This window comes from Paraburkholderia sp. (assembly GCF_024281035.1).
Classification (GTDB): Bacteria; Pseudomonadota; Gammaproteobacteria; order Burkholderiales; family Burkholderiaceae; genus Paraburkholderia.
This window is the reverse complement of record NZ_JAMXLH010000021.1, coordinates 1-57,671: the sequence shown is the minus strand read 5'-3', so window position 1 is coordinate 57,671 and position 57,671 is coordinate 1. Positions and strand designations below refer to the sequence as shown.

The following is a 57,671-nucleotide window of genomic DNA, read 5'->3' as shown; positions in this document are numbered from 1 at the left end:
TCGGTTCGTAGGCGCCCGGCGTGAGGTGCTTGTCGTAGCTCGCGAGCCAGTCGGCCTTGAGCGCCGCGCCGAGGCGCTTGCGCACGAACAGGCGCGCGGCGTGCACGGCGGCCGGATTCGATTCGGCCATCTGCTCGGCGAGATAGGTTTCCGACGGCAGCATCAGCGCGAGTTCGCGAAACGACGGCGACAGCGTTTCGTCGTTGAGCACGCGGCGGAAGGCGTCGACGAGCGCGTTGTCGACTTCGAGCGGTTCCGAGCGAGCCGCGCGCGCCGCGAGTGCGAGCAGTTCGCGCGTTGCGAGGCGCTGTCCCGCTTCCCAGCGGTTGAACGGATCGCTGTCGTGGGCGAGCAGGAATGCCAGTTCAGTGCTGCTGTAGTCGTACTCGACGATCACGGGCGCCGAGAAATTGCGCAGTAACGAAGGCAGCGGCTTCACGGGTACGTCGACGAACGTGAAGGTTTGCTGCGCCTCGGTGAATTCGAGCACGCGCGTCGTGCCGCTCACGGCGCTTTCCTCTTCGAGACGCAGCGGCAGGTCCGCGCCGTCCGGCCCGATCAGGCCGATCGCGAACGGAATCAGCAACGGTCCCTTCTGCGTTTCGCGTGCGGCGGGCGAACCGTTGGCGTAATCCTGCGCGAGCGTCACGCTGTAGCGCCTGTGCGCTTCGTCGTAGTGCGTCGTGACCGTCACGCGCGGCGTGCCCGCCTGGCTGTACCAGCGCTCGTATTGCGCGAGGTCGCGGCCGTTGGCGTCGGCCATGGCCGCGCGAAAGTCGTCGCAGGCGACGGCCTGGCCGTCGTGGCGCTGGAAGTACAGGTCCATGCCCTTGCGAAAGCCGTCGCGGCCAAAGAGCGTCTGATACATCCGCACGACTTCCGCGCCTTTCTCGTAGACGGTCATCGTGTAGAAGTTGTTGATTTCGACGTAGCTCTCGGGACGCACCGGATGCGCCATCGGGCCCGCATCCTCCGCGAACTGCACCTGGCGCAGCACGCGCACGTCTTCGATGCGTTTGGTCGCGCGCGCGGCGCCGTTTTCGTCGCCGCCCGACATCGCCGCCGAGAACTCCTGGTCGCGAAACACCGTGAGCCCTTCCTTGAGGCTCAGCTGGAACCAGTCGCGGCAGGTCACGCGGTTGCCGGTCCAGTTGTGGAAGTACTCATGGCCGACCACGGCTTCGATGTTGGCGAAGTCGGTGTCGGTGGCCGTTTCGGGATTGGCCAGCACGTACTTCGTGTTGAAGATGTTGAGCCCTTTGTTCTCCATCGCGCCCATATTGAAGTCGCTGACCGCGACGATCATGAAGCGGTCGAGATCGAGTTCGAGCCCGAAGCGCTTTTCGTCCCAGCGGATCGAGTGGATCAGCGAATCCATCGCGTGGCGCGTCTTGTCGAGGTCTTGCGGTTCTACCCAGACCTGCAGCAGTTTTTCCTTGCCCGAGCCGCTTTTGATGCGCTCTTCGAGCGCGACGAGCTTGCCCGCGACCAGTGCGAACAGATAGCTCGGCTTGCGGAACGGGTCTTCCCACTTCGCATAGTGACGGCCATCGGGCAGGGTGCCTTCGGCGATCAGGTTGCCGTTCGAGAGCAGCACCGGATACGCGGTCTTGTCGGCGCGCAGCGTGACCGTGTAGGTCGCCATCACGTCGGGGCGGTCGAGAAACCAGGTAATGCGGCGAAAGCCCTCGGCCTCGCACTGCGTGAAGAAGTTGCCGCTCGATACATAGAGGCCCGACAGCGTCGTGTTGTCGGCCGGGGCACAGGCGCCCGTGAGCACGAGTTCGAATGCATCGGGCACATTCTCGAGCGTGAGTCCGTGCTCGTGGGCGCGCGCGCGCGCGTACGGCTTCCCGTCGATCGCCGCGCTCACGAATTCCAGTTGCTCGCCCATCAGTTCGAGATCGGCGGTGCTCGCGGTGGTGTGTACAGCGGCGGGATTGCGGCGCACGCGCATCGTGTTCTTGACGATCGTGCGGTCGGGGACGAGGTCGAACTCGAGATCGACGGTGTCGATCAGAAAGGCAGGAGGGGCGTAGTCGGCGCGGCGGATCACGTTGGGCGTGGCGGTATCGGACATGGTCTGGGTTGCGGTTTCGTCGAGTGGTGCAGCGCGCGTGGTCCCGCAGCGGGTTCCGGCCGGCAGGCGCCGCAGATCGCCCCATTGTACAAAGGCGCGGACCGGTTGTCCGGTGCTGGGCTGCGGCGCGAACTTCTTCCCGATCGTGCGGGCAAGTCAGTATGATCGCACTGCTGCGCCTGCAGACCCGGCCTGCCAACCCGGCGCGGCCGTTTTGATCTGGCAGGGAACTGGAATGGGTGCGGCCGCGCAGTCGTGTCAAACGCGCGTCGAACTCGCATCGAACGCGTGTCGAACGCGCACCGAACGCGGGGTGAACGCCGGGCAAACTGCGCGGCGGTGGCCGCGGCGACAGCACTCTGGACTTATGGGTACGAGAAAACAATGAAGCACCACCGATGGACGCGCCGCGCACCGATGCTGCTGGCGGCGCTCGCCGTGACGCTGTCCGGCTGCACGACTTACGTGACGAGCCAGGTGACGGCGCTCTCCGCGTGGGACGGCGGCAGCGACGCCACGCGCACTTACGCCTTCACGCGCACTGCGAGCCAGAAACAGACCATTGAGCAGGCGACCTATGAGGTGTTCGTCGCCGATGCTCTGGCCTCGCACGCGTTCCACCAGGCGGCCGTTCCGCAGGCGCGTTATCTGGTGGCGCTCGCTTATGGCAGCCACATGGATCAGATGGTCGTCGAGCAGCCGATGTTCTTCCAGCCGTGGCCGGGACCGTACCGGAGGCGGTTCGGTCCGTGGTCGCCGTGGGGCGCGTTCCCGCCTGCTTACGTGGACCAGGTGTATCCGGTGTATTCGCACATGCTCGGCATCCGCATCACCGACCGCGCGACGGGCGCGGAGCGCTATAACGTGACGGCGCGCACTGAGGGCGACGAGCCGTCGCTCATGCGCACGATGCCGTATCTGGTGCGCAGCGCGCTTGCGGATTTTCCGATGGCGAATGGTTCGGTGCGCGAGGTCAAGCTGCCGGTCGTCAAGAACGCCGGGGTGCTGAACGAAGTGAGCGCGGTGCGTGCGCCGGATCCGGCTTCGGCTGCCGCCGCTACGGCGAAGTAGCGGGCGCACGCAAGCGGTTACCGCCAGCGGCAAGCTGGCAAAAACCGCGCTTGCCTGGCTTTAAACGCCTACGCCCATCACCGCGAGCACGCCCAGCACGACGAAGAGAACCGCGGCGATGCCGTGCACGAGCCGGGTCGGCAGCTTGTGGGCAAAGCGGTCGCCGAGCAGGATCGCGGGCACGTTGGCGATCATCATGCCGAGCGTCGTGCCGGCCACCACACCGAAGAAATCGTGAAAGCGCGCCGCGAGCGCGACGGTGGCGATCTGCGTCTTGTCGCCCATCTCGGCGAGGAAAAAGGTCACGACAGTCGCGCCGAACACGCCGAGTTGCGTGCGGTTGACGTCGGTTTCGCCTTCGCTGAGCTTGTCGGGCACGAGTATCCACAGGCCCATCGCGACGAATGAGGCGGCGAGTGCCCAGCGCATCACCGAAGGGGTGACGAGCGCGCCGAGCCACGCGCCGAGCGCTCCGGCGCCCGCGTGGTTGATGAGCGTGGCGGCCAGCACGCCGAGGATGATCGGCACCGGCTTGCGATAGCGTGCGGCGAGGACGAGCGAAAGCAACTGGGTCTTGTCGCCGATTTCAGCGAGCGCAACGGCGCCTGCGGAGACGAGAAATGCCTGGTTCACGTTTTGATGGATCCTCGGGCCGGATGTGTGCGAGCGACGACCCGCGACGCGCCGGGCCCTGTTAGCGGCGCGCGTGGGTCATCGGTCTCGCCAGGCCAGAGGCTGCACCTGCCATGGCCGTTTCGGCCAAGTCTGTTGACAGGTGCCCCCGCGGGTCGTGCGCGGATCGCGTCAAACCTGGTCACAGGCTCGTGGCGCGGCACGATGCGGGGCGGCTACTCCCCAATGAGCGGCGGATTATAGCACGCAGCGTGGCGCGAACTCGTCGTGAATGGCGCCAAATTGCGCCGAACCGCACCGCTTTGTGCCGCTACGATTCCGCTGGAGGGTGTCGGCGCGACGACGGCGTGACAAACTGCGGCTCACACAAAAAATCAGGGTATTGCGTGTTTGCGCAATACCCTGATTAACGAAACATATTTGAAACGTACATCTACGCAAAATCGTTACGAAAGCCGCTTGACTGTCTCTTCGGTCGTCCACACGGCATTCGCCATGAAGCGGAAGTTCGTTATTGCGGCCTGGTAGCCATCGCCGTCCGGAAGAATTGCCGCAGCCGTTGCGTCGCGGACGACCGCCACCTCGAAACCCTGCTCCAGCAATTCGCGCAGATGCGATTCGACACACAGGTTCGCGGACATGCCCGCCAGAATCACCTGATCGACACGGTGCTTTCGTAATTGCAGGATGAGATCGTTCTGCTGCGGTCCGTAGACCTTGTGAGGCGAAGCAATAATGGTTTTATTGTCGAGGATGTACGGCTTGTATTCGGGCATGAAATCGGCTCCGGAATTCTCGAAGCCATCCACGGAATACGGACTCGGCCGTTTGAACATGCCCACTTTGTGCATGAGTTTTTCAAGTGCGCCTTCGAATTTCCAGTTGTTATCCCATGGGTAGTAGTAGTGCGGCGAGATCGCCACAACAATATTGGCTTTCTTCGCTGCGGCAAACAACTTGCCGAGATTCGCAACGGTATTCAGTTCCGTGACGCTCTCACCAACTGCGCCCCAGACGACACCCTTCGGGCTCAGAAAATCGATTTGGGGGTCAATGACAACGAGAGCGGTACGCGGCAGAACAAGAGCCATGTCCGACGGCGGAAGCATTGATGAGGCAGGGGCGGCGTATTTGTCCATTTCTGACGTTCTCCAGAGACCCGGGCTGGGCGGTTGGCAACTTTCTCAAGCGCGACCTTACCACCAGAAAAAAGTATCTGGTCTGAAGCAGTCCTATGAAATGCGGCGCGCAGTTTCCGTCTTGAATCAGGGGGTAAAACCCTCTGGAGAGCGTCTACGCGGCGGGGATAATTTCTGACAAAAAAATGCAGGATCCGTACGGATGATTCGTCAGTGAGCGTCCGAGGTTAAACATTCCTTCGCTTCGTGCGCTCGCCGCGCCGATGCACGCGCTTTCCCGCTGCATATGTTTCGTACACGGCGCGATCGTCGCCGAGCATGGCGAACGCGAAGAGCAGTTCTTCGAGCGATTGCGCGCGCGCCGTGCGCCGTGCGAGCAGCGGCGTCGCTTGCGGATCGAGCACGGCGAAGTCCGCTTCGCTATGCGGCGCGAGCGTGCCGATCATGTCGCCGAGATCGAGCGCCTCGGCCGCGCCCGTCGTGGCGAGCCAGAACATGCGCGTCGCACTGAGGTGATGACCGCCCATGCGCGCGACCTTGTGCGCTTCGTTCATCGTCTGCAGCATCGAAAACGACGTACCGCCGCCGACGTCCGTCGCGAGCGTCACGAGCATGGCCGATTCGCTGGCGCGATCGAAATCGAACAGGCCGCTGCCGAGGAACAGGTTCGACGTCGGGCAGTGCGCGGCGACCGAGCGCGTTTGCGCCATGCGGCGGCGGTCCTCGTCGTCGAGCCAGATGCAGTGGCCATACACGGCACGGGGTCGCATCAGCCCGTAGTGATCGTAGACGTCGATGTAGCTGCGGCGGTGCGCAAAGAGCGTGCTCACCCAGTTCACCTCCTCGCGACTCTCGGCGGCGTGGCTCTGGATGAAGATGTCCGGATGCGCCTTCGCGAGCGCCGCGCAGGCTTCGAGCTGCGCCTCGGTCGAGGTGGGCGCGAAGCGCGGCGTGAGTGCGTAAAGCTGGCGGCCGCGCTTGTGCCAGCGGCCGATCAGTTCGGCGCTGTCGTCGTAGCCCGATTGCGGCGTATCGCGCAGGAACGCGGGGCAGTGACGGTCCATGAGCACCTTGCCCGCGATCATGCGCAGGTTCTTCGCCTCGCTCGCACGGAAAAGCGCATCGGCGGACTGCTTGTGCACCGTGCAATAGACGAGCGCCGTGGTCGTGCCGTTCGCCAGCAGTTCATCGACGAAAAAGCGCGCCGTATCGTGCGCGACGGCTTCGTCTTCGAAGCGGCGCTCGGTGGGGAACGTCCAGGTTTCGAGCCACGGAAGCAGGCCCGGCGCGGGCGACGCAATCATGTCGGTCTGCGGATAGTGGATATGCGTATCGATGAAGCCGGGCACGATCAGCTTGTCGCGCAGGTCATGGACGCCCGCATCGCCCGAGACGAGCCCGGCGAGCGTCGTCCACGCACCCGCTGCCGCCACATGGCCGTCTTCGACGATCACGACGCCGTCTTCGTGAAAGACCGCGGCGTCGGGCGATTGCGCAGGATCGCCCGTGAACGTCAGAAGCTTCGCCCGGTAAGCCGATTGAGTCATGGGAACAGCGTCTCCGGTTGATGCGGGCATGACATGCGGCCGGGTATTCGTCGGCGCGCGCCGTGCCTGAAGCGACGGCGCGCGTCGGCGTTATCGGGCCGCGGTTGCCTGCGCGCTTATGTGCTTAGGCGCTCGCGCCGTGCCAGTACGCGTCGAGTTTTGCGATCAGCGCGTCGCGTTCCTGCGGCGTCACGAACGACGCCTCGAAGCCATTGCGCAGGATCGCGTACACCTCGCTCCCATCGAGCTTGAGCGCGTCGATGATGGCCGTGTAGTTCTCGTTCACGTAGCCGCCGAAGTAGGCCGGATCGTCTGAATTGACGGTCACCGCCACGCCGCGGTCGAGCAGATCCTTCAGCGTGTGCTTCGTCATGTCGTCGAATACGCAGAGCTTGATGTTCGACAGCGGGCAGACCGTGAGCGCCACGCGCGAGTCGGCAAGACGCGTGACGAGCGCCGCATCTTCGATGCTGCGCACGCCGTGATCGACGCGGTCCACCTTGAGCAGGTCGAGGGCTTCGTAGATGTACGACGGCGGACCTTCCTCGCCTGCGTGCGCAACGAGTTTCAGGCCCTTGGCACGCGCCCGTTCGAACACGCGCTCGAATTTCGAGGGCGGGTGTCCGCGCTCGGACGAATCGAGCCCCACGCCGATGAGGCGCGCGTAGCGGTCGAACAGCGGCAGCGCGGCGTCGAAGGTTGCGAGCGCATCGGCTTCGCTCAGGTGGCGCAGGAAACACAGGATCAGCCTGCTCGTGAGCCCGCGCTTTTCGGCATCGGCCAGCGCGCGGTCGATGCCCGCGACAACCGTTTCGATGGCCACGCCGCGTTCGGTGTGCGTCTGCGGGTCGAAGAAAATCTCGGCATGCACGACGTTGTCCGCGAGCGCGCGCTCGCAGTAGGCCATCGTCATGTCGTAGAAGTCGTCTTCCGTGAGCAGCACGCTCGCACCCGCGTAGTAGATGTCGAGGAAGGACTGCAGATCGGTGAACGCATACGCCTCGCGCAACGACTCGATCGAGTCGTACGCCAGCTTGACGCCATTGCGCTGCGCAAGCTTGAAGATCAGCTCGGGTTCGAGCGAGCCTTCGATATGGATGTGCAGTTCGGACTTCGGCGCGCGAACGGCCCTTTCTGTGAGGGAGATTGCCTGGTTTGTGTTTGCCATGATCTGGTCGGTCGGTAAAAAGGTGATGTCACGCGCAATGACTGCCCGCGCGTGCCCCGATAACTTGCAAGAGTTGTGCGGCAGCCGAGATCGCGATGGCTTCGGGCGATTTGTCGGCGATGCCTTCGACGCCGAGCGGACACTTCATCCGCGCGATCTGCAATGGATCGATGCCGCGCGCCGCGAGCCGGTGCTCGAACTGCTTGCGCTTCGTGTGCGAGCCGATCATGCCGAAGAACGCATAATCGCCGCGCCGCAGGATGCGTTCGGCGAGCGCGAGGTCGCGCGAATGATCGTGCGTCATCACGATGAAGCTCGTGCCGGGTGCGGCGGTGTCGACGGCTTCGTCGGGGGCGTCGTTCGCGTCGATCTCGACGTTGGGCGCGCCGAGCGCCGCGAGCGCTTCCGGTGGCGGGAACGCGGCGTCGCGCTCGTCCACCCAGCGCACCCGGCACGGCAGCGTGCCGAGCACGCGCACCAGTGCCGCGCCGACATGTCCCGCGCCGAACACCACGACGGGGAAGTCGTTGGGTGCGATGGTTTCGGTGAGAAGCGCGTCGCCCGCGTGCTCGCCCGACTCCCAGAGCAGGCAGTCGGGCGCTTCGACGCCCGGCTCCGGCTGCGAGAGCATTACGGCATCGGCTGCCGCCGCGGCGCCGCCCTGGGCTTCCTGGCTTGCACCCGGACCGCTGTTGCGCGCGGCGCGAAACGAGACGCTGCGCACGGTCGATTCGCCCGCCGCGAGGCGGCGCGCAAGCGTCGCGAGCCAGCCGAGATCGCCCACATCGAGCCGCTCGAACGCGAGCACGACGGCGCCGCCGCAGCACTGGCCGAGGCTCGGTCCGAGCGCGAGGCGTTCGAGCCGCCGCATGTGCGGCGTGCGCATGCCGTCGCGCAGCACCTGGCGTGCGATCTCGATGGCTTTCCATTCGAGATGGCCGCCGCCGATGGTGTGGCGCGCGGCGTCGCGCGTCACGATCATCTTCGTGCCAACGTCGCGCGGCGCCGATCCCTCGACGCGCGCGACCGTCACGAGCACGGCGGCGTCGCCGCGCGCGAGCAGGTGTTGCAGATCGGTGAGCCAGGCGTGCATCTGGCGCTTCTCCCTCGTCGGGCGGCGCGCAAGGCGTGCCGCCGGTTGGTACTGCTTGTACCGGTTGGTACCGCTTGATTCTGCTCGATACCGGTTAATCTTCGTGGCCAGGCGCCGACGGGGTGTGCCTGGCTCGCCTTTCGCGCCGCGCCTGTTCGTTGCCCGTGCGTTGCCTGTGCGTCGCTTCTCCGTTCGAGCGTGCGAGCCGTCAACTGGTTCGCGCTTTCAGTCCATCTTCACGTTGCGCGCCGCCGCGGGCACGGCGGCGTGGCCGGGCGCCGCGTTTCCGGCCGCGGGTGCAAGCGCTGGCGACTGAGCGCTCGCGGCTACGCCGGCGCGCAGCGCATCGAGTGCATCGAGAATCGCCTCGGGCGTCGCGGGTGCACGAAGCGGCGCGGCTTCGCGCGCCTCGGGCACCGCCGCGCCAATCGCGTCGCGAATCGCGAGAAATACCGAGAACGGCAGCAACAGCGGCGGCTCGCCCACGGCCTTCGAGCTGAAGATGGTCGGCTCGGCATTTTCGTTGCGATAGAGCCGCACGTCGAATACGGCGGGCGTATCGCTGACCGCCGGAATCTTGTACGTGGACGGCGAGTGCGTCATCAGACGGCCATTGCTGTCCCACCAGAGCTCTTCGGTCGTGAGCCAGCCCATACCCTGGATGAATGCGCCTTCCACCTGGCCCATGTCGATGGCCGGATTGATCGAACGGCCCGCATCGTGCAGCACGTCGGCGCGCACGAGCTTCCATTCGCCGGTGAGCGTATCGACCACCACCTCCGATACTGCCGCGCCATACGCGAAGTAGTAGAACGGATGGCCGGTCAGCGTGCGTGCGTCCCAGTGGACCTTCGGCGTCGCGTAGAAGCCGTCCGACCAGAGCTGCACGCGCTTCATATACGCGAGTTCGACGAACTGCGCGAACGCGATCGACACGCCGTTCGCCCGCACCGCGCCGTCCTCGAACATGACGGCATCGGGCGTGCCGCCGTATTCGGCGGCGGCGAGCGTGGCGAGGCGGGCGCGGATCGTGAGCGCGGCATCTTCGGCGGCCTTGCCGTTGAGGTCGCTGCCCGTCGAGGCGGCGGTAGCCGACGTATTCGCCACTTTAGCGGTATCGGCGGCGCTCACGCGCACGCGCGCGAGCGGCAGCCCCAATGTGCCCGCCACCACCTGCGCGACCTTCGTGTTGAGCCCCTGGCCCATTTCGGTGCCGCCGTGGTTCACGAGCACCGAGCCGTCGCGGTAGACATGCACGAGCGCGCCCGCCTGGTTCAGGTGCGGCACATTGAACGAGATGCCGAACTTGACCGGCGTGATCGCGATGCCGCGCTTGAGCACCGCGCTCGTACGGTTGTACGCGGCGAGCGCGGCGCGTCGTTCGGCGTAACGGCTCGACGCGAGCAGTTCGCCCGTGAGCGGGGCGAGCACGTTGTCCTCGACGCGCTGGCCATAAGGCGTGATATCGCGCTCGCCGATGCCGTAGTAGTTCGCGAGCCGTACGTCGAGCGGATCGCGGTTGAGCTGCTTCGCGATGGCGTCGAGCATGACTTCCATCACGAGCGCGCCCTGCGGTCCGCCGAAACCGCGAAACGCGGTGTTCGACTGCGTGTTCGTCTTGCAGCACAGCGCGACGATCTCGACATCGGAGAGGTAATACGCGTTGTCGAAGTGGCACACCGCGCGGGTGGCCACGGCGCCGGACAGATCGGCGGAATAGCCCGCGCGCAGCGCGATTTCCACGCGTGTGCCGAGCAGGCGGCCTGCATCGTCGAAGCCTGCTTCGTAGGTGTACAGCGCATCGTGGCGCTTGCCGGTGATCATGAAGTCGTCGTCGCGGTCGGCGCGCAGCTTCACGGGGCGGCCCGTCTTGTGCGCCGCGAGCGCCGCGACGCACGCGAACAGCGCCGATTGCGATTCCTTGCCGCCGAAGCCGCCGCCCATGCGGCGGCACTCGCACGCGACGCGGTGCGCGGGCCAGCCGAGCAGATGCGCGACGACCTGCTGCATTTCGGATGGATGCTGCGTCGAACTGTAGACGAGCATGCCGTCCTGTTCCTGTGGCAGCGCATAGGCGACCTGGCCTTCGAGGTAGAACTGTTCCTGGCCGCCTGCTTCGAAGGTGCCCGCGATGCGATGCGGGGCCGCGACGATGCGCGCGGCGGGCTCGCCGCGCGACAGGCGCAGCGGCGGCAGCACGTAGTGCTGCATCGCTTTCGCCTGCGCGATCGAGAGCACCGCTTCGAGCGGTTCGTAACGGACGACGTTGTCGCTGGCGGCGAGCGCGGCGGCGCGCCTCGCGAGTTCGTGGCTCGTCGCGATCACGGCGAACACGGGCTGCCCGAGGTACTGCACTTCGCTACTCGCGAGCACCGGGTCGTCGTGCACCACCGGGCCGCAGTTGTTTTCGCCGGGGATGTCGGCGGCGCAGAGCACCGCAACGACGCCCGGCGCTTCACGCACGCGGCGCAGATCGAGCGACACGATACGCGCATGCGCATGGCGCGAGAGGCCGAGCGCCGCATGCAGCGTGCCGTGCAGTTCGGGAATGTCGTCGGTGTAGCGCGCTTCGCCGCTCACGTGCAGCTCGGCGGATTCATGCGGCAACGGCGCGCCCGCCGCCGAGCGGCCCGTGTGCGTTGTGTGTGCAACCACCGGATCGGACTGATGGTTCATCGCGTGTCTCCTGCGAGCGCCACGCTGCCCTTGTCCGCGTCCTCGCCTTCGAAGGCGAACGCGTTGACCTCGTGCGGCGCGAGCGGAGCGTCGTCGCGCGTTTCCAGCCAGCAGCGCCACAACAGGTTGCGCGCGACCTTCATGCGATACGCGGCGCTCGCACGCAGATCCGTGAGCGGCGTGTAGTCGGCGGCGAGCGCGTCCATCGCGCGCAGCACGGCCGCTTCGTCCCAGCGCGCGCCGCTCAGCGCGGCCTCGGCATGGGCGGCGCGCAGCGGCGTGGCGGCCATGCCGCCGAACGCGACGCGTGCGAGCGCGATTACGCCGTCCTCGCCGATGTCGAGTGCGAACGCCGCACATACCGCGGAGATGTCCTGGTCGTAGCGCTTCGAGATCTTGTAGGTGCGAAAGCGCAGAGCAGGTGCGCGGCGCGGCACGCGAAGCGCCTCGATGAACTCGCCCGGTGCGAGCGCATTCTTCTGATAGCCCGTGTAGAACGCGGCGAGCGGCAGCATGCGCACGTCGTCGGCGCGGCGCAGCACGAGTTGCGTGTCGAGCGCGAGCAGCGCGGGCATCGAATCGCCGATCGGCGAGCCGTTCGCGATGTTGCCGCCGAGCGTCCCCGCATTGCGGATCGGCGGCGACGCGAAGCGCGCCCACAGTTCCGCGAGTTCGGGATAGTCGACGGTCAGCGCGGCGTAGGCCTCTTCGAGCGGCACGGCGGCGCCGATCGCGATTGCGTGTGCCTCGTGCGTGAGCGCGCGCAGCTCGGCGACGTTGCCGGTGTAGATCAAATCGCCCAGATCGCGAAACTGCTTCGTGACCCACAGGCCGATGTCGGTGCTGCCGGCGAGCACGCGCGCTTCGGGGCGTGCGGCGCGCAGCGCGGCGAACTCGGCGAGCGTGCGCGGCGCGAAGAAGGTGGCTTCGGCGTACCCGGCGCCGCGCGCATCGGGGCCGCGGTATTCGAATGTGGCGGGGCGCTGGAGCTTGTGCAGGGCGTCTTCGATGGCCGTGCGATCGAGCGCGGCGCGTGCGTGGCGCGTGTAGTCGAACATGCTGCGGGCGGCGTCGACGATGGGCCGGTAGCCGGTGCAGCGGCACAGGTTGCCCGAAAGGGTCCGGTTGATTTCGTCGCGCGAGGGCACGCCCGCATCGACGCTCTGGCGTTCGTAGAGCGCCCACAGCGACATCGTGAAGCCGGGCGTGCAGAAGCCGCACTGCGAGCCATGACAGTCGACGAGTGCTTGCTGGACCGGATGCAGTGCGCCATCGGGCGCGCGCAGGTCTTCGACGGTGAAGAGGGCGCGGCCGTCGAGCGTGGGCAGGAACTGGATGCAGGCGTTGACGGCTTTGAGGACGAGACGCCCGTTGGCGTCGAGTTCGCCGACGACCACCGTGCATGCGCCGCAATCGCCCTCTGCACAGCCTTCCTTGGTGCCGCAGGCATGCAGGTCTTCACGCAGGTATTGCAGTACCGTGCGCGTGACCGGAACGTCGCTGACTTCGTGCACGGCGCCCCGGCGCAAGAATCGGATGGTTTGCTTTGTCATGATGGATCCGGAAGACATTGCGGATCGGGCGCGCGTTACGCAGGGGGCTTGCCGGAGCCGGCCTCGCGCACGTAGATCGCCATCCTTTTTGCAAGATAGCACTGCTCGGGCGAGGAAAGTATTCCCCGCCGAGGATGGGGGTTATCAGGCGGCCGTCATGACGGCGGGCGGGTGCGATCCCGCCCTTTGGCGGTGGATGCCATGGGAAGACGGCGCGGCGGTGGCGCCGCGATGGGCGCCACGGGTGCCGGATATGCCGCATGCGCCACGGGCGCAGCCGGTGCAAGCGGTGCGGCAGATGCAACGAGTGCGATGAGCCGCCTGGCTGACTGGCGGTGGATCAGCGGCGGATGCCGGGCCACGACACCTGGCGGCGACGGTTGCGCCACAGGCTCGAGAGCACGGTCACGAACATGCAGACGAACGCGATCAGCGACCACGCGGGCATCGATACGCCGAGGATCGGCGGATAGATCGTCTCGCACAGGCCCTGGACCTTGAAGACGCCCGGGAGCCACTTCGCGGGCGGCAGGCTGTCGACGACGGGCTGCAGCACGTCGAAGCCGCAGCTCATGTTCGGGAACGCCTGCACCCAGACGAGCCGCGCCGAGGCGATGATGCCGCCCAGTGCCGACAGCACGACCAGGGCTTCGAGTACGCGCACGCCGCGCCAGCTCGACAGACGCGCGCCGAGGAACGCGAACACGGCAACCAGCAGGAAGAAGTAGCGCTGGATAATGCACAGCGGACAGGGATCTTCGCTCCTGTAGTGCTGCATGTAGAGGGCGCCGCCCACTAGCGCGAGGGAAATCAGAGCGAGGAGGACCAGGAGGCCGCGCTCGCGGCGCAACAGCGCGTTATCGTCGTTCATGTGTGTCGGATGGCGATTTGAATGGCGCAGCGTGTGTGGGCTGCGACGGCGTGTCCGCGATTCTAGCGCGAAGGATGCGCCCCGCGCGCTTGGCGGACTTGATCGTGTGCAGAGTTCGCGAACAACGCGGCCCGCGCGAGGCGGGCCGTATCCCCGGATTTCAGCGTCATTCAGCGCGCTTCACGCCACACTTCAAGCGTGCATCAGTGCCCGTCAGCACACCTCAGCGTAACGGCGCGAGCACGGCTTCGACGCCGCGCCCGATGGCGAGCAGCGCGTCGTCGGCGTAAGGCGCACCGACGAGCATGAGCCCGACCGGCGCCGCGCCATGGTGGTGGCACGGCAGCGAGAGTGCGCACGCATCGAGGAAATTGAACGCACTCGGGTTGCGCAACACGAGGGCGTTGGTCTGCGCGAAGACGTCGTTGTCGGCGGCGAGCGGCGCAAGCGGCGGCGGCGCGATCGGCACGGTGGGCGCGATCACGGCGTCGAAGCGCGACCAGAGCGTCGCCTGCGCCTCTTCGAGCACGGCCGCGCGCGCGGCGATCAGGTCGAGGTAGTCGCAGGCGCGGGCCGGCTCGCCCTTCAGGATGCGGGTCAGCACGCGCGGATCGTATTCGTCGCGGTGCTGCGCGATCAGCTCGCGATGCCACGCGTAGGCTTCGATCGGCGAGAAGCCGTAGCGGTTGATCTCCGGCAGCCGGTCGAGTGCGGCGAAGCGCACTTCCGAGACGATCGCGCCCGCGGCGTCGAGGTGCCTGAGCGCGGTGTCGATTGCGTCGGCAACTTCTGGCTCGATGCCGTCGTTCACGTAGTTGGTCAGCACGCCGAGCCGCACGCCTTCGAGATGGCGCGCGGCCGGCACGTGCGGCGCGAGCCCGGCGAGGATGCGGTCGACGAGCGCGCAGCACGCGACGCTGTTGCCGATCGGGCCGAACGAGTCGAGCGTCGGCGAAAGCGGGACGGCGCCGGTCTTCGGGACGCGTGCGGCAGTCGGCTTGAAGCCCGTCAGGCCGCAGAACGCTGCCGGGATGCGGATCGAGCCGCCCGTGTCCGTGCCGAGCGCGACGGCGGCCATGCCGTCGGCCACGGAGGCCGCCGCCCCGGACGACGAGCCGCCCGCCACGCGCTCATCACCCGCCTTGCCCGCCTTGCCCGCGATGCCCCGCCGGTACGGCGAGAGCGGGGTGCCGTAGTGCGGATTCAGCCCGAGTCCCGAGAACGCGAACTCGCTCATGTTGGTCCGCCCGATCAGCACGGCGCCCGCGTGGCGCAGGCGCGCGACGGCGGCGGCGTCGGCCTGCGCGGGCGGCGCGTCGCGCAGCGCGGTGGAGCCCGCCCGCGTAACTTCGCCTTCGATGTCGAACAGATCCTTCACCGAGACAGGAATGCCCGCGAGCGGCGAGAGCACGGTGCCCGAGGCGCGCAGGCGGTCGTGCGCGTCGGCGACGGCGCGTGCGCGCGCGGCATCGACGTGCGTGAAGACGGTTGCGCCCTGGCCCGACGGGTCGGCGATGCGCGCAAGCGCGGTTTCGACGAGCGCGCGGCTCGTCGTGCGGCCGGCGCCGAGATCGGCGGCAAGCCGGGCAAGCGGGGCAAACGGGGTGAAATCGGTCGTCATGGCGTCATGAAAGAGTGAGCTGCCCAGCCCGGCAGCGGCGTGCGGACTGCGGCCAGGGGCTCGTTATTGTAGGGCCGTATTTTCACCGTAGCGTAGTTGGGATTGGCACGTCCATCGGTTAAGATTTCGTTCTTCGTCAGCAATTTGTAAGGTCTATCCCGCATGCATCAGGAAATCGGCTTCATTCAGGATCTGGCTGTCGTGATGGCGCTGGCCGGCGTCGTCACGGTGCTGTTTCATCGCCTGAAGCAGCCGGTGGTGCTCGGCTATATCGCCGCGGGCGTCATCATCGGGCCGTACACGCCGCCGTTTCCGCTCATTCACGGCGAGCAGACCATCCAGACGATGGGCGAGCTCGGCGTCGTATTCCTGATGTTTTCGCTCGGGCTCGAATTCAGCCTGAAGAAGCTCTTCCAGGTCGGCGTGACCGCGATCATCGCGGCAGTCTCCGAAATCGCGCTGATGATGTGGATCGGCTACGAGATCGGCCGCGCGTTCGGCTGGAGCGCCATGGATGCGCTCTTTCTCGGTGCGATTCTCGCCATTTCCTCGACCACGATCATTGTCAAGGCGCTCTCCGACCTCGGCCTCAAGCGCGAGAAGTTTGCGCAGCTCGTGTTCGGCATCCTGATTGTCGAGGACATTCTCGGCATCGCGATGCTTGTGCTGCTCGGCGGCCTCGCGCAGACCGGCGAACTCTCGCCCGGCATCGCGTTCATCACGCTCAGCAAGCTGCTGCTGTTTATGGTGGTGTCGCTGCTCGCGGGCATCATGGTCGTGCCGCGTCTGCTCGGCTACGTCGCGCGCGTGGGGAGCGACGAGATGCTGCTCATTTCCGTGCTGGGCTTTTGCTTCGGATTCTGCCTGCTGGTCGTGAAGCTCGATTATTCGATCGCGCTCGGTGCGTTCCTCATCGGCGCGATCATGGCCGAGTCGCGGCATCTGCATCGCATCGAGCACCTGATCGCGCCGTTGCGCGACGCTTTTTCCGCGATCTTTTTCGTGACGGTCGGGCTCATGCTCAATCCGCACGTGATGGTGGAATACGCGTGGCCGATCGCCGTGATTTCGCTGGCGGTGGTGCTCGGCAAGCTCGTCTCGTGCGGGCTCGGCACCTTCCTCGCGGGCAGCGACGGACGCACGTCGATGCGCGTGGGCATGACCGTCTCGCAGATCGGCGAGTTCTCGTTCATCATCGCGTCGCTCGGCCTCACGCTCAAGGTGACGAGCGGCTTCCTCTATCCGATTGCCGTCGCCGTCTCGGCCATCACGACGCTCACGACGCCGTACCTGATCCGCTTCGCCGATCCGCTTTCGCAAAAGCTCGCGCGCGCCATGCCGTCCGCCGTCTCGAACGTGTTCGCGCTTTACGGCCAGTGGCTGAGCAGCCTCATGCCGCGCTCGTCGGGGCCGACCTTCTTCACGCTCGTGCGGCGCATCGTGGTGCAGGTGGCCGTGAATCTCGCGCTCGTGTCGGCGATTTTCATCGGCGTGTCCTATGGCGCGTACTACGCGGCGCCGGCGTTGTCGGCGTGGCTGCCCGATGCGCACATTCAGCGCGTCGTGCTGTGGGGCGGGGCGCTGCTGATCGCGATGCCGTTTCTCGTGGCCGTGTGGCGCAAGATGCAGTCGCTCGCGCTGCTGCTGGCCGAGGTGAGCGTGAATCCCGAGCATGCGGGGCGCTTGACGCGCGCGCTGCGCCATACGATCGCCGAAATCGTGCCGGTGCTCGCGATGGTGGGCGTTTTCCTCCTCGTCGCGGGACTTTCGCGGACGATCCTGCCGCCGACCGGCTATCTGATCGGCCTGCTGGCGGGTGCGGCGGGGCTCACGATGCTGCTGTGGCGCTGGTGCGTGAAGATCCACGCGTCGATGCAGATCGCGTTGCGCGAGACGTTCGACGAGCGGCCCGACGCGTGAACGCCCGGTTTTGCCGGCGCTCCGGCGATGGCGCGCTGGTGGCCGCTGGCGGGAACTGTGCACGGGACTGGCGGCTCCAGGCGGGGCGACGCATAATCGTCCCGTGTTAATCGTTCGCGCGCCGCGCGCCTGACCCCACGTCATGAGCGACAACAACTCCGACCACTCCGAGATTCCCGACGGCGCTGGCCGTCCCCCCGATGCCGGATCGTCCGGCACCGCCCAATCCACCGCCTCAGCCGGTTCGTCCGGCGCTTCTTCCGGTTCACCATCTGCTCCGCCTTCCACATCGCCCGCAGCCCCGGCCGATGCGCCCGTGAGCGCGCCGATTACAGGATCGACGACAGGGTCGACCACAGGGCCGACCACAGGGCCGGGCGGAACAGCACGCGAGCCCGCGCTCGCGCAGCAAGAGGCGGCAGCGCACGTGCCTGAAATTCCCCTCCCGCAGACGACGGACGCAGGCAAGACCGCGCCCGCCCCAGCGGAGACTCCGCGTCCGGGCGCAGCGCCCGCGGGTTTCGGCCAGGCGCCGGACTTCGGCAAGCAGAATCCGCCGCCGCCCGGCGCGCTGCCGCCCAATCCGCCGCGCTATCTGCAGCCGAACGATTCGGCGTGGTCCGTGTTTGGCCGCATCGTCGCTGCGCGCGCGCGGCAATTGTTCGACCGCGCGGGGCAGCGCATCACGCAGCGCACGCTGCGCATCGGCGTATCGGCGCGGATCTTCCATCCGGAGCCGGGCGCGCGGGGCCTGCGCGGCAAGACGCTGCAATATCTCGAAGAGTCGATTGCGCACTGGGTTATGTCGCGCGACGTGATCGTGTTCATGATCCCGACGGTCGGCCACCAGGGCATGCTGCATCCGAGCAATATCCGCCTGCGCGATTACGCGAAGCATCTCGACGGCCTGCTGCTTCAGGGCGGCGCCGACGTCTCGCCGCAGACCTACGCGGAATCGGCGGCGCGGCCCGAGTGGCCGGGCGACCGCGTGCGCGACATGTATGAACTGGAGTTGCTGCACGAGTTCGTGGAGTCGGGCAAGCCGGTGCTGGGCGTTTGCCGCGGCTGCCAGCTGATCAACGTGGCATTCGGCGGGACGCTCTACCAGGACATCGCCACCGATGTGCCGACCGCGGGCGTGCACGTGAGCGAGCACTACGACCAGCACCGTCATGCGGTTACGTTCCCCGAGGGTTCCACGCTTTCGAGCATGTTTCCGGGGCGGCGCGAGGCGATCGTCAACTCGATCCACCATCAGGCGGTGAAAACGCTGGGCCGCGATCTGACGGTCGAGGCGGTGTCTGCCGGTGACGGCCTGATCGAAGCGGTGCGCTACCGCCGTGCGCCGTTCGTGCTCGGCGTGCAGTGGCATCCGGAATTCCATCGCGCGGGCGGGCCGGAACTGCTCGACTGCACACCGCTGCTCGATACCTTTCTGCGCTCGGCGCGCGAGACGCGTTTTTAGCGCGTTTCCAGCGCGTATCGGGTTCGATGGGCCGCGGGGAGGCCGCGTGCCCGGTTCGACCGTGTCACGCTGCCCGTGAATAAAACACGGGTTCGTGGTGTTGCGGCGGCGTGGGCGCAAGGCGCCGGTGAGCTGGCGCCGCTCGCCGGGAAGGATTCGATTGATTGGGACTGCGTGCCAGTCCTGCCGCGCGCCGAGCCTGGTTTCACGCCGCGTCGAGCGGATACACGTAGCGCAATGCGGTGATGTCGACGCCGCCCATGCGATCCGGTTCGGCGCCCGAGTATTGCCAGCCTTGCCGCTCATAGAACGCAATCGCGGGCGTATTGCCTTCGAGCACATACAGATAGAGTTGCGCTTCGCCGCGCGCGCGGGCCCAGTCCTGTGCGGCGCGCATCAGCCGCTTGCCCACGCCGATGCCCTGCCAGGCGGGCAGCGTGTGCAGATTGTCGAGCAGCACGCCCCACGGCGAGTCGGGCTGGCGTTCGACGCACACGAACCCGGCGGGCGTGATCTCGTCGACCTCGGCGATCAGCACGAGGCGGCGCTCGCCGCCGGGCGCTTCCATGCGTGCGCGCCACCAGGCCGCGCGTTCGGCGTCGACTTCATCGTCGAGGAATGCCGCAGGCAGCAGGTGACGGTAAGTGGCCTGCCAGCTGGCAGCGTGCATGGCGGCGATCAGCGGGGCGTCGGCGGTCGTGGCCGGACGCAGTGTCAACGAGGCGATGGACATGCGGTGACTGGGGACGTCGAAACGAGTGATGCGCAAGGCTGCGCGTGTGCGTCACATTGTGCATGATAAGCGCGCCCGCACAGGACGACCGCGACGACCTACGACAACCCGCCCGCGCATTGAGCGTCTGTCGACAAGACAAGAAAACGAATCGAAATAGACTGACGAAATCCATATTGAAGTGAATTGCGCTTCGCCCTCAGGGGAAACCCGGATATCTGGCGGTGTGACCGGGCAGGATGATGATTTCCCGCCGGGCGGCATCCGCGTGCGCCGCATTCCCCGGAGAAGTCCATGTTCCGCAGTCTGTCCGACCGGTCACGGCGCAGCAGACCGCCTCAAGCCTCAATAGAGAACAGAGAGCAGAGAACACCATGGCTATCGCGTCCCCCGTCGCTCCTAAAGAATCCAGATTCCGGACTGTTTTCCGCGTCACGAGCGGCAACTTTCTGGAAATGTACGACTTCATGGTCTATGGCTATTTCGCCTCGGCGATTGCCAAGACCTTTTTCCCGAGTGACAGCGCATTCGCTTCGCTGATGCTGTCGCTTTCGGTGTTCGGCGCGGGCTTTCTCGTGCGGCCGCTCGGCGCCATCGTCCTCGGCGCGTATATCGACCATCACGGCCGTCGCAAAGGCCTGATCCTCACGCTCGGCCTCATGGCGCTCGGCACGCTCGCCGTCGCGGTGGTGCCTGGCTACGCGACGATCGGCCTCGTCGCTCCGATCCTCATCCTGCTCGGACGGCTGCTGCAAGGTTTCTCCGCGGGCGTGGAGCTTGGCGGCGTTTCGGTCTATCTGTCCGAGATGGCGACCAGGGGCAACAAGGGGTTCTATGTGTCGTGGCAGTCGGGCAGCCAGCAGGTGGCCGTCGTGTTCGCGGCGCTGCTCGGCGTGGTGCTGCACCGTGTTCTGCCCGTCGAAGAAATGACCGCGTGGGGCTGGCGCGTGCCGTTCATCATCGGCTGCCTGATCGTGCCGTTCCTCTTCATCATCCGCCGCTCGCTGCAGGAAACCGAAGAGTTCGCGAAGAAGAAGCATCGTCCGTCGACCGGCGAGATCATGACCTCCATGCTGCAGAACTGGGGCATCGTGCTCGGCGGCATGGGCATGGTCATCATGACGACCGTGTCGTTCTACATGATCACGGCCTATACGCCGACGTTCGGCAGGGAAGTGCTCAAGCTGAGCGATATCGATACGCTCATCGTCACGGTCTGCATCGGTCTGTCGAACCTGTTCTGGCTGCCGGTGTCCGGTGCCGTGTCGGATCGCATCGGCCGTCGTCCGGTGCTGATCACCTTCACCGTCCTCACGATCCTCACGGCGTACCCGGCCGTGCAGTGGCTAGTCGCCGAGCCGTCGTTCGGCCGTCTGCTGAGCGTCGAGTTGTGGCTGTCGTTCCTTTACGGCTGCTATAACGGCGCGATGGTCGTGGCGCTCACCGAGGTCATGCCCGCCGACGTGCGTACAGCAGGCTTCTCGCTTGCCTACAGCCTGGCGACGACGATCGGCGGTTTCACGCCCGCCATTTCGACGTATCTGATTCACGTGAGCGGCAACAAGGCGGCGCCGGGCGCGTGGATGGGCGTTGCCGCTATTTGCGGCCTGATCGCGACGCTCGTGCTCTATCGCACCGAAGCCGCGCGCAATCAGTACAAGACGGCTTGATGCGCTTCGTGCGCAATCGCGCGCGCCGCTGCCGCTGCAATACGAAATGCCTCGCAGGTTACGACGTACCTTGCGAGGCATTTTTTGTGCGTGCAACGCGGGCCTAAGGACGCGCAGTGCTCACGAATCGCGCAAATCGTTCGCGACAGCAACGACCACTTCCGTCCACGCGCCCGGCCGCGGCTGGCGCACGAGCCGCGCGCGCGGATACCACGGACTTTCGTCCGTGCCGGTGAACCAGCGCCAGTCGGCCGCGAACGGCAGCATGAGCCAGAGCTTCGCGCCGAGTGCGCCCGCGAGGTGCGCAATCGACGTATCGACCGACACCACCGCATCGAGGCGTTCAATTACGGCGGCCGTGTCGGCGAAATCGGCGATCTTGCTGTCGAGGCGGTGAATCGAGCGCGCGCACGGATGCGCGTCGAGCGCGGCGCGTTCCGCGTCGCTCAGTTGCGGCTGAAGCACGATCCAGTCGATGCCTTCGAGTGCGAAAAGCGGTTCGAGCGCATGGAGCGGCAGCGAACGATTTTCATGCTTCTGGATCCGCCCCGACCACGCGATGCCGATCTTGCGCTTCGCCTGGCCGCCAAGCGATCCGCGCCATTTGCGCAGATACGGCGCGGGCGCCGACAGGTAGGGCGTGCGTGCGGGCAAGTCGTTGAAGGTCGTGCCGAGCGCGAGCGGCAGCGAGAGCAGCGGGCAGTGCAGGTCGGCGGCGGGGCGCGGCGCGCCCTGGGCGATCAGCGTGATCTGCGCGGCTTTGGCGGCGGGCGCGATGAGCGGGACCAGTTGCGGCTGTACTTCCAGCACGACGCGCGCACCGCGCGCGGCGACGAGCGGCACGAAACGCACGAACTGCAGCGTGTCGCCGAAGCCCTGTTCGGCTTCGACGAACAGCGTGCGGCCGTCGAGCGGTTCGCCGCGCCAGCGCGGCAACGCCATGGGCGGCGCAACGTGCGCCGGGGGCGCATCGAATTGCGCCGGTTCGCACGCGGACGGATCGAGACGCCATTCGTACTCGGGCAAGCCGCGCCGGAAGTCGCCGGTCGTGAGCCACGCAATCGCGCGATTCAGATGCGCCGCCGCGAGTTCGGGGCGCACGCGCAGGGCTTCGTCGAATGCGCGCACGGCGGCTTCATGATTGCCGAGCGCGTGGTGCGTCGTGCCGAGCGCGAGCCATGCAAGCGCGAATTTCGGATCGATGCCGACCGTGCGTTCGAGCGGCACGACCGCTTCGTCGTGCCGGCCCAGCGCTGCAAGCGCATTGCCGAGGCCAAACAGTGCGGGCGCGAAACGCGGCTGCAGCGCGAGCGCGGCCTCGAACGAGGCGACCGCTTCATGGTGCTGGCCGGTGGCGTCGAGCGTATTCGCGAGGTTGAAGTGCGCGGCGACGAAACGCGGCTGCGCCGCGAGGGCCGCGCGGAACTGCACGAGTGCGTCCGCCGTGTCTCCGAGCGCGTTCAGCGACATCCCGAGGTTGTTGTGCGCGCCCGCATGCCCCGGACGGATCTTCAGCGTGCGGTGGAACGCGTCGATCGCTTCGTCGTAGCGGCCGAGCGCGTGAAATGCGTTGCCGAGGTTGTTGTGCGCGGACGCATCGCCCGGCTGCAGGCGCACCGCGTGGCCGAACGAGAACATCGCGTCCTCGTGACGACCGAGTGCGGCATAGGCATTACCGAGGTTGTAGTGCGCGAGCGGGAAGGTGGGCGCGAGCGTGAGGGCGTTGCGAAAACGTTCGATCGCACCCTCGATTTCGCCGAGCGCCTTCAGCGCGTTGCCGAGGTTCAGCTGGAGTGCGGCGTCGTCCGGGCGCAGATCGACCGCACGCCGGACGAGATCCGCGGCTTCCGCGTGCTGCCCCCGCTGGTGCCGCAGCACGCCGAGCAGGTGCAGCGCATCGACGTGCACGGGATCGGCGGCGAGCGTCGCGCGATAGCCGCGCTCGGCGTCGTCCAGTCGGCCGTCGCGATGCGCGGCGTACGCGCGGACAAAATCCTGTTCCATGGCCGAAAAGGCAAAACCCGAAAAGCTCCAAAGGGCGCATTTTCCCATACTCGGGAGAGCGTCCCGACGCTTGACGGTAAAATCGCGTTGATATAACGTGTGAACACATATTCACATGTTTAGGCGGAATGCATGACCCCGTTTTACGACGATGAACGCGTGGCGCCGCTTGCGGACCTCTTTCGTCTGCTTGGCGACCCCACGCGTTTGCGCATCGTGCTCGCGTGCGCGCACGACCGGCTCGCGGTAGGTGCGATCGCGGAAGCCCTCGGGCTTTCGCCGTCGCTCGTGAGCCATCATTTGCGGCTGCTGCGCGCGGCGCGCATCGTGCGGGCCGAACGTGAGGGCAAGCAGGTGTTTTATGCCGCCGCCGACGCGCACATCAGCGCGATGCTCGCGGGCATGCTCGAGCACGTTGCGGAGCCGGTCGCGGACTGGCAGGAGCACGCGTGATGAGCGGGGAGCGCAAGCAGCAGGGCGTGGCCGAGGAGCGCGAGGACGAGCACGCGCCCGTGTGGTTCGACCACGACAAGGCGGGCGAGACCGCCCATCGCACCGGTCAGCATGGGCACGCGCATGAAGCTGAGCACGCGCATGAAGCGGGCCACCCGCATGACCATGACCACGACCACGACCAGCATCACGATCACAATGAGAATCACGACAGCGATCACGACAGCGATCACGGGCACGACCACGCGCACGACCACGCGCACGACCACGCGCACGGCCACGGCCACCATCACCACCACACGCCCGCAGTAGGCCACGGCCGCGCCTTCGCGCTGGCCGTCGTGCTGAACGTCGTGATCGTCGTCGTGCAGGCGATTTACGGCGTCATCGCCCATTCGACTGCGCTTCTCGCCGACGCCGGCCACAATCTCTCCGATGTCCTCGGCCTGCTGCTCGCCTGGGGCGCCGCGTGGCTCGCCACGCGCCGGCCATCCGCACGCTACACGTTCGGCTTCGGCAGCTCGTCGATACTCGCTTCGCTCGCGAACGCCGCGCTCCTGCTGGTCGCGTGCGGCGCGATCATCATGGAGGCCGTCGACCGGCTCATCTCGCCCGCACCCGTGGCGGGCTTCGACGTGTTCGTCGTCGCGACCATCGGCATGGTCGTCAACGGTTTCTCCGCCTGGCTCTTCATGCGCGGCCAGAAGGAGGATCTGAACATCCGCGGCGCGTTCCTGCACATGGCCGCCGATGCGGGCGTGTCGGCGGCCGTTGCCGTCAGCGGGCTCGTGATCCTCGCCACCGGCATGACCTGGATCGACCCGGTCATGAGCATCCTGGTCGTGCTCGTGATCCTCTATGGCACATGGGGCCTCTTGCGCGAGTCGGTCCGGCTCGCGCTCGCAGCAGTGCCCCAGGGCGTCGACATGGAGCGCATCCATGCCTTCCTCGCGGCGCAGGACGGCGTGACGGACGTCCACGATCTGCACGTCTGGGCGCTCTCGACCACGGGCAACGCGCTGAGCGCGCACCTCGTGATGCCCGCGGGCCATCCGGGCGACGACGTGCTCGACGGCATCGTCCATGCGCTCGGCAAGCACTACCGCATGAAGCACGTGACGCTGCAGGTCGATATGGGCACGTCCGGACACCGCTGCGCGCTCGACCACCCGCCCCATCCGCATTGATCCGCCCTGATCCGCACTGATCAGGGCTATCCCGCCCATTGATGCGCCGCAAGCATGGGCGCGCGGATGGCGGGCGTACACTACGGTTCATGTCGACCGCATGGAGGTCTGCATGACCGTGGCTTCTTCCTTGCCGCCCGTGCTCATCGTCGGCGCGGGGCCTACGGGTCTCGCCGCTGCGATGAGTCTCGCCCGCGCGCGCATTCCGGTCCGCCTGATCGATCGCGCGCCTGAGCCAGGACGTCACTCTCGCGCCATCGGCATTCAGGCGCGCACACTCGAACTCTTCGAACAGCACCGCATCGTCGAGCCGTTTCTCGAACTCGGCCATCGCGCCCACGTCGCGAACCTCTATTCGAACGGCTTGCGCCGCGCGCGGCTCGATTTCGATCCGCTCCTCACGCGTTATCCGTACTTGCTGTTTCTGGACCAGGCCGTCACCGAGCGCATTCTCACCGATCATCTCGCGACTCTCGGCGTCGAGGTCGAGCGTGGCAGCGAATTGCTGACGTTCACGCAGGGTTCGGCGGGCGTGAATGCCGAAGTGCGGCGTGCGAACGGGCGCAACGAGTCGATACGCAGTGCCTATCTGATTGCCGCGGACGGCGCGCACAGCACGATACGGCACAAGCTCGCGATGAAGTTCGACGGCGAGACGTTCGCGCAGTCGTTCCTGCTTGCCGATGTCGCCGCAGAGACGCCCTGGCCCGACGACGAATTCCATGTGTTCGCATCCGGTGACGGCCTGGCGGCGCTGTTTCCTTTTGGCAAAGGCCGCTGGCGTCTGATCGCCGATTGCAAGGCCGCGGTGCCTGCCGCTCCCGAAGGCGCGATTCCGGTGCCGACGCTCGAAGAATGCCGCGCGATCGTCGAGCGGCGCGTGCATCATCCCGTCTCGCTCGCGGACATGAACTGGGCGTCGTATTTCAGCGTGAACAGCCGCATGGTGCGCGAGCTGCGCATGGAGCGTGTGTTCTTCGCGGGCGATGCGGCGCACGTGCACAGCCCGGCCGGCGCGCAGGGCATGAATACGGGCATTCAGGAAGCGTTCAATCTCGGCTGGAAGCTCGCACGCGTGCTCGCGGGCGGCGCGCCCGAGCGCCTGCTCGACACCTATCACGCCGAACGCTATCCGATCGAGCGCATCGTGCTGCAGCAGACGAGCTTCATGATGCAGCTCGCGGAAGCGGACCATGGTCCGATGAAGCTGCTGCGCGAGCGCGTGATGCCGGCGCTCGTCGCGCTCGGCCCGTTGCGCGATGCCGCGCGCCAGGCCGTGAGTGAACTGTCGATTCAGTACCGGCGCAGCCCGCTCACGCTCGAACACATGGTGGACGGCGGCCCGCGCGCGGGCGAACGCGCACCCGATGCGCTTGCGCGCGTGATCGACGGACCGCTCGGGAAGGCGCCCGGCAAAGGGCGCATTTTCGACCTGCACGACCCGGCGAGCTTCTCGCTGTTTTTGCTCGTGGAGGAGGGCGGGGCGAACGGTGCGACGCAGAACGGCAGCGCCGCGCGTGCGACCGAGGCGCTGAAGAACTTCGTGGAGGCAATCGAGCGGATCCTGCCGCAGGCGCTGCGCGTATGGTGGCTCTGCGATGCGCCGAACGGCGATACGACGCCGGAAGGCGAGGGCGCGCCGTCGCTCGCCGAGTCGTACGGGCGCACGCGCCCCGCGTTCTATCTCGTGCGCCCGGATGGATATCTGTGCGCGCGCGGGCGGCCGTCGTCCGATACCAATGGCGTGCTGCGCCTGTGCGAGACCTGGTTCGCGGCGAACGGCGTCCAGCCGGTAAGCGTCGAGCGGGAGTGAGCGCTGCACCGCAGCGCAGGAACCGCAGCACAACACCAACCGCAGCACAACACCAATAGCAAATGGCGCGCACGGCAAACTGCCCGTGCGCGCCACTCATCGTCATGCTTTCGGCAGTTCAGCCGCGCGTGTTTTCAGCCCGCGCTTTAGCCCACTGCAGCGGGTGTCAGCGATTCGCGATACTTCGTCAACGCGACGAACACGATCTCCGTGAGCCCGGCTGCCTCCGCGCCGCCGTCGAGTTCGGCGAGCAGCACCCGGCGCATGCGCGGTTCCCAGAAGCGGCGGATGTGCTCCGCAATGCCTTTGAGCGCCTCCTCGCGATCGGGCAGCGAGTCGAAGAACATGCCGATCTGGTTGGCCATATCAACAAGAAGGTCTGCTTTCATCGCTTCATTTTCCAGAGGTCGTAACAGTATTGCTTTCGCGCGAGCGGTGCAGTTCGAGCTGCTCGGCGTTGAAGCGCGCGTACGCGCGCTGCCACTCCGACGGCTGCTGCACGTGGCTCACCTGCACCGCGGTCACCTTGTACTCGGGGCAGTTGGTGGCCCAGTCGGACGACTCGGTCGTGATGACGTTCGCGCCCGATTCGGGGAAGTGGAACGTCGTGTAGACCACGCCCGGCTGCATGCGCGTACTGACCTTCGCACGCTGCACGGTGTGCCCCGCGCGCGATTCGATGCCGACCCAGTCGCCGTCGCGAATGCCGCGATCTTCGGCGTCGACCGGATGGATTTCGAGCCGGTCCTCTTCGTGCCAGCGCGAGTTGTCGGTGCGCCGTGTCTGCGCGCCCACGTTGTACTGCGAGAGGATGCGGCCCGTGGTGAGCAGCAGCGGATAGCGCCGCGTGACCTTCTCCGGCGTCGCGATGAACTTCGTGATCACGAACTTGCCCTTGCCGCGCACGAATTCGTCGACGTGCATGATCGGCGTGCCGTCGGGTGCGGCTTCGTTGCACGGCCACTGGATGCTGCCGAGTTCCTCGAGCCGCGCGTACGAGACGCCGTGGAACGTCGGCGTGAGGCGCGCGATCTCGTCCATGATCTGCGACGGATGCGTGTAGTTCATCTCGTAGCCGAGCGCGCGCGAGAGCAGGATCGTGACTTCCCAGTCGGCGTAACCGCCGAGCGGCGGCATCACCTTGCGCACGCGCGAGATGCGGCGTTCGGCGTTGGTGAACGTGCCGTCCTTTTCGAGGAACGACGAACCGGGCAGCAGGACGTGCGCATACTTGGCCGTCTCGTTCAGGAAGATGTCCTGCACGACGATGCATTCCATCGACGACAGCGCGGCCGTGACATGCTGCGTATTCGGGTCCGACTGGACGATGTCCTCGCCCTGGCAGTAAAGGCCCATGAAGGTGCCGTCGAGCGCCGCTTCGAACATGTTCGGCAGGCGCAGCCCCGGCTCGGCCTGCAGCGCGACGTTCCATGCGTCCTCGAAGAGGCTGCGCGTGGCGACGTCGCCCACATGGCGATAGCCCGGCAGTTCGTGCGGGAACGAACCCATGTCGCACGAGCCCTGCACGTTGTTCTGGCCGCGCAGCGGATTCACGCCCACGCCTTCGCGACCGATGTTGCCGGTCACCATCGCGAGGTTCGCGATGCCCATCACCATCGTCGAGCCTTGCGCGTGTTCCGTGACGCCGAGGCCGTAATAGATCGCGGCGTTACCGCCTTTTGCGTACAGACGCGCCGCTTCGCGCACGCTTTTCGCGGGCACGCCGGTAAGCGCTTCGGTCGCCTCCGGCGCGTTTTCGGGCAGCGTGACGAAATCGCGCCATTGCTCGAAGGCGGGCGTTTCGCAACGCTCGGCGACAAACGCTTCGTTGACGAGCCCCTCGGTGACGATCACGTGCGCGAGTGCGTTGACGATGGCGACGTTGGTGCCCGGGCGCAGTTGCAGGTGATGCGTGGCCTTGACGTGCGGGGTATCGACGATGTCGATGCGGCGCGGATCCACGACGATCAGTTTGGCGCCCTCGCGCACGCGGCGCTTCAGGCGCGAGCCGAATACCGGATGGCCGTCGGTCGGATTCGCACCGATCACCACGATGACGTCGGAGTGGTCGATGGACGCGAACGTCTGCGTGCCGGCCGATTCGCCGATCGTCGTTTTCAGGCCGTAGCCGGTCGGCGAGTGGCACACGCGCGCACAGGTATCGACGTTGTTGTTGCCGAACGCGGCGCGCACGAGCTTCTGCACGAGATAGGTTTCCTCGTTCGTGCAGCGCGATGACGTAATGCCGCCGATCGAGTCGCGGCCGTACTTGTCCTGAATGCGGCGGAACTCGCTCGCGGCGTACTGGATCGCTTCGTCCCAGCTCACTTCGCGCCACGGATCGGTGATCTTCGCGCGAATCATCGGCTTCTTGATGCGGTCCTTGTGCGTCGCGTAGCCCCACGCGAAGCGGCCCTTCACGCACGCGTGCCCTTCGTTCGCCTGGCCGTTCCTGTGCGGCACCATGCGCACGACCTGGTTGCCCTTCATCTCGGCCTTGAACGCGCAGCCCACGCCGCAATAGGCGCAGGTCGTGATGACCGAGTGCTCGGGCTGGCCGAGCATCACGACGGTCTTTTCCTGCAGCGTCGCGGTCGGGCAGGCGGCCACGCACGCACCGCACGACACGCATTCCGAATCCATGAACGGCTCGCTCATGCCCGCCGCGACGCGCGAATCGAAGCCGCGGCCCGAGATCGTCAGCGCGAACGTGCCCTGCGTTTCCTCGCATGCGCGCACGCAGCGGTTGCAGACGATGCACTTCGACGGATCGTAGGTGAAGTACGGATTCGACTCGTCCTTCTTGTCCTTGAGGTGGTTGACGCCGTCGAAGCCGTAGCGCACTTCGCGCAGGCCCGTCACGCCGGCCATGTCCTGCAGTTCGCAGTCGCCGTTGGCGGGGCAGGTGAGACAGTCGAGCGGGTGATCGGAGATATACAGCTCCATCACGTTGCGGCGCAGATCCTGGAGGCGATCGCTTTGCGTGCGCACTTTCATGCCCGCTTCGACGGGCGTCGTGCACGAAGCCGGATAGCCGCGCCGCCCCTCGATCTCGACGAGACACAGACGGCACGAGCCGAAGGGTTCGAGCGTATCGGTGGCGCAGAGCTTCGGCACATTCACGCCTGCCTCGACGGCGGCGCGCATGACGGACGTGCCCGCGGGCACCGTCACGCACTGGCCGTCGATTTCGAGCGTCACGTCGATGTCGGAATGACGCTCGGGCGTGCCGTAATCGGTGTCGTCGAACGGCGGGCGTTGTTTCATCGCCTGAGATTTGCAGCTGCAATTGCCGGAGCCGCAGCCGGCGTTGGATTTGAGCGCGTCGGACATGGAGTGGCTCCTCGTTCAGGCAGTCGCCGCGCGAGCGGACGGCTGGACAGGTTCGAGACCGAAATCTTCGGGAAAGTGGTTCAGTGCCGAGAGCACCGGGTAAGGCGTCATGCCGCCCATCGCGCAGAGCGAGCCGCAGACCATCGTGTCGCACAGATCGCGCAGCAGCGTGACCTGTTTTTCCGAGGTGTCGCCGTTGCGGATCTTCGCGATCACTTCGACGCCGCGCGTCGAGCCGATGCGGCACGGCGTGCACTTGCCGCACGATTCGATCGCGCAGAACTCCATCGCGTATTGCGCGAGTTCGGCGAGACTGGACGTGTCGTCGTGAACGACGAGCCCGCCATGGCCCACCACGGCGCCGACTGCGGCATACGCTTCGTAGTCGAGCGGAATGTCCCACTGGCTTTCGGGCAGATAGGTGCCGAGCGGGCCGCCCACCTGGACGGCGCGTGCGGGGCGTCCGCTCGCGGTGCCGCCGCCGTAGTCGTACATGAGTTCGCGCAGCGTCACGCCGAACGCGAGCTCGACGAGCCCGCCGCGCGCGATGTTGCCCGCGAGCTGGAACGGCAGCGTGCCGCGCGAGCGGCCCATGCCGAAGTCCTTGTAGTACGAGGCGCCCTTCGCGAAGATGATCGGCACCGTGGCGAGGGTGATGACGTTGTTGATGACGGTCGGCTTGCCGTAGAGACCGGCGAGCGCGGGCAACGGCGGCTTCGCGCGCACGATGCCGCGCTTGCCTTCGAGCGATTCGAGCAGCGCCGTTTCCTCGCCGCACACGTACGCGCCCGCGCCCTTCGCGACGAAGAGATCGAACTGCCTGCCGCTGCCGAGCACGTCGTCGCCGAGCCATCCCGCTGCGCGCGCGCGGCGGATCGCGGCTTCGAGCGCCGCAATCGAATGCGGGTACTCGCTGCGCACGTAGATATAGCCGACGGTTGCGCCGACCGCGATGCCCGCGATCGTCATGCCCTCGATCAGCACGTACGGATCGCTTTCCATGATGAGGCGGTCGGAGAACGTGCCCGAGTCGCCTTCGTCGGCGTTGCAGACGATGTACTTCTGGTCGGCTTGCGCGGTCGCGACCGTGCGCCACTTGATGCCGGCGGGGAACGCCGCGCCGCCGCGGCCGCGCAGGCCGGAGTGGATCAGCGCCTCGCAGGCTGCGGCGCCGGTCATCGCGAGCGCGTTGCGCAGCCCGTCGAGGCCGCCGTGCGCGAGGTAATCGGCGGTGGACAGCGGGTCGGTGATGCCGATGCGCGCGAACGTGAGCCGCTGCTGCTTGCGCAGATACGGAATCTGTTCGACGAGCCCGACGCTGCGCGCGTGCGGCGCACCTTCCACGAAACCAGCGTCGAAGAGACTGGCGATGTCTTCGGGCTCGACGTTGGCATAGCCGACGCGGCCTTCGGCCGTCTCCACTTCGACGAGCGGTTCGAGATAGAGCAGGCCGCGCGAGCCGTTGCGTACGACTTCGATGTCGATGCTGCGCGCGGCGGCTTCGGTGGTGATGGCACGCGCGATGGCGTCGGCGCCGAGCGCGAGCGCCGACGAGTCGCGGGGAACGTAGATGCGCGTCATGCCGCCTCCTCGGTGCTGTCGTTGTCGTCACTTCGGGCCACGGCGGCGGCGAGCAGTGCGTCGAACTTCTGCGGCGTCACTTTCGCGTGCAGCGTGCCGTTGATCGTCATGGCAGGCGAGAGGGCGCACTGGCCGAGGCAATAGACCGATTCCAGCGCGAGCGGCCCGGATGCTTCCTGAGCGTGCTCGTGATCGTGGCCATGCTGTTGCGAGAAACAGCATCCCGTGTGCGATTCGATGTGCTGCGCGAGCGCCTCGCTGCCCATGCTGCGGCACGACTCGGCGCGACAGAGCTGGACGGTCACGGCCGCTGGCGGCGTAGTGCGGAAGTGGTGGTAGTAGCTGAGCACGCCGTGCACTTCCGCGCGCGAGAGGTTTAGCGCCTTCGCAAGCGGCACAACGGTTTCAGGCGGCACGAAGCCGGTTTCGTCTTGAATCGCGTGCAGGATCGCGAGCAGCGTGCGTCCTGGTTGCGCGTGCCGGTGCACGAGATCATCCGGTGCGTTCACTGTCGAGTTGTCCAAAGCGGGGATCCTCCTGGGGCATATATGCACTTGTTATTCATAAACTGTGCATTTATCCTGCGGTTGCTTCGTAGTTTCGGTGAACGATAGGCCGGTGTGATGCGTTTCGCAATAGGAAGAGAGATTTCATAATGATCAAAGTCGAGTGCCAGGCGCAGTTGCTCGTGCGGGATGCGGATGGCCGCGAGGCAAGCCTGACGGACGTTGTGCCCTTGCTTACGCTGGTCGCCGAGGAGGGCAGCATTGCGCAGGCCGCGCAGCGTAGGGGTTTGTCCTATCGGCATGCATGGGGGTTGCTGCGCGAAGTCGAAGCTCGGCTAGGGGGCGCGCTGATCGCCAAATCGCGCGGACGCGGCTCCGTGCTCTCGGAACTCGGCGAAGCCGTGTTGCGCTCACAACGACTTTGCGGCGAGCGCTTGCAGGGCAATCTCCAGGCGCTTGCGAGCGAGGTGGCGAGTGATCTCAACCGCTGGCTTGCGCCGAACGCGCAGAATCTGCGCATTCATGCGTCGCATGGTTATGCGGTGGCGTCGATGGTCACGGCGCTCGTCGCCGATCAGGTGCCGGTGGAGATCAAGTACCGCGACAGTGTCGATGCGATTACGGCGCTCGCACGCGGCGAGTGCGACCTGGCGGGCTTTCATCTGCCGCTCGGCGAATTCCGGTCGGCATGCGCCGATGCGTACCGAAGCTCGCTCGATCCGCAGCGCCATGTGTTCATTCACCTGACGCGCCGCAAGCAGGGGCTGTTCGTCGGACGCGGCAACCCGAAGCGGATTGCCGGGCTCGCGGACCTCGCGCGCCCCGATATCCGCTTTGTGAACCGGCAGCCGGGCTCGGGCACGCGGCTGTTGATCGACTTGCTGCTGACGCGAATCGGCGTCGATCCCGAGCGCGTGAATGGCTATGCCAGCGCCGAGTTGACGCACTCGGCGATCGCGGCATTCGTCGCGAGCGGGATGGCTGACGTCGGTTTTGGCGTGGAGCCGGCGGCGCACCATTTCGGGCTCGATTTTGTCCCGATCGCCGACGAAGATTATTATTTCGCCTGCGATCGCACGCAGCTCGAACGGGAGCCGCTGGTTTCCGTGCTGAATCGGCTGCGCGGCGATGCGTTCAAAGAAGTCGTTGCGCGTCTCGCTGGCTACGATCCGGCTGAATGCGGCGAGGTCGTGGAACTCGCCGACGGGTGGGCGGGCCGGCATCTGGCGCTGTAATACGACGCAATCTGTCTGCGCTGCTGTGAGCGGCGCATTTTGTGATACCTTCGAGCGAGTCTTGCTTTCCGTTTCAGACGCGCGTCCAACGCGCCAATCGACCATGAAATTCGTGCTTAATGTTTGTGCCGCAGCAGCAACTGCGGGTGCCCTGTTTGCCACCGTTTCGATCGCTTTCGCCCAGAATTCGCCGGGCGTGCCAGGCGGCATCCTCAACGACGAGTTCAAACTTCAGGCACATCCTCAACTGCAGTTTGCGGCTTCGGCGCCGGACAACAAATACCAGCATGGGAAGCCCTCGGCCCGGCGCCGCCAGGGTGATATGGGTGATCCGAACGGCTGTAATCTGCAGTGCCCGCAGGACCAATGATGCGTTGAGCGCTTGCGTACCGGGAACGAGGTTCCCGGCGTGCAGAACGAAAAGCTCGCGAAGCCCGAAAGGGCCGTCGCGAGCTTTTTGTTTGGGGAGGCGGATTCCGGCCGCGGCAGGGTGATGGCCGAGGGGAATTCACAAAGGGGGCTTGAGCGGAAGTAGCAGTGGGGATGCTACCGCGACAACTGCCGCAAGTTTTTTGGAGCAACAACTTGCGGCACGAATTGGTGGGCCCGGCGGGAATCGTAATAAGCGACAAGGCTCGTCATATCAGGCCTAAATGAAGTTTTCCGCCAAAAATGTACCCCCAAATGTACCCCCGGAACTTTCGGCTGGGAGCGGAAATCGCACCGGCGTCCAGCGGGTGTTCGGATTACTCTTTTCGGCGCCTCCTGGATACAGATTTATGGTCGGTTTTGTTCGAGTCTGCTCCCCATAAAATGACCTGATTCAGCCGCTGAATCAATGGTACAAACGTTGATTCCGACGTGTTGCCATAACCAAGTACAAGTCCGTTATCAGCATGTGATGGACCAAGAAAGAATTGCGACAACGGTGCAGGCGCTATACCGAACGACTGGGCCGATTCAACAATGCGCTGATCGGGATAATCCTCCGAAAGGCGGATCGTGAGATGCATGCCGCTTTCACCGCCCATGACAGTGTGGGGAACGTCGAGGTAGTCGTGCAGTGCTTCCCGCAGCAATGCTTGCCGCTTTCTGTAGAGTCGGCGCATGCGTCCGAGGTGCCGCCCGAATTGCCCGCTTTCGATAAAGTTGGCCAAGGCAAGCTGTTCATGCCGATGTCCGCCGCGCAATGTCGCCCGCAGTACTGGTGCGACGGTATCGATCAGCGTTTCCGGAAGCACGAGAAAACCGGTTCTTAGCGCGGGAAACAAGGTCTTGCTGAAAGTCCCGACATAAAGCACCGGCGCCTGCGCAACCATGCCCTGCATGGCGCCGATGGGCGCGCCCGCGTGACGGAACTCGCTGTCGTAGTCGTCTTCAATGATCCATGCGCCGTGGGCTTGCGCCTCGCGGATCAGCTTCAACCGGCGCGCTGCCGACAGCACGGCGCCGGTCGGATATTGATGGGACGGCGTGGCGTAGATAAGTCGCGGACATTGCTGTTTCCAGGCTTGCGCGCTAACCCGCAAACCCTCCGCATCGACAGATATGGGAACCATCTTCAGATCGCCGCACGCCAGCGCTGCCTGCGCGCCCCGATAGCCCGGGTCTTCCACCCAGGCGATATCGCCCGGATTCGTCACCAGTCGGACGCATAGCGCTAGCGCTTCCTGCGCACCTTCCGTAATGACAACCTGTTCCGGTTCGCAGCGCACTCCACGCGAAATCGCGAGATGCCGCATGATTGCCGTACGCAAGGGCATTTCGCCGAGCGGATCGCCGTACCCGAGCAAATCGGTGCCTGCGCGTTGAATGACGCGGTCGAGGCAGTTCTTCCAGGCGCCGATCGGAAAGCGTGCAAGAGCCGGGACACCGGGCCGGAGCGCAAGTGTATCGGGCGCACTGTACGACCGCTCTCGGATATGAAGGCTGCGCTCTGCAATATCGGGTGGTCGGCTTTTAGCGCGGGCCGAGGATTGAGCGCTCGGATGTTGAAGGGCCGCCACCCGAGTGCCCTGCCGGTCCGACTCGACGTAACCTTCGGCGCCCAGTTGTTCATAGACGGCGGTGACGCTATTGCGCGAAATGCCGAGTGCCACGGCCAGCATTCTCGACCCGGGAAGCCTGCTACCCGACGGAAATTGTCCGCCTAGTATCGCGCCACGGATCTGCCGATGCAGTTGCCGTTGCAAGGACTCACTGCCTTTTTCTCTGCTTAGCGTAGCGCCGAGTAACGCATCGAGAATTGGAGACGCCGATTCATCTCTACCGGACGATTGCACTGGCGATCCGGCGGATTTAATTTCCATGCGTGGCACCATCAATTTCGGGTTGCGTGGATCTTCTGGGAAGACCACGAAAATTCTACAATTTTTCGGTCATCACACAAAATCGGAGATGAGATGGTCACTCAGGTCAACGAATATGCGCAGCCGATCGGCGAATCGCTTCCCGGCTGGACGCCTCGTCCCGGGCCGGAGCGCATCGTGCTGGAGGGCACCTATTGCCGGCTGGAGCCACTCGACGCCGCATGTCACGCCGAGAATCTGTACGGCGCCTACAGCGTCGCGACGGATAGCCGGGACTGGACGTATATGGCGGCGGGGCAGTTTGTCCATCTCGGCGACTATCGCCGTTATGCGGAAGGCGCCGCACAGAGCAAGGATCCCGCGCATTACGCTGTGATCGATCGCAAGACAGGTAAGGCCGTCGGTACACTGGCGCTGATGCGCATCGATACGGCTAATGGCGCGATCGAAGTCGGAAACGTGATGTTTTCGCCGCAGCTCAAACGCACGCCAATCTCGACCGAAGCCCAGTTTCTGCTGATGTCCTATGTGTTCGACGTACTCGGGTACCGGCGCTACGAATGGAAGTGCGATAGCTTGAATGCGCCGTCTCGTCAGGCCGCTGCGCGGCTCGGCTTTCGTTTCGAGGGTATTTTTCGTCAGGCTGTGGTTTACAAGGGACGTTCTCGCGATACGGCCTGGTATTCGATGGTCGACAGCGAATGGCCCGAGCGTAAGCGCGCGTTTCAGGCATGGCTCGCGGCCGATAATTTCGACGAGCAGGGCGCGCAGCGCAAGCCACTTGAGCGTTTCGAATGAATCGGGGAGATTGGTCGGAGAGAGGGGGCGCAGTGTCCGAGACCGTGCATATTCGTGATGTGGCGCCGATCGACTCGGCTGACTGGCACCGGCTCTGGAGCGGCTATAACGCGTTTTACGAAGCCAATGTGCCGCCGGAAACGACGGCGCGGACGTGGCAGCGTTTGCTCGATTCTAGCTCGTCCCTGCTAGGCCGCGTGGCTGTATCTGATGGGCAGATCGTGGGATTCAGCACGAGCGTGCTGCATGAGGGGACGTGGGTCGCCGAACCCATTTGTTATCTCGAAGACTTGTTCGTCGATCCCGCGTCTCGCGGTCATGGCATCGGCCGGGCGCTGATCGAGGACCTAGTCGCGCTCGGCGAACAGCGCGGCTGGTCGAGGCTCTATTGGCATACTCGCCGGGATAACCCCGCACGGCGCCTTTACGACACGTTTGTCGAGGCGGATGATTTTGTGCGGTACCGATTGAGCCTCGATAAGGCAGGCCGTTGACGAATCATTATGCGCCTTGCGAATAGCGCGCCTGCGCCTCGCCAGGCGTGATGCCAAAAATTTCCCGAAACGCGCAGCCGAACGCGGGCGCGCTGTCGTACCCTGCAAGGGCGGCGGCTTTCGATGGTGTCGCGCCCATCGTCAATGCACGCAGTGCTTCCGTCAGTCTGGCCTGCTGCCGCCATTGGCGGAAGGTTAACCCTGTTTCGCTCCTGAATAGCCTTGCTAGCGTCCGGCTCGAAGCGTTGGCGACATCGCACCACGCATCCAGTCCGCGTTGATCGCCGGGATTATCGAGCAGGGCATTGATCACCCGGCGAATGCGCGCATCCTGCGGAACGCGCAATCCAAGCGGCAACGGCGAAGAACGCGCTATTTCATCGATGGCGAGCTCGGACAGGTGATAAGCGCGTCCATTTGTTTCCCAATCTACCGGTTCGTTGCATACCGCAACAATCAGCTCACGCAGCAAACCCGAAACCGAAATGACTTTCGGGTCGATGCCCAGCCGATCAGCCACATCGTCGCGAAGAAACAGCTCTCGCATCGCAACCGGCCCGTCCATCGTCACGGAATGTTCCACGTCCGCGGGTAGTAGCAAGGCGGTAGTTGGTGGCACGACATAGTGAGCCTGCCTCGTTTCTACTCGCATGATGCCGGTGATTGCATACAGCAACTGCGCGCGTGGGTGAACGTGAAATCCAGAACTTAGGCCGTTCGGGTAATCGCGTGCAAAACCTACCGTAGGTCGGGCCGCGGTTTCGAACGGCCGGATTTCAGCTTGTCTTGTTGGCGACAGAAATTGGCAGGTTGTTCCCATTTTGCAGCATTACAGTCTAACGGCATCAAGTCGGATGCTTCTTCATGAATCGAGATAAGGGAACGATATGAGCGAAGGTCTTTTCAAGGAAATCGGGTATGTCAAGCAGGGTGATCTGACTGACGGGCCCATCACTCCCGGACAGAATCGGAAAAAGGCGCTGGAGGTGGGAAATCTGTGGGTGGGCGAATGCCACGTTACTGCACTCGATGCGCCCAGTCAATGGCACCATCATAAAGAGTTCGACAGTGTGATGTACATGCTGTCGGGAAGAATTCGCGTCGATTTTGGTGAGAATGGTGAGCAATCCTTCGAGATCGGAAAGGGCGATTATGCGTACTTTCCGCGCCGTGCTATTCACCGCTGCCAGATTCTCGAAGGTGGTAACGACGTCCGTTACATGTTCATTCGCCTGGGGCACGGTGAGACCGTGATCAATGTCGATGCTCCAGGCGCTTTCGCTCCCGCGACGGCTGCTGTGCGCGGCTGAACCCACGCGGCGGCGGTCGATTTCGAACCTGGTACGACCTGCCGACCGTTCCTAAACGTGTTGAGGTGGCGTCACTGTATTTCGCTTTGTGCGAAACGCAGTGAACTCCATCAAGTCTTTGCCCGTCCCCATAAGTAGCGCGGCGTCTTCCGAGCCGCGTTGCGCCCGAATGGCGTAAGCATTGGTAAAAGGTCCGTGCTCCTGAGAACATGGGCCTCTGCGTCAATTTGGTGGAAGTCAGGGATTCGAATCTCTGCCTGCGGATTAGTAGGGTGCATCGGGTCGAATAGTTTCGAGTGTACTCGTCATTACTCCGGTGCTATCTAACCGTAGTTCGTCAAGATAATCCGCCCAGCGTTGCATGAGCTCCCGTCGCTGAGCAAGCCATTGCGTTCGATTATAGGCACGCCCCAACGGATCTTTTACGGTGTGTGCCAGTTGCATCTCCACGATCTCTTCGGGGAATCCAAGCTGTTCTACTGCCAGGGTGCGAGCTGTTGCCCGCCAGCCATGTGGGACTGCCGCTACCGAATCGATTCCCATTAAGCGGAAGGCTGCACTGAGCGTGCCGTCGCTCATCGGGCGAACGTCGCCGCGCACACTTGGAAATACGTGTTGGCAGTGGCCGGTGAACTTGTGAAGTTCAAGAAGTATTTCTACCGCTTGCCGCGAAAGAGGGACGACATGGGCTGGTCCGTACAGCTTGCCCGATTTTCTCCTTTTCATGCGCTCCGACGGTATTTCCCAAGTTGCTTGGTCCAGGTCGAACTCTGACCATTTGCTCAATCGCATCTCGGTCGGCCGTTGGAATAGCAGTGGTGCGAGCTTGAGTGCAGCACAGACCGTGGGCGATCCGACATAGCTATGGATCGTACGTAAGAACGCACGGAGCGGTTTCGGAGCGGTAACCGCTGCGAGATGCTGAACTTGTGCCGGCGGGATGGCTCCGCGTAAATCTTGTGTTGCATCGCGTTTGGCGCGACCGGTAGCGACGGCATATCGCATGACTTGCCCGATGATCGAGCGTACCGATGCGCTGTCTCTATGTGTCCCGTTTTTTCGATACGCTGGAGGACTGGCAGGACATCAAGCGGTTCGACATCGCCGATCGGTTGGCCGCCGATATGAGGAAACACACGCACCTCGAGGCGCCGTAAGTTACGCGCCGCGTGTGAGTCGGACAGGCTGGTCGAAAATTTCCTATGCCACTCGCGGGCGATCGCCTCGAAGGAATTTTCGGTGTTCAGTTGCCGGGTGCGCTTTTCTGCTTGCTTGGCTGCGCTGGGGTCAATACCGTCCGCGATTTTTTTCTTCGCTGCCTCACGTTTCCCGCGCGCCTCTTTCAGAGTAACGGCGGGGTAGGTGCCGGGAGCAAGAAGTTTCTCCTTGCCGCCAAACCTATATTTCAGTCGCCAATATTTCGAGCCATTCGGCCGAACTTCGAGAAACATCCCGCCGCCGTCCCTGACCCGGTAGATCTTGCCGTGCGGTCCACTTTTCCTCACCTCGATATCGGTCAGCGGCATGGCGAGCCTCTCCCAATCTGGATTTCAGGGGAGTGGGGGTACCGTCATTTTCGATACCCACTTGTACCTCCGGTTGTACCCCCAGGTACCACCGGAATCACGCGGAAAAGTATAGACCAACACGGCCAAAGAAAAACCCGCGAAGCCTTAGCTGTCACGGGTTTCGGGACTTCCTCGGATGTTCGCGGAAGAGGTGTTGGTGGAGCCGGCGGGAATCGAACCCGCGTCCAAAGGCAGTCCACACCCAGTTCTACATGCGTAGTTCTGTCATTTGATTTAACCGTAGCGACGCGGACGAACACGCTGCGCTATGGCGATTCACTAAATTTTCGACTTTGGCGTCGTGACGCCGACAAAGCTTAACTGACGTAAATGACCTCTGGCGGTATTGCTACCGGTCTTGCGACGCTGACCCGTCAGTGAGCCAGGCAGAGGACGGCGGCCTTAGGCTGCCAGTGCGAACGTATCGTCGTTTGCAGTTACGTTTTTCCCATTGATTAACGAGGTGACGGGTCCTCGGCATGCCCTGACTGCTTCATAACCCCTGTCGAAACCAGGTCGGCCCCAGAGGAAGTGGCAATTATCCCACACAACGCCAGATGAGGCGAACCGCGCCCGTTTCAAGGGCGCGTTCCGTGTCGTCGATGGCAATTACGCCGCTGGCGACCCTTTGCGGACGTTGCCAAGCAGCGCGAGCAGCGTTGTCGTTGTGTCCGCCACGAAGTGCGCGTTCCACTGCGACGGCGGTATGTCGTTGCCGCAGTAGCCGTAGGCGGCTGCGATCGTCGCCATGCCGGCGGCAACGCCCGCCTGAACGTCGCGCAAGTCGTCGCCCACGTACACCGCGCGCTGCGGATGGACGCCAAGCACCTGCGCCGCGTGAAGCAGCGGCGCAGGATGCGGCTTCGCGTAGGGTGTGGTGTCGCCGCTGACGACGCAGGCCGCACGCGTGTCGAGGTGCATGAGCGCGACGAGCGGATCGGTGAGCCGCGCGACCTTGTTCGTCACGATGCCCCAGCGCACACCGCGTGCGTCGAGGTCGTCGAGGACGGCGTCGATGCCGGGAAAGAGCGCCGTCTCGATGCGCAGATTGGCTGCATAGTTGGCGAGAAACTCCTCGCGCAGTGCAGCGAATTCGGCATGATCGGGACCGATCCCGAACGCGCCGCCGATCAGTCCCCGTGCACCTGCCGAAGCGAGCGGACGCAGCCGCTCAATCGGCGCGGGCGCAAGACCGCGCGCGTGACGCATCTGGTTGACGGCGGCAGCAAGATCGGGCGCCGTGTCGGCAAGCGTGCCGTCAAAATCGAACAGCACGGCGTCGCATGCGCCAAGCGCTGCGCCGTCATCGGCCGCAGCCGGGACTTTCGTGGATGAATTCATGTCGGACGTGAAGTCGCGCTGAAGTCGTGCAACACGCGCCTCAGGCTTCGCGCTGGCAGGCGACCATGTAATTGACGCTGGAATCGTTCGAGAGCGCATAGCGCCGCGTGAGCGGGTTGTACGTGACGCCCCTGATCTCGGCGAGGCTCAGCCTGGCCTCGCGAACGAACCCGGCCAGCTCGGACGGGCGGATGAAGCGCGCGTAATCGTGCGTGCCCTTGGGCAGCATCTGCGCGACGTATTCGGCGGCGATCACCGCGAGCATGTAGGACTTCACGTTGCGGTTGAGCGTCGAGAAGAACACCCAGCCGCCCGGCTTGACGAGCGTGGCGCACGCAGCGACGACACCGGCCGGATCCGGCACGTGTTCGAGCATCTCCATGCAGGTCACGACGTCGAACGACGCCGGTTCGCGCGCGGCGAGCGGTTCGGCGGAAATCTCCTCGTAGTCGACGGTCACGCCGCTTTCGAGGCTATGCAGGTCGGCGACGCCGAGCGCTTCGGGCGACAGGTCGATACCTTTGACGTTCGCGCCGAGTCCGGCCATCGACTCGGACAGGATGCCGCCGCCGCAGCCCACGTCGAGCACGCGCTTGCCAGCGAGGTGCGCGTAGCTGTCGATCCAGTTCAGGCGTGTCGGGTTCAGTTCGTGAAGCGGCTTGAATTCTGCGTTCGGATCCCACCAGCGATGAGCGAGATCGCTGAATTTTTGCAGTTCATGGGGATCGGCGTTCGTCATGTTGTAAGACCTGAGGCGCGGTTGCGGGTGGAGGAAAGCTTCAGTATATAGGGGCCGGGCAGGCTCGCAAAATGGCGCCCTTTGCCGCCGATCCCCCAGCTACTTCTCGATGTCCCGGCGCAGCGGGAAAAGCAGGGCGAAAAAAAACCCCGCCGAAGCGGGGTTTTGATACTTTCAGTCGCGGCTCGCGAATTACTGCTTCTGGGTGCCGACGACTTCGACTTCCACGCGGCGATCCGGTGCGAGGCACGAGATGAGAGCCTTGCGGTTCTTCTGGTTGCAGCCCGTCGTAACCGGTTGGCGCTTGCCCTTGCCTTCCGTGTAGATGCGGTCGGCCGGAACGCCCTTGCTGACCAGGTATGCCTTCACGGCTTGTGCACGACGCAGCGACAGACGGTCGTTGTAGGCAGCCGAACCGATGCGGTCGGTGTGGCCCGTTGCGACGACGACTTCGAGGTTCAGTGCCTGGATCTTGCCTGCCAGTTCGTCCAGCTTTTCCTTGCCGGCCGGCTTCAGGATGGCCTTGTCGAAATCGAACAGGGCGTCAGCTTGATACGTGATCTTCTGGCTGGTGATGGCCGGTGCCGGTGCCGGTGCGACCGGCGGCTGCGGTGCCTGGGCGACCAGTGCGCCATCGCACTTGGCGTTGGCGGTGGCCGGCGTCCAGAATGCATCGCGCCAGCAAAGCTCGTTCGTGCCGTTCATCCACACGTATTCGCCGGTACCATTCACCCAGTTGTCGTTGACGGCTTGTCGCGACGCCGGCACCGATTGTGCCGAGGCGGATGCAGCCATAACTGCGGTAGCTGCAATGAACGCGAGCTTTGAAAGTTTATTCATATTTCTCCTCTCGAATTTGAGATTACCGCAGGTTTACTGCGAGCCATGTGACGAAGACAAGTCATACATTGCTCGAAGTATAACATCGGCGCGTTATCGGTTACGTGTTGTGTAGACTTCGAGCCGTGTCTAACACTGACTTTGCGTTCGCATTTTGCCATATCGTTCCCGTCCGACGATAAAAAAAATCTGCCCCTTTCTTTGGGGTGAGTCGAATGTGGTACACCCGCAACAAAAAGTTCCCGCGGCATACCCTGGGCACGACGATGGTCACAGTTTCCTGCAATAGACGGTGTGCTGTCGCCCGCTTGTCTTCGCTACGGCTGCGCTGTGGTCCCGCTGGTGTCCCTCCGGTGCGCCGCTATTTCCCTTCTGCGTCCATTCAGCGCGTTTTTGAGCGGTTCCTTGCGGTGCCTGCTAATAGGTATACGTAGGTCGCGGCCGGGGGTGTCGCGCATGGTAGAATCGCGTGATGCGCTGCGTCCGCGGCGTCCATGCGACAGCATGGGCGCGCCGCGGTGCCAGTCGGGATTTCCCGGCTGCACCGGGCGTGCCTGTATACGACATCGATAATGGATCAATTCGCCAAAGAGACTCTGCCTATCTCTCTCGAGGAGGAAATGCGCCGCTCGTATCTCGATTACGCGATGAGCGTGATCGTCGGGCGGGCGCTTCCGGATGTTCGCGACGGTTTGAAGCCCGTGCACCGGCGCGTGCTCTACGCGATGCACGAGCTGAACAACGACTGGAACCGTGCCTACAAAAAGTCGGCGCGTATCGTCGGCGACGTCATCGGTAAATACCACCCCCACGGCGACACCGCTGTCTACGACACGATCGTCCGCATGGCGCAGGATTTCTCGCTGCGCTACATGCTGGTGGACGGACAGGGCAACTTCGGCTCGATCGACGGCGACAACGCCGCCGCCATGCGATACACCGAAATCCGCATGGCGAAGATCGGCCACGAGCTGCTTGCCGATATCGACAAGGAAACCGTCGACTTCGGGCCGAACTACGACGGCAGCGAAAACGAGCCCCAAATCCTGCCGGCGCGCATCCCGAACCTGCTGATCAACGGCTCGTCGGGCATCGCGGTCGGCATGGCCACGAACATCCCGCCCCACAACCTCGGTGAAGTCGTCGATGCCTGCCAGCATCTGCTCAAGAATCCGCACGCTTCCATCGACGAGCTGATCGAGATCATTCCGGCGCCGGATTTCCCGACGGCCGGCATCATCTACGGCGTCGCCGGCGTGCGCGACGGCTATCGCACCGGCCGCGGCCGTGTCGTGATGCGCGCGGCCACGCACTTCGAAGAGATCGACCGTGGCCAGCGCATGGCGATCATCGTCGACGAGCTGCCGTATCAGGTGAACAAGCGTTCGCTGCTCGAGCGCATCGCCGAGCTGGTCAACGAGAAGAAGCTCGAAGGCATTTCCGACATCCGCGACGAATCCGACAAAAGCGGCATGCGCGTCGTGATCGAGCTCAAGCGCGGCGAAGTGCCCGAGGTCATCCTCAACAATCTGTATAAGGCGACGCAGCTGCAGGACACGTTCGGCATGAACATGGTCGCGCTGGTGGACAACCAGCCGAAGCTGCTGAACCTGAAGGAAATGCTCGACCATTTCCTGTCGCATCGCCGCGAGGTGCTCACGCGGCGCACCGTGTACGAACTGCGCAAGGCGCGCGAACGCGGGCATGTGCTCGAAGGCCTCGCGGTTGCGCTCGCGAACATCGACGAGTTCATCGCGATCATCAAGGCCGCGCCCACGCCGCCGATCGCGAAGCAGGAGCTGATGAACCACGCGTGGGATTCGTCGCTCGTGCGCGAGATGCTCGCGCGCGCCGAAGCCGAGAACGCGGCCGCCGGCGGCCGCGAAGCCTATCGCCCGGAAGGCCTCAATCCGCTCTTCGGCATGCAGGGCGACGGCCTCTATCGTCTGTCCGACACCCAGGCACAGGAAATCCTGCAGATGCGTCTGCAGCGCCTGACCGGTCTGGAGCAGGACAAGATCATCGGCGAGTACCGCGACGTGATGGCGCAGATTGCCGACCTGCTGGACATCCTTGCGCGCCCCGAGCGCGTAACGGAGATGATCTCCGGCGAACTCACCGCGATCAAGAGCGAATTCGGCGATGAGCGCCGCTCGAAGATCGAGCTGAACGCGACCGAACTGAATACCGAAGACCTGATCACGCCGCAGGACATGGTCGTCACCATGTCGCACTCGGGTTACGTGAAATCGCAGCCGTTGTCCGAATATCGCGCCCAGAAGCGCGGAGGTCGCGGCAAACAGGCGACGTCGATGAAGGAAGACGACTGGATCGACACGCTCTTCATCGCCAATACCCACGACCACATCCTGTGCTTCTCGAACCGCGGGCGCGTGTACTGGGTGAAGGTGTATGAGGTGCCGCAAGGTTCGCGCAACTCGCGCGGCCGTCCGATCGTCAATATGTTCCCGCTGCAGGACGGCGAAAAGATCACGGTTGTGCTGCCGGTGAAGGAATTCTCGGCGGACAAGTTCGTCTTCATGGCGACCGCGCTCGGAACGGTCAAAAAGACGCCGCTTGAAGCCTTCAGCCGCCCGATGCGCAAGGGTATTATCGCGGTCGGTCTCGACGACGGCGATTACCTGATCGGCGCGGCCATCACGGACGGCCAGCACGACGTCATGCTGTTCTCCGATGCGGGCAAGGCCGTGCGCTTCGACGAAAACGATGTGCGTCCGATGGGCCGCGAGGCACGCGGCGTGCGCGGCATGCAGCTCGACGATGCGCAGCAGGTCATAGCGCTGCTCGTTGCCGGCGATGAGCAGCAGTCGGTGCTCACCGCAACCGAGAACGGATACGGCAAGCGCACGCCGATCACCGAGTACACGCGTCATGGGCGCGGTACGAAGGGGATGATCGCGATCCAGACGTCCGAGCGTAACGGCAAGGTTGTCGCGGCGACGCTCGTCGACTCCGAAGCCCAGATCATGCTGATTACGACAACGGGTGTGCTGATCCGCACGCGTGTGTCGGAAATCCGCGAAATGGGACGTGCGACACAAGGTGTTACACTCATCAGCCTTGACGAGGGCACGAAGCTTTCCGGTCTGCAACAGGTCGCGGAGGCCGACGCAGAAGGCGAGGCGGGCGACGTCGAACCGGGTGAGGGCGAGGGCGAGAATGGGGTGTAACCCGTCAGCAGTAAATCGTCAGTAGTAACTCGCTAGCAGTCAATCATAGGGGCGGTCCGCGCGAGCGGGCCAGCCAGTGCAGGAAAGTCCTGAATGGCGCGAGGCAGAACCGGTTGCGGGCGAATGACGCACCGCACGGTCCGCAGCGCGGACAGTTCGACTAATTTCTCTAATAAGGGAGTAATGATGCAAAAACGATTCAAGCAGGTTTTGTTGCTGGCCGCTCTCGTGCCGACGTTTGCAATGGCCCAGGCGCTCCAGTCCCCGGCGCCCGCGCAAGCTCCGGCCGCTGCCGCAGCACCGATCGATTCGGCCAAGCAAGCCGCGATCAAGGACCTGCTCGACGCGATCGACGCACAGAAGCTCGTCGGCGCAATCGGTAACAGCGCACAGATGCAGGCCAAGCAGCTCGTTCCGGCGATCCTGTCGGACGCACTGTCCGAAAACAAGACGATGACGGACAAGCAAAAGCAGGCTTCCGTCCCGGCGCTGCAAAAGAACGCGGTGCCGAAGCTCGTTGACCAGGCAGGCCAGGTCTTCGCAACCGACGCGTTCCGCCAGGACGCAATGACGGCTCAGTACGAAGCCTACGCAAAGTACTACAGCACGCAGGAAATCAAGGACCTGACCACGTTCTACCGCAGCCCGACCGGCCGCAAGTTCATCCAGGTGCAAGATCAAGTCGGCCGTGACGTCGTGAGCGGTCTGATGCAGAAGTACATGCCGCAATCGATCAAGGCAACGCGCGACCAGGCCGACAAGGAAGTCGCCGCGGTCAAGTCGGCCAAGTAATCGGTCGATCGGTCAAACAAGGGCGCGCGAGTCCCGGCCGAACCGCTTCAGGGATCGGGCAGGGATCGAAAAGCGCGCGCTTTTGGTAGCCGGGAGCCGCGTTGGCGGGTTCCCGGTGACAGTGCGATAATGGCCGTTTGCGCGTGAGCGCAGACGGTCATTTTCTTTTTCGGGCGCGGTTTTCGGCCTTTTTTGCCGCAGCGCCCGCCTCGGGGATCTCATTACGATGCGCGTGTTCAACTTCTCCGCCGGACCTGCGGCGCTGCCCGAAGAGGTGCTGCGCCAGGCCGCCGACGAAATGCTCGACTGGCACGGCAGCGGGATGGGCGTGATGGAAATGAGCCATCGCGGCCCCGAATTCATGCAGATCCACAGCGAGGCACTGCTCGATCTGCGCGACTTGCTGCAGGTTCCGGCGAGCCACCACATCCTGTTTTTGCAGGGCGGCGGCATCGGCGAGAACGCCATCGTTCCGCTGAACCTGTTCGGCACGAAGCCGCGCGCGGACTTCGTGGTAACCGGCTCGTGGTCGCAGAAGTCGCAGAAGGAAGCGCTCAAGTACGGCGCGGCCCACATTGCCGCGACGGGCCGCACGGGCGCCGGCTTCACGCATTCGCCGCCGAAAAGCGAGTGGCAGCTCTCCGACGATCCCGCCTACGTGCATCTGTGCACGAACGAAACGATCGATGGCGTCGAGACGTTCGAGATCCCCGACCTCGGCGATATTCCGCTTGTGGCGGATGCTTCGTCGCACATCCTTTCGCGTCCGATGGACATCGCCAAATACGGCGTGCTCTACGGCGGTGCGCAGAAGAACATCGGCATGGCCGGCGTCACGGTCGTGATCGTGCGCGAAGACCTGCTCGACCGCGCGATGCCGATCTGCCCGTCCGCGTTCGAATGGAAGACGGTTGCCGCGAACAACTCCATGTTCAACACGCCGCCCACCTACGCGATCTACATCGCCGGGCTCGTGTTCAAGTGGCTCAAGCGCCAGGGCGGCCTGGCCGCCATGGAAGCGCGCAATATCGAAAAAGCGCAGCTGCTCTACGACACGATCGACGCGAGCGGCTTCTACATCAACAAGGTGGAGCGCCGCGCGCGCTCGCGGATGAACGTACCGTTCTTCCTCGCCGACGAAACACGTAACGAAGATTTCCTCGCCGGCGCGAAGGCGCGCGGGCTGTTGCAGCTGAAGGGCCACAAGTCCGTCGGCGGCATGCGGGCGTCGATTTACAACGCGGTGCCGCTCGAGGCAGTGAAAGCACTGGTCGAGTACATGAAGGAATTCGAAGCAAAGCACGCATGAGTCCCCGGGTGGTCCACCGGGTTGGCTGCATCGGGCGCTAGCGTGCGCGCATCCTTTCATATTGCCGGTTTCACGCATGGACGACGAACTCAATTCAAAACTCAAGCCGCTGCGCGAGCGCATCGACGCGATCGATGCGCAGCTGATCGCACTGCTGAACCAGCGTGCGGCGGTCGCGCTCGAAGTGGGCGAGGTCAAGAAGCACTACAACGCACCGGTGTTTCGCCCCGAGCGCGAGCTGCAGGTCATCGCACGCCTGCAGGACATGAGCGACGGGCCGCTCGGCAACGATCACATCAGCGCGATCTGGCGCGAGATCATGGCCGCGAGCCGCTCGCTCGAAAAGACCATTACGACCGCCTATCTCGGTCCGGTCGGCACGTATAGCGAAGAGGCGATGCACGCGTACTTCGGTCAGACGATCGAAGGGCTGCCGTGCCCGTCGATCGACGAAGTGTTTCGCTCGGTCGAGGCGGGCGCCGCCGAATTCGGCGTCGTGCCGGTCGAGAATTCGGCCGAAGGCGCGGTGTCGCGCACGCTCGATCTGTTCCTCGAAATGCAACTCGCCATCGGCGGCGAAATCGCGCTGCCGATCCAGCACAATCTGCTGACGCAAAGCGGCACGCTCAAGGGCGTCACGCGCGTGTGCGCGCACCCGCATGCGCTTGCACAGTGCCAGCACTGGCTCACCGCGAACGCGCCGCAGCTCGAGCGCCAGGCCGTGGCGAGCAACGCCGAGGCCGCGCGTCTGGCTGCCGCCGATCCGTCCGTTGCCGCCATTGCGGGCGAGCGCGCGGCCGCGCACTACGGTCTGCAGATCGCGAGCGCGCTGATTCAGGACGATCCGCACAACCGCACGCGCTTCGTGATCATCGGCAAGCAACTCGCGGGTGTGACGGGGCACGACCAGACGTCGATGATCGTTTCGGTGAAAAACGAGCCGGGCGCCGTCTACAAGCTGCTTGAGCCGCTCGCGCGCCACGGCGTGTCGATGACGCGCTTCGAGTCGCGTCCGGCGCGCGTCGGCACGTGGGAGTACTACTTCTACATCGATTTCGAAGGCCATCGCGACGATCCCGCCGTGGCCGCTGCGCTCGATGACCTCGGCAAGAAGGCCGCGTATCTGAAGATCCTGGGATCGTATCCGCGCCTGCGCTAAGGCTGCGTGTGACGATCGCTCTGCCTGAAGAGCCCGCGGCGGCGTAGTGGCGTCTGCCGCGGCGCTCGAAGGCTCGCTCGCGACGATGTGATCGCGGCGTATGTTTCCCAATTTCCGGTGATGTCGTGAGCGCGTTTCCCTTTAACAAACTGGTAATTTTCGGCGTCGGCCTGATCGGCGGATCGCTTGCGCTCGGCCTGCGCGAGCGCGGCGCGACGGGCCGTGTGATCGGCGTCGGGCGGCATGCGCACGCCGTCGAGCGCGCGCTCGAACTGGGCGTGATCGACGTGGCGACGACGCTCGCCGACGAAGCGGCGCTGGCCGAGGCACTCACGGGCGCCGATATCGTGCTGCTCGCCGCGCCCGTTGCGCAGACGCGCACGCTGCTCGAACGCATCGCGCCGCACCTCGAAGCGCAGACGCTCGTGACCGACGCGGGCAGCACGAAGAGCGACGTGATCGAAGCCGCACGCGCAGCGCTCGGTGCGCGCGTCGCGCAGTTCGTGCCCGGGCATCCGATCGCGGGCCGGGAATCGAGCGGCATCGAGGCCGCGCTGCCCGACCTCTACGTCGGCCGCAACGTCGTGCTGTGCCCACTCCCGGAGAACGCGCCGCAGGCGGTCGAGCGCATCGCTGCAATGTGGCGTGCGACCGGCGCCGTGACGGGCACGATGAGTGCCGCGCAGCACGACCGCGTGTTCGCGGCGGTGAGCCATCTGCCGCACGTGCTGTCGTTCGCGCTCGTCGATCAGATTCTTGCGTCGCCGGATGCCGAACTCAAATTCTCGTTTGCGGCGGGCGGCTTCCGCGATTTCACCCGCATCGCCGCGTCGAGCCCCGAAATGTGGCGCGACGTGTGCCTCGCGAACCGCACCGCGCTGCTCGCGGAGCTCGACGCCTACACTGGAGCGCTTGTGAAGCTGCGCGCAGCCATCGACACCGGTGACGGCGCCGCGCTCGAAGCACTGTTCGCGCGCTCGCGCGAGGCCCGCACCGCGTGGCAGGAGCGCGGCGGCAAGCGGGTCGCCGACGCATCCCCCGACAAATAAGCGAAATAAGCGCCCGACCGAATTCTCAGGACTAGCTCATGGACTACCTCGATCTCGGACCGTTCTCCCGTGCCTCCGGCACGATCTATCTGCCCGGCTCGAAGAGCATCTCGAACCGCGTGCTGCTGCTTGCGGCGCTGGCCGAAGGTGAGACGACGATCACGAATCTGCTCGACTCCGACGACACGCGCGTCATGCACGATGCGCTAGAAACGCTCGGCGTGAAGCTCCGGCGCGAAGGCGAGACCTGCGTCGTGCAGGGCACGCGCGGCGCCTTCCAGGCACGGCGCGCGGATCTCTTCCTCGGCAACGCGGGCACGGCGGTGCGCCCGCTGACGGCGGCGCTCGCGGTCAACGGCGGCGACTACCGCATCTTCGGCGTGCCGCGCATGCATGAGCGGCCTATCGGGGACCTCGTGGACGGCCTGCGCCAGATCGGCGCGTCGATCGACTACGAGGAAAAAGAGGGCTATCCGCCGCTGCGCATCCGTCCGGCGCAGGTCGCAGTCGACGGGCCGATCCGCGTGCGCGGCGACGTGTCGAGCCAGTTCCTCACCGCGCTCCTGATGACGCTGCCGCTCGTGCGCGCGAAGGACGGCGTGAGCGTCGTCGAGGTGGACGGCGAGCTGATCTCGAAGCCCTACATCGATATCACCATCAAGCTCATGGAGCGCTTCGGCGTGAAGGTCGAGCGCCCCGGCACGCATCGCTTCGAAGTGCCGGCGGGCGTGCGCTACCAGTCGCCGGGCAAGATCATGGTCGAGGGCGATGCGTCGTCGGCGTCCTATTTCCTCGCCGCGGGCGCACTCGGCGGCGGGCCTTTGCGCGTCGTGGGCGTGGGCCGCACGAGCATCCAGGGCGACATCGGTTTCGCCGATGCGCTCGGCCGCATGGGCGCCAACGTCACGATGTCCGACGACTGGATCGAGGTGCGCGGCATCGGCAACGACCACGGCAAGCTCAATCCGGTCGACATGGACTTCAACCTGATCCCCGACGCGGCGATGACGATTGCCGTGGCCGCGCTCTTCGCCGACGGCGCCACGACGCTGCGCAACATCGCGAGCTGGCGCGTGAAGGAAACCGACCGCATCGCCGCGATGGCGAAGGAGCTGCGCAAGGTCGGCGCCGACGTGCAGGAGGGCGAGGACTATCTGATCGTGCGTCCGCCCGCGCGCCTCACGCCGAACGCCGCGATCGACACCTACGACGACCACCGCATGGCGATGTGCTTCTCGCTCGTGAGTCTCGGCGGCGTGCCGGTGCGGATCAACGATCCGAAGTGCGTCGGCAAGACGTTCCCCGATTATTTCGAGCGTTTTCTCACGCTCGCACAACCCTGAGCCCGGCCCTGACGTCAGCATGAAATCGTCCCGCCCCTTTTATCCTGTTCCCGTCATCGCCATCGACGGCCCGACCGCGTCCGGCAAGGGCACGGTGGCCACGCTGGTCGCCGCGCATCTCGGCTTTCACCTGCTCGACAGCGGCGCGCTCTATCGTCTGTCGGCGCTCGCGAGCGTGCGGTACGCGATTGCGCCCGACGATGCCGATGGCCTGGCCAAACTCGTCGACGATCTGCACATCACGTTCCGTGAAGGGCTCGCGCAGCTCGACGGTGTGGATGTGTCGAGCGAAATCCGCGAGGAGGCGATCGGCAACCGGGCCTCGATGATCGCGGCGCATCCGCCTGTGCGCGCGGCGCTGGTGGCGCGCCAGCGGGCGTTTCGCAAGCTGCCCGGACTTGTCGCGGACGGCCGCGACATGGGCACGGTGATCTTCCCGGACGCCGTCCTGAAGGTGTTTCTGACAGCCAGCGTCGAGGCACGCGCGGCCCGGCGGTATAAGCAATTGATCCAGAAGGGATTTTCTGCTAATATGGATGACTTACTCCGGGATTTGCGTGAGCGCGATGCACGCGACAGCAACCGCGCTGCCGCGCCGCTTAAGCCCGCGGAGGGTGCGATGCTGCTCGACACCTCGGCGCTGTCCATCGACCAGGCGGTCGAACAGGTTGTGCAATGGTATCGGGTACATGCGCGAGTACATGAAAGGGCGCATGAAGCCCAACATGGACAGGCGTCGCGTCATCACGATTAGTTTCAGTTGTAGTTTGAGTTGTAGCTGCAGTAGTAGTGGTGCTCCGCGTGAGCGGGGCGTGTGTTAAACCCTTTAACCCCGTATGGTTTTTGCATTCGTGCCGCGAACTGGTGTTCCGGCATCGGCGTGAAACCGGTCAGGATGGCCGGTGAGCAGTAAGACGCCGGGCAAGATCCATGCAAATTCAGATTTCTATGTCCGACCTGCAAACCTCTACCCCGAATACCGAATCTTTCGCGGCTCTGTTCGAAGAGTCGCTGACCCGCCAGGACATGCGCGCCGGCGAAGTCATCTCCGCTGAAGTCGTGCGCGTCGACCACAACTTCGTGGTCGTCAACGCTGGCCTGAAGTCCGAGGCCTACATTCCCATCGAGGAATTCCTGAACGACCAGGGCGAGGTTGAGGTTCAGTCGGGCGATTTCGTTTCCGTCGCGATCGACGCGCTGGAAAACGGTTATGGCGACACGATCCTGTCGCGCGACAAGGCCAAGCGCCTTGCTTCGTGGCTGTCGCTGGAAAAGGCTCTCGACAACAACGAACTCGTGACCGGCACGATCACGGGCAAGGTCAAGGGCGGCATGACCGTCATGGTCAACGGCATCCGCGCGTTCCTGCCGGGTTCGCTCGTCGACACGCGTCCGGTCAAGGACACGACGCCGTACGAAGGCAAGACCCTCGAATTCCGCGTCATCAAGCTCGACCGCAAGCGTAACAACGTCGTGCTGTCGCGCCGCGCAGTGATCGAAGCCACGCAGGGCGAAGAGCGCGCGAAGCTGCTCGAGACGCTCAAGGAAGGCGCGATCGTCAACGGCGTGGTCAAGAACATCACCGACTACGGCGCGTTCGTCGACCTCGGCGGCATCGACGGCCTGCTGCACATCACCGACATCGCATGGCGTCGCGTGCGTCACCCGAGCGAAGTTCTGTCGGTTGGCCAGGAAGTCACCGCCAAGATCCTCAAGTTCGACCAGGAAAAGAACCGCGTCTCGCTCGGCATCAAGCAACTGGGCGACGATCCGTGGGAAGGCATCTCGCGCCGCTACCCGTCGGGCACGCGCCTGTTCGGCAAGGTCACGAACATCACCGACTACGGCGCGTTCGTCGAAGTCGAGTCGGGCATCGAAGGCCTCGTCCACGTTTCGGAAATGGACTGGACCAACAAGAACGTTGCTCCGTCGAAGGTTGTCCAGCTGGGCGACGAAGTCGAAGTCATGGTCCTCGAGATCGACGAAGACCGCCGTCGTATCAGCCTCGGCATGAAGCAGTGCAAGCCGAATCCGTGGGATGACTTCAGCCGCAACTTCAAGAAGGGCGACAAGATCCAGGGCGCAATCAAGTCGATCACCGACTTCGGCGTGTTCATCGGTCTGCCCGGCGGCATCGACGGCCTCGTCCACCTGTCGGACCTGTCGTGGAGCGAAACCGGCGAAGAAGCCGTGCGCAAGTACAAGAAGGGCGACGAAGTCGAGGCAGTCGTGCTCGGTATCGACGTCGAGAAGGAACGCATTTCGCTCGGCATCAAGCAGCTCGAAGGCGACCCGTTCAGCAACTTCGTTGCTGTCAACGACAAGGGTTCGACTGTCGACGGTATCGTCAAGTCGGTCGACGCCAAGGGCGCTGTGATCACGCTGAACGCCGATGTCGAAGGCTACCTGCGTGCTTCGGAAATCGCCCAGGACCGCGTGGAAGACGCCCGCAACGTGCTGAAGGAAGGCGACAAGGTCAACGCGATGATCATCAACATCGATCGCAAGTCGCGTGGCATCAACCTGTCGATCAAGGCGAAGGATTCGGCCGAGCAGCAAGAAGCGCTGCGCAGCATGTCGGCTGATTCGAACGCAGCGGCAAGCGGCACGACGAACCTCGGCGCGCTGCTGAAGGCCAAGCTCGACGGCCAGAACCAGTAAGCCTCAAGGGGCAGCTGAAGTATGACCAAATCTGAATTGGTCGCGCAGCTGGCTACGCGATTTCCGCAACTTGTCCTCAAGGATGCGGATTTCGCGGTCAAGACGATGCTCGATGCGATGTCCGACGCGCTTGCGAAGGGTCACCGCATCGAAATTCGCGGCTTCGGCAGTTTCGGCCTGAACCGCCGGCCGTCGCGCGTCGGACGCAACCCGAAGTCGGGGGAAAAAGTGCTGGTGCCCGAGAAGTTCGTGCCTCACTTCAAGCCCGGCAAGGAGTTGCGCGAGCGCGTCGACCAGCGCTCGGGCGAACCACTGAAGGCGGACGAGCCAGACGACGATCTGTAAGCGTTGCCTGCAGCAACGGCAACCTTGCGGATCGCCGGCGCTCAATCGAGTTGGCCAGCCGCATGGACCGGAAAAAGCGCCTCAGGGCGCTTTTTTTTCGCCTGTGCCGTGCGCGTCCGGTGCCGGGTCCCGTGCCGGGTCCCGTGCCTGTTCCTGTGCTTCTTCCTGTGGCTCGTGCGCGCAGGGCGGCAAGGCGTGATGATCGGCCTCAGTACCGCGGCTTCCCGCGCAGGTGCCCTGCGGCAGGGCGTTCATTTACAATACGGGGCGATTCGGCTCGATTTGTGCTGCCACGCCGCACGGCGGCCGTCGCCGGCGCCTTTTTCGCAACTGCCGAGAGACCCTTTCATGAAATTGATTGCCTGGGTGATCCGTGTGCTGGTGTTCGTGTTGCTGCTCGTGCTCGCGCTCTCCAACACGCAACCCGCAACGCTGAGCTTTCTTGCCGGGTACGCGTGGCAGGCTCCGCTGATCCTGATCGGCCTCGCGTTCTTCGTGGTCGGGTTGCTCGCCGGGCTGCTTTCGGCGCTGCCGGCCCTGTTCAAGCTGCGCATGGAAAACGGCCGCCTGAAGCGGGATCTGCGCACCGCTCGCGAAACGCCCGCGCCGGTCGCCGAACCGCCGCTGCCGCCGCTCATCTGAATCGCTAGTGTCACCGCGCGCCGTATACGCGCGCGGCTCATCCTCCTGCTTAAACCATCGCTCGCATGGATCTCGATTTCTGGTGGCTGCTCGTCATTCCCGTCGCATTCGCGCTCGGCTGGATGGCGTCTCGCTACGATCTCAAGGCGCTGTTATCCGAAAGCGCCAATCTGCCGCGCTCGTATTTCCGCGGACTGAATTTCCTGCTCAACGAGCAGCCGGACAAAGCCATCGATGCGTTTATCGAGGTCGCCAAACTCGACCCCGAAACGGTCGAGCTGCACTTCGCGCTCGGCAATCTGTTCCGCCGCCGCGGCGAAACCGACCGCGCGATCCGCGTGCATCAGAACCTGCTTTCGCGTCCCGACCTGCCCGTGAACGAACGCGATCACGCGCTCTATGAACTCGGCCAGGATTACCTGAAGGCGGGCATGCTCGACCGCGCCGAAGAAACCTTCGTTTCGCTGCAGTCGGGCGATTACGCGCAAGGCGCGCAACGCGCGCTCCTCACGATCTACGAGATCGAGAAAGACTGGAACCGCTCGATCGAGACCGCGCGTCACCTCGAAACGATGGGCGCCGGTTCGCTCGACCTCGAAATCGCCCAGTTCCACTGCGAACTCGCGCAAGAAGCGCTGCAGCAGAAAAAGCCCGACGAGGCGCGGCGCCAGCTCGACCGGGCGCTGAAAGCGAATCCGCAGAACGTGCGCGCGACGATCCTCGGCGGCGACGTCGATGCGGCGAGCGGCGCGTTCGAAGCCGCGCTCGCGCAGTGGCGCCGCGTGGAGGAGCAAAACCCCGCGTACCTGCCGCTCGTCGCCGAGAAGGTCATGAAGGCCTACGAGGCGCTCGGCCATGCCGAAGACGGCGCGCAGCTGCTCACCGAGTGGGTCGACGCGTATTCGTCGAACGATCTGCTCGACGTCGCTTACAAGTACGTGGCGGCGCTGCGCGGCGCCGACGCGGCACACGTGCTCGCGCGCACGCAGATGCAGAAGTCGCCGAATCTCGCCGGCATGTCGCGGCTGCTCGAAGCGCAGCAGGCCGCCGCGGAGGAGCCGCGCCGAAGCGAAATCGAATTGATGCGCTCGCTGCTCCAGCAGCGCACCAAAAATCTGCCACGGTACACGTGCCAGAATTGCGGTTTCCGGGCGCGCCTCTTCTACTGGCAGTGCCCTGGATGCAGCGGCTGGGAAACCTATGCACCGCGCCGCGTCGAGCCTGTTCCCGCCTCGAACTGAACGAACTGAACGTCGGGCGGCGCTCGTGCGCACTGCGCGCCTGACTGGCCGCCCGCAAACGGGCGGCTCGCCGCCAAACCCATTTCCGAATATGTCACCGGAGCGCGTATGAAAATCACCATTATCGGTACCGGCTACGTCGGTCTCGTCACCGGGGCGTGCCTCGCTGAAATCGGTCACGACGTGTTCTGCCTCGATGTCGATCCGCGCAAGATCGATATCCTGAACAGCGGCGGCGTGCCGATCCACGAGCCGGGTCTGCTCGAACTCATCGCGCGCAACCGTGCCGCAGGCCGCATCACGTTTTCGACCGATATCGCCGCGAGCGTCGCGCATGGCGACGTGCAGTTCATCGCCGTGGGCACGCCGCCCGACGAGGACGGCTCGGCCGACCTGCAGTACGTCCTCGAAGCGGCGCGCAGCATCGGCCGCTACATGGACGGCTTCAAGGTGGTCGTCGACAAGTCGACGGTGCCCGTGGGCACCGCACAGCGCGTGCGCGGCGTGCTCGCCGAGGAACTGGCGAAGCGCGGCCTGGCCGACAGCGAGCAGCACGGTTTCTCGGTCGTGTCGAATCCCGAGTTCCTGAAGGAAGGCGCGGCCGTCGAAGATTTCATGCGGCCGGACCGCATCATCATCGGCATCGACGAGGACGAGCAGGGCAACGTTGCGCGCGAGAAGATCAAGCGCCTCTACGCGCCGTTCAACCGCAATCACGAGCGCACGATCTACATGGATGTGCGCTCCGCCGAGTTCACGAAGTATGCGGCCAACGCCATGCTCGCCACGCGCATCTCGTTCATGAACGAGATGGCGAATCTCGCCGATCGCGTGGGCGCCGACATCGAATCGGTGCGGCGCGGCATCGGCTCCGATCCGCGTATCGGCTATCACTTCCTCTATGCGGGCTGCGGCTACGGCGGTTCGTGCTTCCCGAAGGACGTGCAGGCGCTCATGCACCTGGGGCGCGCGCACGGCGTGCCGATGCGCATGGCGGAGGCGACCCACCTCGCGAACGAGGAGCAGGCGCACTTCCTCGCGCAGCTCCTCGAGCAGACGGTGGGGGTCCTGAAGGACAAGGCGATCGCCCTCTGGGGGCTCGCGTTCAAGCCGGAGACGGACGACGTTCGCGAGTCGCCGGCCATCAAGCTGACCGGCGTGCTGCTCGCCAAGGGCGCGCGCGTCGTG

At 64.7% G+C, this 57,671-nt stretch carries 47 protein-coding genes, 1 other RNA gene and 1 riboswitch (1 of these 49 running past the window's edge); of the genes, 24 read left to right on the top strand and 24 right to left on the bottom strand.

Features of this window, described 5'->3' with window-relative positions:
• Positions 1–2,080 carry the 5' portion of an aminopeptidase N gene (gene pepN, locus Q0L30_RS06005; RefSeq protein ID WP_296652553.1) on the bottom strand. Its footprint begins 623 nt before the window's first position, so only the first 2,080 of its 2,703 coding nucleotides appear in the window; it begins with the start codon at positions 2,078–2,080; the stop codon falls past the left edge of the window.
• Positions 2,081–2,464: 384 nt separating this feature from the next.
• On the opposite strand from pepN, the gene Q0L30_RS06000 reads away from it, so the two are divergent.
• Entirely contained in the window at positions 2,465–3,151 is a 687-nt protein-coding gene (locus Q0L30_RS06000; RefSeq protein WP_296652550.1) for a DUF4136 domain-containing protein, read from the top strand.
• Between the two features lie 60 nt (positions 3,152–3,211).
• Here Q0L30_RS06000 and Q0L30_RS05995 read toward each other — a convergent pair whose 3' ends face one another.
• The 9 genes from Q0L30_RS05995 to Q0L30_RS05955 all read right to left on the bottom strand — a co-directional run bounded on the left by Q0L30_RS05995 (position 3,212) and on the right by Q0L30_RS05955 (position 15,452).
• Entirely contained in the window at positions 3,212–3,784 is a 573-nt protein-coding gene (locus Q0L30_RS05995) for a TMEM165/GDT1 family protein (RefSeq protein WP_296652547.1), read from the bottom strand.
• A 78-nt stretch (positions 3,785–3,862) separates the two neighbouring features.
• Positions 3,863–4,020: riboswitch (yybP-ykoY riboswitch) on the bottom strand.
• A 210-nt stretch (positions 4,021–4,230) separates the two neighbouring features.
• A complete protein-coding gene (locus Q0L30_RS05990; RefSeq protein WP_296652545.1) occupies positions 4,231–4,923 on the bottom strand; it encodes a cysteine hydrolase in 693 nt (230 codons plus the stop codon).
• Between the two features lie 227 nt (positions 4,924–5,150).
• Entirely contained in the window at positions 5,151–6,470 is a 1,320-nt protein-coding gene (gene guaD, locus Q0L30_RS05985; RefSeq protein ID WP_296652542.1) for a guanine deaminase, read from the bottom strand.
• Between the two features lie 124 nt (positions 6,471–6,594).
• Complete coding sequence (locus Q0L30_RS05980) at positions 6,595–7,638, bottom strand: adenosine deaminase (protein WP_296652540.1); 1,044 nt, start codon at positions 7,636–7,638, stop codon at positions 6,595–6,597.
• Between the two features lie 28 nt (positions 7,639–7,666).
• On the bottom strand, positions 7,667–8,731 hold the full coding sequence (gene xdhC, locus Q0L30_RS05975; protein ID WP_296652538.1) for a xanthine dehydrogenase accessory protein XdhC: 1,065 nt from the start codon (positions 8,729–8,731) through the stop codon (positions 7,667–7,669).
• 225 nt (positions 8,732–8,956) lie between these two features.
• A complete protein-coding gene (gene xdhB, locus Q0L30_RS05970) occupies positions 8,957–11,407 on the bottom strand; it encodes a xanthine dehydrogenase molybdopterin binding subunit (RefSeq protein ID WP_296652535.1) in 2,451 nt (816 codons plus the stop codon).
• Complete coding sequence (xdhA, locus tag Q0L30_RS05965) at positions 11,404–12,960, bottom strand: xanthine dehydrogenase small subunit (protein WP_296652532.1); 1,557 nt, start codon at positions 12,958–12,960, stop codon at positions 11,404–11,406. Before xdhA ends, xdhB begins: the two co-directional genes overlap by 4 nt.
• 340 nt (positions 12,961–13,300) lie before the next feature.
• A complete protein-coding gene (locus Q0L30_RS05960; protein ID WP_296652527.1) occupies positions 13,301–13,831 on the bottom strand; it encodes a disulfide bond formation protein B in 531 nt (176 codons plus the stop codon).
• Between the two features lie 223 nt (positions 13,832–14,054).
• The gene (locus Q0L30_RS05955; protein WP_296652524.1) at positions 14,055–15,452 is read right to left on the bottom strand and encodes an amidase; all 1,398 of its coding nucleotides are present in this window, start codon (positions 15,450–15,452) and stop codon (positions 14,055–14,057) included.
• A 162-nt stretch (positions 15,453–15,614) separates the two neighbouring features.
• Between Q0L30_RS05955 and Q0L30_RS05950 the strand changes: the two genes are divergently transcribed.
• Together Q0L30_RS05950 and Q0L30_RS05945 are read left to right on the top strand one after the other, a co-directional pair.
• Complete coding sequence (locus Q0L30_RS05950) at positions 15,615–17,372, top strand: cation:proton antiporter (protein ID WP_296652522.1); 1,758 nt, start codon at positions 15,615–15,617, stop codon at positions 17,370–17,372.
• Positions 17,373–17,514: 142 nt separating this feature from the next.
• A complete protein-coding gene (locus tag Q0L30_RS05945; RefSeq protein WP_296652516.1) occupies positions 17,515–18,837 on the top strand; it encodes a gamma-glutamyl-gamma-aminobutyrate hydrolase family protein in 1,323 nt (440 codons plus the stop codon).
• Between the two features lie 205 nt (positions 18,838–19,042).
• Here the strand turns inward: Q0L30_RS05945 and Q0L30_RS05940 are convergent, their stop codons facing one another.
• The gene (locus Q0L30_RS05940; RefSeq protein ID WP_296652513.1) at positions 19,043–19,570 is read right to left on the bottom strand and encodes a GNAT family N-acetyltransferase; all 528 of its coding nucleotides are present in this window, start codon (positions 19,568–19,570) and stop codon (positions 19,043–19,045) included.
• A gap of 374 nt (positions 19,571–19,944) precedes the next feature.
• Here Q0L30_RS05940 and Q0L30_RS05935 point away from each other — a divergent pair, with 374 nt between their 5' ends.
• Positions 19,945–21,240, top strand: a complete 1,296-nt coding sequence (locus tag Q0L30_RS05935; RefSeq protein ID WP_296652510.1) for an MFS transporter — start codon at positions 19,945–19,947, stop codon at positions 21,238–21,240.
• 120 nt (positions 21,241–21,360) lie between these two features.
• Here Q0L30_RS05935 and Q0L30_RS05930 read toward each other — a convergent pair whose 3' ends face one another.
• A complete protein-coding gene (locus Q0L30_RS05930; protein WP_296652505.1) occupies positions 21,361–23,244 on the bottom strand; it encodes a tetratricopeptide repeat protein in 1,884 nt (627 codons plus the stop codon).
• 132 nt (positions 23,245–23,376) lie between these two features.
• On the opposite strand from Q0L30_RS05930, the gene Q0L30_RS05925 reads away from it, so the two are divergent.
• The 3 genes from Q0L30_RS05925 to Q0L30_RS05915 all read left to right on the top strand — a co-directional run bounded on the left by Q0L30_RS05925 (position 23,377) and on the right by Q0L30_RS05915 (position 26,697).
• On the top strand, positions 23,377–23,697 hold the full coding sequence (locus Q0L30_RS05925) for a helix-turn-helix transcriptional regulator (protein WP_296652502.1): 321 nt from the start codon (positions 23,377–23,379) through the stop codon (positions 23,695–23,697).
• Positions 23,697–24,884, top strand: coding sequence for a cation diffusion facilitator family transporter (locus tag Q0L30_RS05920; protein WP_296652499.1), 1,188 nt, complete (start codon positions 23,697–23,699; stop codon positions 24,882–24,884). The genes Q0L30_RS05925 and Q0L30_RS05920 overlap by 1 nt, the downstream gene beginning before the upstream one ends.
• Positions 24,885–24,996: 112 nt before the next feature.
• On the top strand, positions 24,997–26,697 hold the full coding sequence (locus Q0L30_RS05915) for an FAD-dependent monooxygenase (RefSeq protein WP_296652497.1): 1,701 nt from the start codon (positions 24,997–24,999) through the stop codon (positions 26,695–26,697).
• A 146-nt stretch (positions 26,698–26,843) separates the two neighbouring features.
• Here Q0L30_RS05915 and Q0L30_RS05910 read toward each other — a convergent pair whose 3' ends face one another.
• The 4 genes from Q0L30_RS05910 to Q0L30_RS05895 are packed head-to-tail and all read right to left on the bottom strand — an operon-like array spanning position 26,844 to position 32,135.
• Complete coding sequence (locus tag Q0L30_RS05910) at positions 26,844–27,086, bottom strand: formate dehydrogenase subunit delta (protein WP_296652495.1); 243 nt, start codon at positions 27,084–27,086, stop codon at positions 26,844–26,846.
• A 4-nt stretch (positions 27,087–27,090) separates the two neighbouring features.
• Positions 27,091–30,030 (bottom strand): formate dehydrogenase subunit alpha, encoded by a 2,940-nt coding sequence (gene fdhF, locus Q0L30_RS05905; RefSeq protein WP_296652493.1) that lies wholly within the window; start codon positions 30,028–30,030, stop codon positions 27,091–27,093.
• Between the two features lie 15 nt (positions 30,031–30,045).
• Entirely contained in the window at positions 30,046–31,611 is a 1,566-nt protein-coding gene (locus Q0L30_RS05900) for an NADH-quinone oxidoreductase subunit NuoF (protein WP_296652491.1), read from the bottom strand.
• Entirely contained in the window at positions 31,608–32,135 is a 528-nt protein-coding gene (locus Q0L30_RS05895) for an NAD(P)H-dependent oxidoreductase subunit E (protein WP_296652489.1), read from the bottom strand. Before Q0L30_RS05895 ends, Q0L30_RS05900 begins: the two co-directional genes overlap by 4 nt.
• Positions 32,136–32,266: 131 nt before the next feature.
• On the opposite strand from Q0L30_RS05895, the gene Q0L30_RS05890 reads away from it, so the two are divergent.
• Positions 32,267–33,352, top strand: coding sequence for a substrate-binding domain-containing protein (locus Q0L30_RS05890; protein ID WP_296652488.1), 1,086 nt, complete (start codon positions 32,267–32,269; stop codon positions 33,350–33,352).
• 103 nt (positions 33,353–33,455) lie between these two features.
• Positions 33,456–33,722, top strand: coding sequence for a hypothetical protein (locus tag Q0L30_RS05885; RefSeq protein ID WP_296652486.1), 267 nt, complete (start codon positions 33,456–33,458; stop codon positions 33,720–33,722).
• Positions 33,723–34,098: 376 nt separating this feature from the next.
• Here the strand turns inward: Q0L30_RS05885 and Q0L30_RS05880 are convergent, their stop codons facing one another.
• Positions 34,099–35,661, bottom strand: coding sequence for a PLP-dependent aminotransferase family protein (locus tag Q0L30_RS05880; protein ID WP_296652484.1), 1,563 nt, complete (start codon positions 35,659–35,661; stop codon positions 34,099–34,101).
• Between Q0L30_RS05880 and Q0L30_RS05875 the strand changes: the two genes are divergently transcribed.
• Both Q0L30_RS05875 and Q0L30_RS05870 read left to right on the top strand, forming a co-directional pair.
• On the top strand, positions 35,629–36,459 hold the full coding sequence (locus tag Q0L30_RS05875; RefSeq protein ID WP_296652482.1) for a GNAT family protein: 831 nt from the start codon (positions 35,629–35,631) through the stop codon (positions 36,457–36,459). The genes Q0L30_RS05880 and Q0L30_RS05875 overlap by 33 nt on opposite strands.
• Before the next feature lie 32 nt (positions 36,460–36,491).
• On the top strand, positions 36,492–36,953 hold the full coding sequence (locus Q0L30_RS05870; protein WP_296652481.1) for a GNAT family N-acetyltransferase: 462 nt from the start codon (positions 36,492–36,494) through the stop codon (positions 36,951–36,953).
• Positions 36,954–36,960: 7 nt separating this feature from the next.
• Here the strand turns inward: Q0L30_RS05870 and Q0L30_RS05865 are convergent, their stop codons facing one another.
• Positions 36,961–37,773, bottom strand: coding sequence for a helix-turn-helix transcriptional regulator (locus Q0L30_RS05865; RefSeq protein WP_296652479.1), 813 nt, complete (start codon positions 37,771–37,773; stop codon positions 36,961–36,963).
• Positions 37,774–37,840: 67 nt separating this feature from the next.
• On the opposite strand from Q0L30_RS05865, the gene Q0L30_RS05860 reads away from it, so the two are divergent.
• Positions 37,841–38,263 (top strand): cupin domain-containing protein, encoded by a 423-nt coding sequence (locus Q0L30_RS05860; RefSeq protein ID WP_296652477.1) that lies wholly within the window; start codon positions 37,841–37,843, stop codon positions 38,261–38,263.
• Positions 38,264–38,527: 264 nt separating this feature from the next.
• Here Q0L30_RS05860 and Q0L30_RS25765 read toward each other — a convergent pair whose 3' ends face one another.
• The 6 genes from Q0L30_RS25765 to ompA form a co-directional block, all read right to left on the bottom strand.
• Positions 38,528–39,049, bottom strand: coding sequence for a tyrosine-type recombinase/integrase (locus tag Q0L30_RS25765; protein WP_367277780.1), 522 nt, complete (start codon positions 39,047–39,049; stop codon positions 38,528–38,530).
• On the bottom strand, positions 39,046–39,789 hold the full coding sequence (locus Q0L30_RS25760) for a tyrosine-type recombinase/integrase (RefSeq protein ID WP_367277779.1): 744 nt from the start codon (positions 39,787–39,789) through the stop codon (positions 39,046–39,048). The genes Q0L30_RS25765 and Q0L30_RS25760 overlap by 4 nt, the downstream gene beginning before the upstream one ends.
• 197 nt (positions 39,790–39,986) lie before the next feature.
• Positions 39,987–40,355, bottom strand: a transfer-messenger RNA (tmRNA) gene (ssrA, locus tag Q0L30_RS05850).
• Between the two features lie 85 nt (positions 40,356–40,440).
• On the bottom strand, positions 40,441–41,172 hold the full coding sequence (gph, locus tag Q0L30_RS05845; protein ID WP_296652475.1) for a phosphoglycolate phosphatase: 732 nt from the start codon (positions 41,170–41,172) through the stop codon (positions 40,441–40,443).
• A 40-nt stretch (positions 41,173–41,212) separates the two neighbouring features.
• Entirely contained in the window at positions 41,213–41,911 is a 699-nt protein-coding gene (gene ubiG / locus Q0L30_RS05840; protein ID WP_296652471.1) for a bifunctional 2-polyprenyl-6-hydroxyphenol methylase/3-demethylubiquinol 3-O-methyltransferase UbiG, read from the bottom strand.
• A gap of 192 nt (positions 41,912–42,103) precedes the next feature.
• A complete protein-coding gene (ompA, locus tag Q0L30_RS05835; RefSeq protein ID WP_296652469.1) occupies positions 42,104–42,751 on the bottom strand; it encodes an outer membrane protein OmpA in 648 nt (215 codons plus the stop codon).
• A gap of 572 nt (positions 42,752–43,323) precedes the next feature.
• Here ompA and gyrA point away from each other — a divergent pair.
• From gyrA to Q0L30_RS05775, 12 genes are all read left to right on the top strand, one after another.
• Positions 43,324–45,942: a DNA gyrase subunit A gene (gyrA, locus tag Q0L30_RS05830; protein ID WP_296652465.1), complete on the top strand. Its 2,619-nt coding sequence runs from the start codon at positions 43,324–43,326 to the stop codon at positions 45,940–45,942.
• A gap of 186 nt (positions 45,943–46,128) precedes the next feature.
• On the top strand, positions 46,129–46,734 hold the full coding sequence (locus tag Q0L30_RS05825; RefSeq protein ID WP_296652462.1) for a DUF2059 domain-containing protein: 606 nt from the start codon (positions 46,129–46,131) through the stop codon (positions 46,732–46,734).
• Between the two features lie 226 nt (positions 46,735–46,960).
• A complete protein-coding gene (serC, locus tag Q0L30_RS05820) occupies positions 46,961–48,043 on the top strand; it encodes a 3-phosphoserine/phosphohydroxythreonine transaminase (protein WP_296652460.1) in 1,083 nt (360 codons plus the stop codon).
• A gap of 76 nt (positions 48,044–48,119) precedes the next feature.
• Complete coding sequence (pheA, locus tag Q0L30_RS05815; protein ID WP_296652457.1) at positions 48,120–49,202, top strand: prephenate dehydratase; 1,083 nt, start codon at positions 48,120–48,122, stop codon at positions 49,200–49,202.
• A 110-nt stretch (positions 49,203–49,312) separates the two neighbouring features.
• Positions 49,313–50,251, top strand: a complete 939-nt coding sequence (locus Q0L30_RS05810; protein WP_296652602.1) for a prephenate dehydrogenase/arogenate dehydrogenase family protein — start codon at positions 49,313–49,315, stop codon at positions 50,249–50,251.
• Positions 50,252–50,289: 38 nt separating this feature from the next.
• Positions 50,290–51,594 carry a 3-phosphoshikimate 1-carboxyvinyltransferase gene (gene aroA, locus Q0L30_RS05805; RefSeq protein ID WP_296652454.1) on the top strand — a complete coding sequence of 435 codons (1,305 nt, stop codon included), beginning with the start codon at positions 50,290–50,292 and terminating at the stop codon, positions 51,592–51,594.
• A gap of 19 nt (positions 51,595–51,613) precedes the next feature.
• Positions 51,614–52,348 carry a (d)CMP kinase gene (cmk, locus tag Q0L30_RS05800; RefSeq protein WP_296652452.1) on the top strand — a complete coding sequence of 245 codons (735 nt, stop codon included), beginning with the start codon at positions 51,614–51,616 and terminating at the stop codon, positions 52,346–52,348.
• A gap of 194 nt (positions 52,349–52,542) precedes the next feature.
• Positions 52,543–54,255, top strand: a complete 1,713-nt coding sequence (gene rpsA / locus Q0L30_RS05795) for a 30S ribosomal protein S1 (protein ID WP_296652449.1) — start codon at positions 52,543–52,545, stop codon at positions 54,253–54,255.
• 21 nt (positions 54,256–54,276) lie between these two features.
• Positions 54,277–54,600, top strand: coding sequence for an integration host factor subunit beta (locus Q0L30_RS05790; RefSeq protein WP_293035314.1), 324 nt, complete (start codon positions 54,277–54,279; stop codon positions 54,598–54,600).
• A gap of 348 nt (positions 54,601–54,948) precedes the next feature.
• The gene (locus Q0L30_RS05785) at positions 54,949–55,242 is read left to right on the top strand and encodes a LapA family protein (protein ID WP_296652444.1); all 294 of its coding nucleotides are present in this window, start codon (positions 54,949–54,951) and stop codon (positions 55,240–55,242) included.
• A 65-nt stretch (positions 55,243–55,307) separates the two neighbouring features.
• A complete protein-coding gene (gene lapB, locus Q0L30_RS05780; protein WP_296652442.1) occupies positions 55,308–56,483 on the top strand; it encodes a lipopolysaccharide assembly protein LapB in 1,176 nt (391 codons plus the stop codon).
• 108 nt (positions 56,484–56,591) lie between these two features.
• A partial coding sequence (locus Q0L30_RS05775) for a UDP-glucose/GDP-mannose dehydrogenase family protein (protein ID WP_296652440.1) occupies positions 56,592–57,671 on the top strand: 1,080 nt, incomplete at its 3' end.

Coding starts and splice junctions, on each gene's coding strand:
- Q0L30_RS05900 (WP_296652491.1), bottom strand. CDS start 31,611: ATGACGCGCATCTACGTTCCCCGCGACTCGTCGGCGCTCGCGCTCGGC.
- Q0L30_RS05935 (WP_296652510.1), top strand. CDS start 19,945: ATGGCTATCGCGTCCCCCGTCGCTCCTAAAGAATCCAGATTCCGGACT.
- rpsA (WP_296652449.1), top strand. CDS start 52,543: ATGTCCGACCTGCAAACCTCTACCCCGAATACCGAATCTTTCGCGGCT.
- Q0L30_RS05890 (WP_296652488.1), top strand. CDS start 32,267: ATGATCAAAGTCGAGTGCCAGGCGCAGTTGCTCGTGCGGGATGCGGAT.
- Q0L30_RS05825 (WP_296652462.1), top strand. CDS start 46,129: ATGCAAAAACGATTCAAGCAGGTTTTGTTGCTGGCCGCTCTCGTGCCG.
- xdhC (WP_296652538.1), bottom strand. CDS start 8,731: ATGCACGCCTGGCTCACCGATCTGCAACACCTGCTCGCGCGCGGCGAC.
- fdhF (WP_296652493.1), bottom strand. CDS start 30,030: ATGTCCGACGCGCTCAAATCCAACGCCGGCTGCGGCTCCGGCAATTGC.
- Q0L30_RS06000 (WP_296652550.1), top strand. CDS start 2,465: ATGAAGCACCACCGATGGACGCGCCGCGCACCGATGCTGCTGGCGGCG.
- Q0L30_RS05790 (WP_293035314.1), top strand. CDS start 54,277: ATGACCAAATCTGAATTGGTCGCGCAGCTGGCTACGCGATTTCCGCAA.
- Q0L30_RS05940 (WP_296652513.1), bottom strand. CDS start 19,570: ATGTCCATCGCCTCGTTGACACTGCGTCCGGCCACGACCGCCGACGCC.
- Q0L30_RS05990 (WP_296652545.1), bottom strand. CDS start 4,923: ATGGACAAATACGCCGCCCCTGCCTCATCAATGCTTCCGCCGTCGGAC.
- lapB (WP_296652442.1), top strand. CDS start 55,308: ATGGATCTCGATTTCTGGTGGCTGCTCGTCATTCCCGTCGCATTCGCG.
- Q0L30_RS05925 (WP_296652502.1), top strand. CDS start 23,377: ATGACCCCGTTTTACGACGATGAACGCGTGGCGCCGCTTGCGGACCTC.
- Q0L30_RS05860 (WP_296652477.1), top strand. CDS start 37,841: ATGAGCGAAGGTCTTTTCAAGGAAATCGGGTATGTCAAGCAGGGTGAT.
- ompA (WP_296652469.1), bottom strand. CDS start 42,751: ATGAATAAACTTTCAAAGCTCGCGTTCATTGCAGCTACCGCAGTTATG.
- Q0L30_RS05980 (WP_296652540.1), bottom strand. CDS start 7,638: ATGGCAAACACAAACCAGGCAATCTCCCTCACAGAAAGGGCCGTTCGC.
- gph (WP_296652475.1), bottom strand. CDS start 41,172: ATGAATTCATCCACGAAAGTCCCGGCTGCGGCCGATGACGGCGCAGCG.
- cmk (WP_296652452.1), top strand. CDS start 51,614: ATGAAATCGTCCCGCCCCTTTTATCCTGTTCCCGTCATCGCCATCGAC.
- Q0L30_RS05920 (WP_296652499.1), top strand. CDS start 23,697: ATGAGCGGGGAGCGCAAGCAGCAGGGCGTGGCCGAGGAGCGCGAGGAC.
- xdhA (WP_296652532.1), bottom strand. CDS start 12,960: ATGACAAAGCAAACCATCCGATTCTTGCGCCGGGGCGCCGTGCACGAA.
- Q0L30_RS05910 (WP_296652495.1), bottom strand. CDS start 27,086: ATGAAAGCAGACCTTCTTGTTGATATGGCCAACCAGATCGGCATGTTC.
- Q0L30_RS05955 (WP_296652524.1), bottom strand. CDS start 15,452: ATGACGACCGATTTCACCCCGTTTGCCCCGCTTGCCCGGCTTGCCGCC.
- Q0L30_RS25760 (WP_367277779.1), bottom strand. CDS start 39,789: ATGCCGCTGACCGATATCGAGGTGAGGAAAAGTGGACCGCACGGCAAG.
- Q0L30_RS05950 (WP_296652522.1), top strand. CDS start 15,615: ATGCATCAGGAAATCGGCTTCATTCAGGATCTGGCTGTCGTGATGGCG.
- gyrA (WP_296652465.1), top strand. CDS start 43,324: ATGGATCAATTCGCCAAAGAGACTCTGCCTATCTCTCTCGAGGAGGAA.
- guaD (WP_296652542.1), bottom strand. CDS start 6,470: ATGACTCAATCGGCTTACCGGGCGAAGCTTCTGACGTTCACGGGCGAT.
- Q0L30_RS05865 (WP_296652479.1), bottom strand. CDS start 37,773: ATGGGAACAACCTGCCAATTTCTGTCGCCAACAAGACAAGCTGAAATC.
- Q0L30_RS05930 (WP_296652505.1), bottom strand. CDS start 23,244: ATGGAACAGGATTTTGTCCGCGCGTACGCCGCGCATCGCGACGGCCGA.
- Q0L30_RS05885 (WP_296652486.1), top strand. CDS start 33,456: ATGAAATTCGTGCTTAATGTTTGTGCCGCAGCAGCAACTGCGGGTGCC.
- pheA (WP_296652457.1), top strand. CDS start 48,120: ATGGACGACGAACTCAATTCAAAACTCAAGCCGCTGCGCGAGCGCATC.
- Q0L30_RS05915 (WP_296652497.1), top strand. CDS start 24,997: ATGACCGTGGCTTCTTCCTTGCCGCCCGTGCTCATCGTCGGCGCGGGG.
- Q0L30_RS05785 (WP_296652444.1), top strand. CDS start 54,949: ATGAAATTGATTGCCTGGGTGATCCGTGTGCTGGTGTTCGTGTTGCTG.
- Q0L30_RS05880 (WP_296652484.1), bottom strand. CDS start 35,661: ATGGAAATTAAATCCGCCGGATCGCCAGTGCAATCGTCCGGTAGAGAT.
- Q0L30_RS05945 (WP_296652516.1), top strand. CDS start 17,515: ATGAGCGACAACAACTCCGACCACTCCGAGATTCCCGACGGCGCTGGC.
- aroA (WP_296652454.1), top strand. CDS start 50,290: ATGGACTACCTCGATCTCGGACCGTTCTCCCGTGCCTCCGGCACGATC.
- Q0L30_RS05960 (WP_296652527.1), bottom strand. CDS start 13,831: ATGAACGACGATAACGCGCTGTTGCGCCGCGAGCGCGGCCTCCTGGTC.
- xdhB (WP_296652535.1), bottom strand. CDS start 11,407: ATGAACCATCAGTCCGATCCGGTGGTTGCACACACAACGCACACGGGC.
- serC (WP_296652460.1), top strand. CDS start 46,961: ATGCGCGTGTTCAACTTCTCCGCCGGACCTGCGGCGCTGCCCGAAGAG.
- ubiG (WP_296652471.1), bottom strand. CDS start 41,911: ATGACGAACGCCGATCCCCATGAACTGCAAAAATTCAGCGATCTCGCT.